Here is a 47,485-nt window from a genome sequence, read left to right as displayed (position 1 = left end):
AAGCTCGCGGACCAGGTCAGTGCGGGTCTGGAGGGCATGGAGGTGCCGCTGCGGGTGGCGGTGATGGGGTGTGTCGTCAACGGTCCCGGTGAGGCTCGTGAGGCGGACCTCGGTGTCGCGTCGGGCAACGGCAAGGGGCAGATCTTCGTCAAGGGCGAGATCATCAAGACCGTGCCCGAGTCGAAGATCGTGGAGACCCTCATCGAAGAGGCACTGAAGATCGCCGAACAGATGGAGAAGGACGGCGTCCCCTCCGGTGTGCCGGTGGTCGACGCGGTCGGCGAGCCGGAGCCCTCGCGCGGCTGACCCCTTTCCTTTCACCGGCTTTCCTTTCATCGGCCCCGCCGCACGCCCACCGCGTGCGGCGGGGCTTTTGTGTGGGCCCGGCAGCCCGGGGCAGGGGCTTCTCGGCACGCCCTGGAGCCGCCAGGTACAGTGCGAGAACCAGCAGACCGTATGGTGAGGCCCCTCGTGTTGACGCAGACGACCACCCGGGTCCTCGAACCCCGCGACCTCGGAGCAGCGCTCGCCATCCTGGAGAGCGAGCCCGTGGTGAATGCTTTCGTCACCGCTCGCGTCCAGGTCGCCGGGCTCGACCCCTGGCGCCTCGGCGGCGAGATGTGGGGCTGGTACGCCGACGGGCGGCTGCGCTCCCTCTGCTACTCCGGCGCCAACCTCGTGCCCATCTGCGCGACCCCCGAGGCCGTACGCGCCTTCGCCGACCGTGCGCGCAGGGCGGGCCGCCGCTGCTCCTCCATCGTCGGACCTGCCGACGCCGCCACCCAGCTGTGGCGGCTGCTGGAGCCGGCCTGGGGCCCCGCCAGGGACGTACGCCTGCGCCAGCCGCTCATGATCGCCGAGCGGGTCCCCGACGACATAGCCCCCGACCCGTACGTCCGCCGCATCACCCAGGACGAGGTCGGCGTGATCATGCCGGCGTGCGTGGCGATGTTCACCGAAGAGGTCGGCATCTCGCCGATGGCCGGTGACGGCGGACTGCTCTACCAGGCCCGGGTGGCCGAACTCGTCACCGCCGGGCGGGCTTTCGCCCATATCCATGACGGCAGGGTCGTCTTCAAGGCCGAGATCGGCGCGGCCACCTCCAGGGCCTGCCAGATCCAGGGAGTCTGGGTCGCCCCGGAATTCCGCGGCCGCGGACTGTCCGAGACCGGCATGGCGGCCGTACTGCGCTACGCCCTGGATGTCGCGCCGGTGGTCAGCCTGTACGTGAACGACTACAACACCCCGGCCAGGGCCGCGTACCGGCGGGTGGGCTTCCGCGAGGTCGGGGCCTTCATGAGCGTGCTGTTCTGAACGCGTGCGCGAAGTAGGGTTCGCGCATGGCAGCACTTTCAGGAGGCCGGCCCCAGACCCCCAGCGTCGAGATCGCACCGGTCAATCTCGCCGCACGCGTGGACGACGCGCTCGCGGTGCAGGCCGTCGCCTTCGGCCTCAGCGACGACGAGATCGACGTACGCCGCCACATCGTCCTACGGCACCTTCTGTACCCCGGGGCCCGCGCGCTCGGCGCGATGACGGAGTCCGGACGCCTCGTCGGATTCGTCTACGGCATGCCGAACGACCGCGGCCACTGGTGGTCCACCGTCGTCGAGCCGTACCTGCGCGCCACCGGCACCGACGACTGGCTCGACGACTCCTTCGTCATCACCGAACTCCATGTCCTGCCCGGCTTCCAGGGGCGGGGCATCGGCCGCTCGCTGATCACTACGATCACCGACAGCGCGGAGCAGCCGCGCTCCATCCTCTCCGCGATCGACTCCGAGAGCCCGGCCCGCGGCCTGTACCGCGCGCTGGGCTACCGCGACCTCGCGCGGCATGTGCTGTTCCCCAGCGCGCCCAGTCCGTACGCCGTCATGGGCGCGGCGCTGCCGCTGCTGCGCGCCCACTGATTTCCGCGGTGGAATCGGTTACTGATTTCCGCCTGCCGGTACGCCCCGGATAACCTCCTGCTCATCACACATTCCGAGCAGGAGTTCACCATGGCCCAGGCCCCGGTCCAGCGCATGTCCCGTCTGATGGTCAAGACATTGCGTGACGACCCGGCGGACGCCGAGACGCTGAATCACAAGCTGCTCGTGCGCGCCGGCTACGTGCGTCGTACGTCCGCCGGCATCTGGAGCTGGTTGCCGCTCGGCAAGAAGGTCCTGGAGAACATCACCCGGGTCGTACGCGAAGAGATGGACGCCATGGGCGGCCAGGAGGTGCTGCTCCCGGCGCTGCTGCCCAAGGAGGCGTACGACGCGAGCGGCCGGTACGAGGAGTACGGCGACCTGCTGTTCCGCCTCAAGGACCGCAAGGGAGCGGACTACCTGCTGGGCCCCACGCACGAAGAGATCTTCACCCAGATCGTCAAGGACCAGTGCACGTCCTACAAGGACCTGCCGGTGATCCTCTACCAGATCCAGACGAAGTACCGCGACGAGGCCCGTCCGCGCGCCGGTGTGCTGCGGGGACGCGAGTTCCAGATGAAGGACTCGTACTCCTTCGACACAACGGACGAGGGCCTGGCCGAGTCGTACGCGCTGCACCGCGAGACGTACATCCGGATCTTCGAGCGGCTCGGCCTCGACCACCGCATCGTCTCGGCGGTCTCGGGTGCGATGGGCGGCTCGGCCTCCGAGGAGTTCCTGGCCCCGGCGCCGGCGGGCGAGGACACGTTCGTCGACTGCCCGGCGTGTGACTACGCGGCCAACACGGAGGCGGTCACTTTCGTGGCGACCGACGGGGACGCCTCGTCCCACGGGCCGGTCGAGGAGCTGGACACGCCCGACACCCCCACGATCGAGACCCTCGCCGCGCACCTGGATGTCCCGGCGTCGGCGACCCTGAAGAACCTGCTGGTCAAGGTGGACGGCGAGATTGTCGCGGTCGGCGTACCCGGCGACCGCGAGGTGGACCTCGGCAAGCTCGGCGAGCACCTGGCCCCGGCGGAGGTCGAGCTGGTCACCGCGGAGGACTTCGAGGGGCGCCCCGACCTCGTACGCGGCTATGTCGGCCCGCAGGGCCTGGAGAAGGTCCGCTACCTCGCCGACCCGCGCATCGCGCGGGGCACCGCGTGGATCACGGGCGCGAACAAGCCCGGCACGCATGCGCGCAATGTCGTCTGCGGCCGTGACTTCGAGGTGGACCAGTACCTCGACGTGGTCGTGGTGCGGGAGGGCGACCCCTGCCCGAAGTGCGGGACCGGCCTGAAGCTGGACCGCGCGATCGAGATCGGCCACATCTTCCAGCTGGGCCGCAAGTTCGCGGACGTCTTCCAGCTGGACGTGCTGGGCCAGCAGGGCAAGCCGGTCCGGGTGACGATGGGCTCGTACGGCATCGGCGTCTCCCGCGCGGTGGCGGCCCTGGCCGAACAGACGGCGGACGACAAGGGCCTGTGCTGGCCCCGCGAGATCGCCCCGGCGGACGTCCACGTGGTGGCGGCGGGCAAGGCGCTCCAGACGGAACTGGCGCTCGAGGTCGCCGAGAAACTGTCGGCGGCGGGCCTGCGGGTGCTGGTCGACGAGCGACCCGGTGTCTCGCCGGGCGTGAAGTTCACGGACGCGGAGCTGATCGGCGTCCCGAAGATCCTGGTGGCGGGGCGGCGGTCGGCGGAGGGCGTGGTGGAGCTGAAGGACAGGCGGACGGGGGAGCGGGAGGAACTGACGGTGGAGGCCGCGGTGGCGCGCCTCAGCGCGTGACCTTGCGGGGTGCGGGTCTCTTGTCGGGGGCGCTGCCCCCGAACCCCCGGTACGGCCGAAGGCCGTACCGGGGGTTCGGGGGGCGGAGCCCCTTGGTTAAGGGATGGGGCGGGGTGGGGCTACAGCCAGCTCGCGAACTCCATGCACAGCTCCCCCTCCTGCCTCCGCCCCGCCCCCACCGCCCTCGCCCCCGACTCCACCGCCCGGAACAGCGTCCACCCCCGCAGCCGCTCCCGGTCCACCTCCAACGAGTCCGCCAGCCTGCCGACCCGCCGACGCGTCGCCGACGGCCCCGCCGAAGTGGCGATCAGGTCATCGATCCGGTCCCGGGCCAGCCGCGCCAGGTCGTAGGCGCGTTCGCCCACCAGTGGCTCGGGGCCGACCGCGAGCCAGGGAGTGCGGTCTGCGGCCAGGACCTTGCCCTGGCGGAAGTTGCCGTGCAGCAGCAGAAGCTCGGACGAGGACGCGATGAGCTCGTCGCGCGCCGCGAGAGCCGCCGCGACCAGGTCCGCCGTCGCCGGGTCGGCGAAGGCGGAGGCCCGCAGCGCCTCCGCCTGACCCGCCGTGTGCTCGGCGACCGTCCGGAACCCGTGGTCCGCCGGCGGCTCGACCCACAGCCGCCGTACCGTCCCCGCCGCCTCCAGCAGCGCCTTCGCCTCCGGCAGCGACCGCAGCGAGACCTCCGGGTGCAGCCGTTCCAGCAGCAGCGCACCGTCCGAGTACGCCAGCAGACGTACCGTGCCCCAGCCGTCCCAGTGCTCCAGCGCCGCCCGCTCCAGCGCGGGCGCGGCGAACGGCGGGGCGATCTTCAGCGTGGCGGGGGTGCCGTCCGGCTGACGTACGAGAACGACCAGGCTGCTCCGGCCGCCCGGTGCCATCACCCGCTCGACGGCCAGCCCGTGCCGGTCCACTGCCTCCTGGGTGAGCTCGGGCAACCGCCGGAGCCAGTCGTTATTCTCGCCGACTGCCCGGACGAGCCGCTGCGGCGGTTCGAAAGCCACGAAAGCCATACGTCCGTCGTTCCCTTTCCGCTTCAGCGCGCTCCACTCCCGGTCTGCTCGGCGAGCCCAGGAAAGGCTACGCCGGTGCCGCGCCAGCGCACCGCGCGGACGGCCGCCTCACGCAGCGCACTCGCGGCCTCCCGGCGCAGCGGCCCCGAGCCGGCCCGTACGAGATCGGCGTAGACACCCGCGACGCGGTCCTCGATCACCGCGGCGAGGCGCACCGCTGCGGCACTGTCCTCCACCGGGAAGGGCAGCGCGTACGCGGCGGAGGCCGCGACCGGCTTGCCGCCCAGGTCGCGTGCCGTGCGCGCCATCGCGTCCCGGCGGGCCCGGTGGGACGTGTACGCGGCGGTGGCCTCGGCCTCGCGGTCGTCGCCCATCCGGCCGCCGGCGATCCCGTACCCGTACACCGCCGCGTGTTCCGCGGCCAGCGCCGCCTGCACGGCGTTCAGCGTGCTCTTCGTGCTCCTCGTGCTCATCGTGCGTCCGCCTTCGTCAGGAGGTACGCGTGGGCGGCGCCGGCCGCCGCCACCGAGGCCAGCAGGCGGGCGAGTTCGGGCTCCGCGTCGCTCAGCGACGCGGTGTGCGCGTCGGAGGTACGCCGCTCGGCCGCCGCCAGTGCCTTCAGCGCGTCCCCGGGACCGGCAGGAACGGGCGAAGCCGCCAGAGAGGGGGCAGAGGCCGGAGCGACCGTTCCGGCAAGCGCCGTCACATGCTCCGCGACCGCCGCCCGCAGCGGAGTCAATCGCCCGGCCAGCGAAGGGTGCCGATTCAGCACGGCGTCATACTGATCCCGCAGCGCCACGCTCGTCGCGGCGAGCCTGACCCGCTCCGCGGCCTGCTTGCGAGCGGCATCGGGCACCGACCCCGACGTACGCCGTTCCGCCGACTCTCCGGCCGAACACCCCGTCAAGCCCGTAAAAAGTCCGGCCGCCGCGACCGCCCCTGTCGCCATCAGCGCACGTCTCCGTGTCGTCCCCGTGCGCCCCACGCAACTCTCCCTCGGACCTCGCCCTGATCATCCTGATCATCGCCGCAGGCGAGCGTACCCGCGGGTCAGCCACAGGTGGACGGCAACACCCCCCGCGACCGGATACCCTTTGACCTGACACACGACGATCCAACAACAGCACACGCGGCCGAGGAGTCACCCGGATGAGCACCACCCAGAGCGAGAGGCTGCGCGGGCTGCTGGAACCGCTCGTCAGCGCCGCGGACCTGGATCTCGAAGAGATCGAGGTGTCCCGGGCGGGCAGGCGCCGCATGCTGAGGATCATCGTGGACTCCGAAGAGGGCGCCACGCTGGACGCCTGTGCGGAGCTGAGCCGCGCCGTCTCCGAGAAGCTGGACGAGACGGACGCGATGGGCGAGGAAGAGTATGTCCTCGAAGTGAGTTCCCCGGGCGCCGACCGCCCCCTGCTCCAGCACCACCACTACGTACGCGCCACAGGGCGGCTGGCAAAGTTCCAGCTCAACGACGGCGACGAGTTCGTGGCGCGCATCCTCACCGTGGACGACGAGGGACTCGACCTCGAAATTCCGGGCGTGAAAGGGCGCAAGCCCACCGCCCGCCGTGTCGCTTTCGCGGACATCGCCAAGGCACGCGTAGAGCTTGAGTTCAGCCGCAAGGACAAGAAGGAAGAGGAGGCGTAGCCGTGGACATCGACGTAAAGCTCCTGAAGGGCTTGGCACAAGAGAAGGAGATCCCCTTTGACCTGCTGGTCGAGGCGATCGAGTCGGCCCTCCTCATCGCGTACCACCGCACCGAGGGCAGCCGCAGGCACGCGCGCGTCGTGCTCAGCCGGGACACCGGCCATGTGACGGTGTGGGCGAAGGAAGACCCCGCGGACCTCGATGAGGGCCAGGAGCCCAAGGAATTCGACGACACCCCGTCGGACTTCGGGCGCATCGCCGCGACCACCGCCCGCCAGGTGATCCAGCAGCGGCTGCGGGACGCCGAGAACGACGTCACCTTCGGCGAGTACTCCCGCCGCGAGGGCGATGTCGTCGCCGGCATGGTGCAGCAGGGCAAGGACCCCAAGAACGTCCTGGTCAGGCTGGACGACAAGCTGGAGGCGATCCTGCCGGTGCAGGAGCAGGTGCCCGGCGAGGAGTACACCCACGGCCTGCGGCTGCGTACGTACGTGGTGCGCGTCGCCAGGGGCGTCCGCGGCCCGTCCGTGACCCTGTCCCGCACCCACCCGAACCTCGTGAAGAAGCTTTTCGCGCTGGAGGTCCCGGAAATCGCGGACGGGTCGGTCGAGATCTCGGCGATCGCCCGTGAGGCGGGTCACCGCACCAAGATCGCCGTCCGCTCGACGCGCTCCGGCCTCAACCCGAAGGGCGCCTGCATTGGCCCGATGGGCAGTCGTGTGCGTAATGTCATGGCCGAACTGCACGGCGAGAAGATCGACATTGTCGACTGGTCGGACGACCCGGCCGAGATGGTGGCGAACGCCCTTTCACCGGCGCGTGTCAGCAAGGTCGAGATCGTCGACCTGGCGGCGCGCTCCGCGCGGGTGACGGTCCCCGACTACCAGCTGTCGCTGGCGATCGGCAAGGAGGGGCAGAACGCCCGCCTGGCCGCCCGCCTCACCGGCTGGCGCATCGACATCCGTTCGGACATGGAGCAGAGCGACGACCAGGGCGCGCACCAGCGCTCCGACCGGGGCTCCGACCGCCGCTGACCAGTCACTGACCAGTGCTGAGGAATGAATCCCGGCGGGACCCTGTTCTGTGAATGGTGGGATCCGGCCTGGATCCGGACAACAACCGTTCGATTTTTGCCCCGCGCGGGTGATGTCGGTGCGGGGAGGTAGACTTAAACGTGTCTGGCCGGACGCAGACCAGCGCATGCCCTGAGCGAACCTGTGTGGGTTGCCGGGAGCGAGCGGCCAAGACCGATCTGCTGCGCATCGTGATGACCGGGGAATCATGCGTCCCCGATGATCGCGGTACGCTGCCCGGCCGGGGTGCTTACGTACACCCCGCCTTGGTCTGCATCGACCTGGCGGTCCGCCGCCGAGCGTTCCCCCGGGCCTTCAAGGTCAAGGGGCCGCTCGATACCGCGGATGTACGCCGGTACGTCGAGCAGGCAGCACCGTAAGAAACCGCAAGAAGAAGCACGGCACGGATTCCCGTGCGGTCAGGTACCTCGCGAGTTGGAAGTAGGTCGAGATTGCGATGAGCACTCGATGAGTACGCGATGAGTACGCCCATGAAGTAGCGACGGTCCGGCGGTAACCCGGACCTAAAAGGAGCGAAGTGGCTAAGGTCCGGGTATACGAACTCGCCAAGGAGTTCGGAGTTGAGAGCAAGGTCGTCATGGCCAAGCTCCAAGAACTCGGTGAATTCGTCCGTTCGGCGTCCTCGACGATCGAGGCGCCGGTTGTACGCAAATTGACTGACGCACTGCAGGGGCCCGGCGGCAACGCCGGCAAGTCCGCTGCCAAGCCCGGCGCGCCCCGCAAGGCCGCGCCTTCCCCCGCGGCGGCCAACCGCCCCGGTGGTACCCCTACGCCCGGCGCGCCCTCACCGGCGCCGTCGGCCCGTCCCGGTGCTCCCAAGCCCGGCGTCCCGGCCAAGCCGGCCGCAGCCGAGGCTCCTCCGGCGAGCACCACCCCCTCCGCGGCCCCGGCTTCCGGTGGCCCGCGTCCGGGTCCCAAGCCGCCGACGCCGGCCAAGCCGGCTCCGGTGACTCCGGTTCCCGCGGCCGAGTTCTCGGCCCCCGAGCCGGCGCAGCCCACCGCACCGCAGGCCTCGCGGCCCGCGGCTGCTCCCGGGCCGCGCCCCACGGGCGCCCGTCCGGCTCCGGCCGGCGGTCAGCGCGACAGCGGCCGTGGCGGCGAGCGCGGCGGCGAGCGTCCGGCACGTCCCGGCGGTCAGGGCGCCCAGCGCCCCGGCGGTCGTCCGGCCGGTCCCCGTCCGGGAAACAACCCCTTCACCTCTGGTGGCTCCACCGGTATGGCGCGCCCGCAGGCGCCCCGTCCGGGTGGCGCGCCGCGTCCCGGTGGTGCCGCTCCCGGCGCCCCGCGTCCGCAGGGTGGCCCCGGTGGCGCACCGCGCCCGCAGGGCCAGGGTGGCGGCGGTTCTCGTCCGACTCCGGGCGGCATGCCCCGTCCGCAGGCTTCGCCCCGTCCCGGTGGCGGTCCTGCCGGTAACCGTCCGAACCCGGGCATGATGCCGCAGCGTCCCGCCGCGGCTCCCCGTCCTGGTGGCGGTCCTGGTGGCGGCGGTGGCCGTGGTCCCGGTACCGGCGGCGCAGGCCGTCCCGGTGGCGCGGGTGCCGGTCGTCCCGGCGGCGGCGGCTTCGCCGGTCGTCCGGCCGGTCCCGGCGGCGGCGGTCGCCCCGGTGGTGGCGGCGGCTTCGCCGGTCGTCCCGGCGGTCCTGGTGGCCCCGGTGGCGGTGGCGGCTTCGGTGGTGGCGGCGGTGGCCGTCCCGGCTTCGGCGGACGTCCGGGTGGTCCCGGTGGCCGTGGTGGCACACAGGGCGCCTTCGGCCGTCCCGGCGGCCCCGCGCGTCGTGGCCGTAAGTCGAAGCGGCAGAGGCGCCAGGAGTACGAGGCCATGCAGGCCCCGTCGGTCGGCGGCGTGATGCTGCCTCGCGGCAACGGCGAAGCAATTCGCCTGTCGCGCGGTGCGTCGCTCACCGACTTCGCGGAGAAGATCAACGCCAACCCGGCGTCGCTCGTCGCGGTCATGATGAACCTCGGCGAAATGGTCACCGCGACCCAGTCCGTCTCCGACGACACGCTGAAGATGCTGGCGTCCGAGATGAACTACACGGTTCAGATCGTCAGCCCGGAGGAGGAGGACCGCGAGCTTCTCGAGTCCTTCGACATCGAGTTCGGCGAGGACGAGGGCGGCGAGGAGATGCTCGTCTCCCGTCCGCCGGTCGTGACCGTCATGGGTCACGTCGACCACGGTAAGACGCGCCTCCTCGACGCCATCCGCAAGACGAACGTCGTTGCGGGCGAGGCCGGCGGTATTACGCAGCACATCGGTGCGTACCAGGTCGGTACCGAGGTCAACGGTGAAGAGCGCAAGATCACCTTCATCGACACCCCGGGCCACGAGGCGTTCACCGCCATGCGTGCCCGTGGTGCCAAGTCGACCGACATCGCGATCCTCGTGGTCGCGGCCAACGACGGCGTCATGCCGCAGACGATCGAGGCGCTGAACCACGCCAAGGCCGCCGGCGTCCCGATCGTCGTCGCGGTCAACAAGATCGACGTCGAGGGCGCGGACCCGGTCAAGGTGCGCGGTCAGCTCACCGAGTTCGGTCTGGTCGCCGAGGAGTACGGCGGCGACACGATGTTCGTCGACATCTCCGCCAAGCAGGGTCTGCACATCGACTCCCTGCTGGAGGCCGTGGTCCTGACCGCGGACGCCTCGCTCGATCTCCGCGCCAACGCGGAGATGGACGCGCAGGGTATTGCGATCGAGGCTCACCTCGACCGTGGCCGTGGCGCCGTCGCCACCGTGCTTGTCCAGCGCGGAACGCTCCGCGTCGGTGACACGATGGTCGCCGGTGACGCGTATGGCCGGGTCCGGGCGATGCTCGACGACAACGGCAACAACGTCGAGGTAGCGGGTCCGTCGACCCCCGTCCTGGTCCTGGGTCTCACCAACGTCCCCGGCGCCGGCGACAACTTCCTCGTGGTCGACGAGGACCGTACGGCCCGCCAGATCGCCGAGAAGCGCGCTGCGCGTGAGCGCAACGCCGCCTTCGCCAAGCGCACCCGCCGGGTGTCCCTCGAGGACCTCGACCAGGTGCTCAAGGCCGGTCTGGTCCAGGATCTCAACATCATCATCAAGGGCGATGCGTCCGGTTCGGTGGAGGCTCTCGAGTCCTCGCTGCTCCAGCTCGACGTCGGCGAAGAGGTGGAGATCCGGGTCCTGCACCGTGGTGTGGGTGCGGTCACCGAGTCGGACATCGACCTGGCGATGGGCTCCGACGCCATCGTCATCGGGTTCAACGTCCGTGCGGCCGGTCGTGCCGCGCAGATGGCGGACCGCGAGGGCGTCGACGTCCGGTACTACTCGGTGATCTACCAGGCCATCGAGGAGATCGAGGCAGCCCTCAAGGGCATGCTCAAGCCGGAATTCGAAGAGGTCGAGCTCGGTACGGCGGAGATCCGCGAGGTCTTCCGCTCGTCCAAGCTGGGCAACATCGCGGGTGTTCTCGTCCGCTCCGGCGAGGTCAAGCGCAACACCAAGGCCAGGCTCCTGCGCGATGGCAAGGTCATCGCGGAGAACCTCAACATCGAGGGTCTGCGCCGCTTCAAGGACGACGTCACTGAGATCCGCGAAGGCTTCGAGGGCGGTATCAACCTCGGAAACTTCAACGACATCAAGATCGACGACGTCATCGCGACGTACGAGATGCGCGAGAAGCCTCGCGGCTGATCGTCCCGTCCTACGGCACAGGTTGCCGTAAGTCGTACAGCGTCAGTCGGGGCCGGTCGGCGGAGCATATTTCCGTCGATCGGCCCCGGCTGTTGCGTGTACGGTTCTGATGTCCCTGCCAAGTCGTTGGCGGGGGACGTCTAACCCGCACCGGCGGGATATCCGGACACACATGTACGTGGGGACACTGTCCTTTGATCTGCTCCTCGGCGACGTACGGTCGTTGAAGGAGAAACGCTCCGTCGTCCGGCCGATAGTCGCCGAACTCCAGCGCAAATACGCGGTGAGTGTGGCGGAGGTCGCCGACCAGGATCTGCACCGCAGGGCCAGGATCGGCGTGGCGGTGGTGTCGGGGGACACGGTCCACCTCACAGACGTACTGGACCGGTGCGAGCGCATGGTCGCCGGCCGGCCCGAAGTGGAGCTGTTGTCGGTACGACGCCGACTGCACAGCGACGAAGACTGAGCAAGGAAATGAAGGAGAAGGACCAGTGGCCGACAACGCGCGGGCGAAGAAGCTGGCGGACCTCATCCGGGAGGTGGTCGCGGAGAAGCTGCAGCGCGGCATCAAGGACCCTCGGCTGGGCACGCACGTGACCATCACGGACACCCGCGTCACCGGTGACCTGCGGGAGGCCACGGTCTTCTACACGGTTTACGGGGACGACGAGGACCGGGCGAGCGCGGCAGCCGGGCTGGAGAGCGCCAAGGGCGTCCTGCGGTCGGCGGTCGGGGCGGCGGCGAAGACGAAGTTCACGCCCACCCTCACTTTTGTGGCGGACGCGCTCCCGGAGAATGCCAAGACGATCGAGGACCTCCTCGACAAGGCGCGGGCCATCGACGAGAAGGTACGGGAGGTGTCCTCGGGCGCGGCGTACGCGGGCGAGGCCGACCCGTACCGCAAGCCTGAGGACGAGGTCGAGGCCGACGAGGCCGAGACAGCGTCCGAGGCAGGGCCCGAGGCCGGGTCCAAGACTGCCGGGTCCAAGACTGAGGATGAAGCCTCGGAATGACAGAGCAGAACAAGACGCCGGACGGCCTTGTCATCGTTGACAAGCCGTCCGGCTTCACTTCGCATGACGTCGTCGCCAAGATGCGCGGCATCGCCCGGACCCGGCGGGTCGGGCACGCGGGCACGCTGGACCCCATGGCCACCGGTGTGCTGGTACTCGGCGTCGAGAAGGCCACCAAGCTTCTCGGTCACCTCGCGCTGACCGAGAAGGAGTACCTCGGCACGATCAGGCTCGGCCAGAACACCGTCACCGACGACGCGGAGGGCGAGACCACCTCGTCCGCCGACGCCTCCTCGGTCACCCGGGAGGCCATTGACGCGGGCGTCGCCCGGCTGACCGGCGCGATCATGCAGGTGCCGTCGAAGGTCAGCGCCATCAAGATAGACGGCAAGCGGTCGTACGCGCGGGTGCGCGGCGGCGAGGAGTTCGAGATCCCGGCGCGGCCGGTCACCGTGTCCTCGTTCACCGTGTACGACGTACGGCAGGCCGTCGCCGAGGACGGGACGCCGGTCGTGGACCTGGTCGTCTCCGTGGTCGCCTCCTCCGGTACGTACATCCGCGCGCTCGCTCGCGACCTCGGGGGTGGTCTTGGCGTCGGCGGGCATCTGACGGCGCTGCGGCGGACCAGGGTCGGTCCGTACGGAATCGACGCGGCGAAGACGCTCGACCAGCTCCAGGAGGAGCTGATCGTGATGCCGATCGCCGATGCCGCGGCGGCGGCGTTCGCGCGCTGGGACGTGACCGGGCAGCAGGCGAAGCTGCTGCTCAACGGCGTACGGCTGGACATGCCCGCGTACGACAGGACGCCCGTGGCGGCGTTCGGTCCCGACGGGCGTTTGCTGGCGCTGGTGGAGGAGCAGAAGGGCAGGGCGAAGAGCCTTGCGGTCTTCGGCTGAGCCTGGCCTTCGCTGAGCTCATCGTGGAACGGGCACGGCCGTTGCCCGTTCCACGATCCCCCTCCTCAGAGGGTCTGTCCGCCCCGGCGGCCGGATTCACCCCACCGGGCAGGCGCTTGGAGGGAACCAAGGGGTCACTGGGGGGCGCTTTCGGACAGCGGCCCGATGCGGACCGACGGCCACGGGCATGGCAGTCTTAGACCTGCGTCATCGGCGCATTCACGTTCACGTACACAGGTTCGGGCGAGGAGCGGTCACAGTGCAGCGCTGGCGTGGCTTGGAGGACATCCCCCAGGACTGGGGGCGCAGCGTCGTCACCATCGGCTCCTACGACGGGGTGCACCGCGGCCACCAGCTGATCATCGGCCGGGCCGTGGAGCGGGCGCGTGAGCTGGGGGTGCCGTCGGTCGTGGTGACCCTCGACCCGCACCCCAGCGAGGTCGTACGCCCCGGCACCCACCCGCCGCTGCTCGCGCCGCACCACAGGCGGGCAGAGCTGATGGCGGAGCTGGGCGTCGACGCGGTGCTCATTCTTCCCTTCACCATCGAGTTCTCGAAGCTGTCGCCGGCCGATTTCATCGCGAAGGTGCTGGTCGACAAGCTCCACGCGCGCGCGGTCATCGAGGGCCCGAACTTCCGTTTCGGCCACAAGGCTGCCGGGAACGTGGCCCTGCTGGCCGAGCTCGGCAAGACGTACGACTACGAGGTCGAGGTCATCGACCTGGTCGTGAGCGGCGCGGCGGGCGGCGGCGAGCCGTTCTCCTCGACCCTGACGCGCCGCCTGGTCGCCGACGGCGACGTGGAGGGCGCGGCGGAGATCCTGGGCCGCCCGCACCGGGTCGAGGGCGTGGTGGTGCGCGGGGCGCAGCGCGGCCGTGAGCTCGGCTACCCGACGGCGAACGTGGAGACGCTGCCGCACACCGCGATTCCGGCGGACGGGGTGTACGCGGGGTGGCTGACGGCGGACGGCGAGCGGATGCCGGCGGCGATCTCGGTGGGCACGAACCCGCAGTTCGACGGCACGGAGCGGACGGTGGAGGCGTACGCGATCGACCGCGTGGGTCTTGATCTCTACGGGCTGCATGTGGCGGTGGACTTCCTGGCGTATGTGCGGGCGCAGGAGAAGTTCGACTCGATCGAGTCGCTGCTGGAGGCGATCGCGGCGGACGTGAAGAAGTGCCGCGAGCTGACGGAGTCCTACGACACGGGCGCGGCTCGCGGCTGAACCTGCTGTCTCACGCCCAGTGGCAGGCCACCTGCGCCGCCTCCGTCTTGCTGGACAGCACCGGCAGCTCCTTCGTACGACAGCGGTCTGCCACGCCCGCGCGTTCGGCCTCGCCCGAGGCCAGCACCTGGCACCGGGCGTGGAAACGGCAGCCCGACGGGATCCGTGACGGGTCTGGCGGCTCGCCCGTCAGAACCACGGGCGGGGTCTCGGATTCGGGCAGGACGGACAGCAGCGCGCGCGTATACGGATGCTGGGGAGAGGTCAGCACCTCCTCGACGGTGCCCGACTCGACGATCCGGCCGAGGTACATCACCGCGACCCGGTCGGCGATGTTCCAGGCGAGGCCCAGGTCATGGGTCACCACGAGCGCGGCCAGGCCGAGTTCGTCGCGCAGGCGCAGGAGCAGGGCGAGGATCTCGCCCCGTACGGACGCGTCGAGCGAGGCCACCGGCTCGTCCGCGACGATCAACTCGGGCTCCAGCACGAGCGCGCCCGCGATGACCACGCGCTGCCGCTGGCCGCCGGAGAGCTCGTGCGGGTAGCGCAGAAAGAACCGCTCGGGGGGACGGAGCCCGGCGCGAGAGAGCGCCTCGGCGACGGCCTCGCGCTCGTCGCCGGAGTACCGGTGGATCCGCAGGCCCTCGGCGACGGCGTCGTAGACGGTGTGCCGGGGGTTGAGCGACCCGCTCGGGTCCTGGAGGACCAACTGCACGCGCTTCCGGTACGTCTTGAGGGCGCGGGACCTGTAGTCGAGCGGCTGACCGCCGAAGGTGACGCGCCCGGAGGTTGGCGGGACCAGGCCGAGGAGCGAGCGGGCGAGTGTGGTCTTGCCGCAGCCGGACTCACCGACGAGCGCGACGATTTCGCCTGCGCGGATGTCGAGGTCGACACCGTCGACGGCACGGGCGACGGGCCCGCCGCGCCGCCCGGGAAAGGTGACGTGGAGGTCGGTGGCCGAGAGGAGGGGAGGGGTGGTCATGACTGGCTCCTGGTTACGGCACCGGCGGTGGTGAGAATCGGTCTGTGGGCGGGTCGAGTCCGGCGGGTGATCCGACCGGGTCGCCCCGGGCGGCCTGGCCGACCCGCCGATCCCGGCGTCCGGGACGTCCGCGGTGGCCTGGTCGGCCCCGGTTGATCCGCCCGGCCTGCCGGGTCATGGCCGCCGGCGAAGCCCGCCTGCTCGCGGCGCGCGGAACGTGTCCGGTCGCGTCGCCTCACCGGGGCTCCTCGGCCGAAGCGGCAGGGGCCGCCGGAGTATCGAGGCCTGCCGGGTGCCGTGGGGCAGCCGGATCGTCGGGCGTTCCGGGGGCATCGAGCGTCGCAGGCTTCGCTGGGTCGTCCGGAACGGCCGGATCCGCCGGGGCGGTCTGGGCCTCCGGGCTCGCCGGGTTCCCCGAACCGGCCGGGTCTGTCAGAGCGGTCCGCGTCGCTGGGTTCGCCGGATCGGCGGGAGGCGCCGCGCCCCCCGGAGCCCCCGGCTTCCCCGGGCCCGCAGGCATCGCTGCGTTCTCTGAAGCGGCCGGATTCGCCGTGGCGGTCTGGGCACCCGGGTTCGCCGGGCTCCCGGAACCGGCCGGAGAGGCCGGGCCCGCCGGAGCATTGGGCGTCTTCGGAACACGCGGAGCCCTCGGAGTGTCGGGGGCCGCAGGCGTCGCCGCGTCGTCCGAAACGGCGGGGTTTGCCGGATCGGCCGGAGCCTCCGGGCTCGCCGGGGTACCGGAACCTGCTGGAGCGTCGGGCCTCTTTGGAGCTGCCAGTGCATCAGGTGTCGTTGGAGTACCGGGAGCGGCCGGGGTTCCCGGGGCATCGGGTGTCGCAGGCGTCCCTGCGCTGTCCGGAGCCTCCGGGCTCGCCGGGGTGCCGGAACCCGCTGGAGCGTCGGGCCCCTTCGGAGCGTCCGGACCTCCTGGGGCATCGGGTGCCCCCGCGGTCATCAGGCTCCCCGGAGCCGACGCCGCGCTTGCCGCAGCGTCAGGCACGGCCGGAGCCCCCGGAGCGGTCAGTGCATCAGGCGTCGTCGGCGCACGCGCAGCATCGGGTGCGCCGGACGCACCCACCGGCGCCGACGCCCCCGCGCCGCCCCCCACATGCACGCACGCCGCCCTGTGGCCCTCCCCCGCCCACGACAGCGTCTGGTCCTCCTCCGCGCACGCCTCCAGCGCCACCGGGCAGCGCGGGTGGAACGTACAGCCCCCCGGCAGTGCCGCCGGGTCCGGCGGGTCCCCCGGGAGGCCCCGGGGGGACCGGCGTGAAGACGGGTCGCCGATGCGGGGGAAGGCCGCGGACAGCGCGCGGCCGTACGGGTGTTTCGCCGCGTCGTACACCGTGCGGGCCGGGCCCTCCTCGACGATGCGGCCCGCGTACATCACCGCCAGCCGGTCGCACGTGTCCGCCAGCACCGCGAGGTCATGGCTGATCATCAGCAGGCTGATGTCCTGCTCGGCGACCAGCTCCTCGATCAGCCCGAGGATCTGCGCCTGGATCATCACATCCAGCGCGGTCGTCGGCTCGTCGGCGACGATCAGCCGTGGACCGCAGGCCAGCGCCATCGCGATCATCACGCGCTGCCGCTGCCCGCCGGACAGCTCGTGCGGATACGCCTCCGCCCGCGCCGCCGGCAGCCCCACCTGCTGGAGGAGCTCGGCGACGCGCTTCTTCGCCGCCCCCGCAGTCGCCTTCTGGTGCAGCAGCACCGGCTCCGCGATCTGGTCGCCGATCCGGTGCACCGCGTTGAGGGAGTGCATCGCGCCCTGGAAGACGATCGACGCGCCCGCCCACCGCACCGCCCGCAGCCGCCCCCACTTCATCGTGAGGACGTCCTCCCCGTCGAGCAGGATCTCGCCGGTCAGCGTCGCCGACGCGGGCAGCAGCCGCAGCAGCGCCAGCGCCAGCGTCGATTTGCCGCAGCCCGACTCGCCCGCGATGCCCAGCTTCTGGCCCGCGTCGAGGCTGAGATCGACCCCGCGTACGGCGGGTACGGCCCGCGCCCCCGAACCGTACGTAACCCGCAGGTCCTTGATTTCGAGCAGGCGCCCCGCGCTCATCGACTCACTCCCAGCTTCGGATTGAGCACCGTCTCGATCGCGCGCCCGCACAGCGTGAAGGCCAGTGCCACCAGCGCGATCGCGATACCGGGCGGCGCGAGATACCACCAGTGGCCGGACGAGACCGCGCCCGCCTCCCGGGCGTCCTGGAGCATGCCGCCCCAGGAGACGACCGTCGGATCGCCGAGGCCGAGAAACGCAAGCGTCGCCTCGGTCAGGATCGCGCTGGAGATGCCGAGCGTCGTCTGCGCCAGCACCAGCGGCATGACATTGGGCAGCACATGGCGGCTCATGATGTGACCGTGCCCGCCGCCGAGCGCCTTCGCGCGTTCGATGTACGGGCGGGACTCCACCGCGATGGTCTGCGCGCGCACCAGCCGCGCCGTCGTCGGCCAGCTGGTGACGCCGATCGCGATGATGACCGTCCAGATGTTCCGCGACATCACCGTCGCCAGCACGATCGCCAGCACCAGCGCGGGCATCACCAGGAACCAGTCCGTGACCCGCATCAGCACCGTGGAGAGCCAGCCGCCGTAGTGACCGGAGATGATGCCGACAAGGGTGCCAATCGCGACGGAGAGACCCGCGGCCAGCAGCCCCACGGTGAGCGAGATCCTCGCCCCCCACACCATCAGCCCCACCAGCGACCGCCCGAACTGGTCCGTCCCCAGCGGGAATTCACCGCTGGGCCGCTCCAGCGCCGAGCCCGGCGCGTTCGTCACGCTCTGCACGTCCCCGCCGGCGATCAGCGGTGCGCCGACTGCGACGAGGCCGATCAGCACGAGCGCGCCGAGACCGAAGAGCCCCGCCCGGTGCGTACGGTACGAACCCCAGAAGCGGGCCACCGAGTCCCGCCGGCGGGCCCAGATCAACGAACTGGAACTGGTCATCGGCCCACCCGGGGATCGAGCAGCGGATAGAGCAGGTCGGCCAGGAGGTTCATCACAATCATGGCCCCGGCGAAGACGACGAACAGCCCCTGGACGAGCGGCAGATCGGGCACGCTCAGCGCCGCGTAGAACAGCCCGCCGAGACCCGGCCAGGAGAAGACCGTCTCCACCAGGATCGAACCCGCCGCCACATGGCCCAGGTTGATGAAGACCATGGTGACGGTCGGCAGCAGCGCGTTGGGCACGGCATGGCGGCGGCGTACGGTGTCGTCCCGCAGCCCTTTCGCCCGTGCCGTCGTCAGATAGTCGCTGCCCATCTCGTCCAGCAGCGAGGAGCGCATCACCAGCAGCGTCTGCGCGTAGCCGACCGCGACCAGCGTGACGACCGGCAGCACCATGTGGTGGGCGACATCGGTGATGTACGCGAAGCCGGTCTCGTCACCCGACTCCATGCCGCCGGTCGGGAACAGGCCAGGGATCGGCCCGATGCCCACCGAGAAGGTGATGATCAGCAGCAGTCCGAGCCAGAAGGACGGCACGGACCACAGGGTCAGCGCCACCCCCGTGCTGACCTTGTCGCCGAGACTGCCGTGGCGCCACGCGGAGCGGGTGCCGAGCCACAGCCCGATCGCCGAGTAGATCACCACGGCGGCACCGGTGAGCAGCAGCGTCGCCGGCACCTTCTGCGCGATCAGCTCGCCGACGGGCGCGCGGAACTGGTACGAGGTCCCGAGATCACCCGTCAGCGCCTTGGCGCAATAGTCCGTGAACTGCTGCCACATCGGCTGGTCGAGCCCGAACTGACGGCGCAGCGTGGCCAGTTGCTCCGCCGACGTCGGCGTGCCGTGCGTCATGGCCTTCACCGGATCGCCAGGAATGATCCGGAAGAGGAAGAAACTGGTGACGAGCACGGCGAGCAGCGAGATCGCCGCGCCGCCCAGCTTGCCCGCCACATACAGGAGATACGCGCGGGTGTGGCCGCTCCCGGCGCGGGCCTCAGGGGCCCGCGCCACGGCGGTGGTGCCGGTCGTGGATGTGGTGCTCATCGACTACTCACGGTCTTCCGCGGTGGAACGGCGGCGCATCGCGGCGAACAGCCCGAGCCCGGCGGCGAGCACCACGGCCGCGCCGATACCGACCACGACACCCATGGAGGTGCCGCTGTCCGACCCACCGTCACCGGCGGCGGGCTCGGCCGACCACCAGCTCCAGTAGCCGTCCTGGCCCCAGAGATTGCCCGCGGCCTCCGGCATCGTCTTGATGGACTTGATCTGGTCGGTACGGTACGCCTCGACGGCGTTCGGATACGCGAGGACATTCATGTAGCCGGTGTCGTACAGCCGCGATTCCATCTGCTTGACCAGATCGGCCCGCTTGGCCGCGTCGTACTCGACGGCCTGCTTGGCGTACAGATCGTCGTACGGCTTGTCGCAGATGAAGTTGTCGGTCGCGCCGCTGTCCTTGGGGGTGGCGGGCAGCGCCGCGCAGGTGTGGATGGACAGGACGAAGTCGGGGTCGGGGTTCACGGACCAGCCGTCGAAGGCCAGGTCGTAGTCACCCTTGAGCCAGGGGTCGGAGACACTGTCGAGACACTCGACCTTGAGCCCGATGCCGAGCTCGCCCCACCACTCCTGGAGGTACTTGCCGATCGCCTTGTCGTTGGGGTCGGTGGCGTGGCAGAGGATCCGGAAGTCGAGCGCCTTGCCGTCCTTGCCGACGCGCTTGCCGCCACTGTTCTTCTTGTAGCCCGCGTCGTCGAGCAGCTGGGCCGCCTTCGCCGGGTCGTACGCGATTTTCTGGCTCGCCTCGGGCTTCCAGAAGTACGACGCGAAGCGCGGCGGGATGTAGCCCTCGCCCTCGACGGCGTGGCCCTGGAAGACCTTGTCCACGATGGTCTTGCGGTCGGTGGCGTGGAACAGGGCCTTGCGTACGGCCGGGTCGAGCAGGGCCTTGTGGCCGCTGCCGAAGGTCTTGCCGTCCTTGGACCGGGCCCCCGGGTTGGTGGCGAGGGCGAAGAAGCGGCGGCCGGGCGCGTCGTTGACCTTGATGTTCTCGGCGCTCTTCAGGGCCGTGGCCTGGGCCGGGGTGAGGCCCTGGACGAAGGAGACTTCGCCCTTCTGGAGCGCGGCGACCGCCGCGTCACCGTCCTTGTAGTACTTGAGGACCAGCTCGTCGAACTTCGGTGCGCCGCGCCAGAATTCCTTGTTGGGCTTGAGCTTGACGAACTGGTCGACCTTGAAGTCGGTGATGACGAACGGGCCGTTGCCGACGATGGGGAACTTCTTGTCGTTGTTGAACTTCGAGAAGTCGTCCACCTGCTCCCAGACATGCTTGGGCACGATCGGCACATCCAGCGCCGTCATGGTGGCCTGCGGCTTCTTCAGCTCGATGACCAGCGTTTCAGGGCTGGTGGCGGTGACTTTCTTGAAGTTGGCCGTGAAGCTGCCGTTGGCGGTCGCGGCGTTCTCGTCCGTCATCATCTTGTTGAACGTCCAGGCGGCGTCCTCGGCGGTGGCCTGCTTGCCGTCGGACCACTTGGAGTCCTTCCGGATGGTGTACGTCCACGTCAGCTTGTCCGGGGACGACTTCCACTCGGTGGCGAGTCCTGGGACGGTGCGGGCGTCCTTGACGTCGTAGTTCGTCAGATACTCGTACGTCAACCGGTGAATAGTGGTGGAGACCAATTTCTGGGCCAGGAACGGGCTCAGTGAATCCACGCTCTGCGAGACCGCGATCGTCAGGACTTTCTTGTCCTCGCCATCGGCGGCCTGAGCCGTGGGAGTCGCTGCTCCGGCCACCAGTACGGCGGCGGCGCCGGAGGCCAGAAGCACTCGGATGCGGTGTGGAACCTTTGTGGCCATGGACGGACACCTCGCGTCATCACTCGCTGGAAGAAGGCTTCGTGATCTCTGGATCGCCAGCTGATGAAGCGAAGGTTTATCAGCGGTGGCGTGTCGCGTCAACGGCCACCAAACCCCGTGTGGTCTGCGGGAATACAGATGAGGGCCCGTACCGTCGAGACGGTACGGGCCCTCATTGGTTGAGACCTTTGTCGCGTTACTGCTGAGGGGCTGGCGGTGGCTGCGGAGGCTGCTGCGGCGGCCATCCGGCGGGCGGAACGGGGCCCTGAAGTTCGGGTTGTCCCGGGGTGCTCTGCGCGCCCTGGTGAGCGGGGTTGGCGAGGTTGGCGGGGTTCGCGGGGTGCGGCGGTCCGGCGGGGTTCGCGGGGGACTGGGCCTGAGAGGGCGGCGACTGCTGCCAGCCCTGGGGTGGCTGCTGGCTGCCGTACGGCGGCTGATGCGGGTGGCTCGGTGGGTACGGCTGCTGCTGGGGCTGCGGCTGCTGGGGTTGCTGCGGCGCGTACGGCTGCTGGGGCGGCTGCCCGTGCCCCTGCGCCTGGCCCTGAGCCTGCCACTGCTGGCCCTGTGCCGGGCCGCCCTGTCCGTAACCCGGCATCGGCGGGGCCTGATGCGGGGGCGGGTTGCCGTCAGCCATCCACAACCCCTGCTGCTGCTGCGCGCGTACGAAGTCCTCGGCGATCAGCGCGGAGAGGTTGAAGTACGCCTCCCGGGTCTTCGGGCGCATCATGTCGAGATCGACCTCGGCGCCTGCCGACAGGTGCTCGTCGAAGGGCACCACGATCACACCGCGGCAGCGCGTCTGGAAGTGCTGCACGATGTCCTCGACCTTGATCATCTTGCCGGTCTCGCGGACCCCGGAGATGACCGTGAGGGAACGCTGGACCAACTCCGCGTACCCATGGGCGGACAGCCAGTCCAGCGTCGTCGACGCGCTGCTCGCGCCGTCCACGGACGGGGTCGAGACGATGATCAGCTGATCGGCCAGATCCAGCACTCCGCGCATCGCGCTGTAGAGCAGACCGGTGCCGGAGTCGGTGAGGATGATCGGGTACTGCTTGCCCAGTACGTCGATCGCGCGCCGGTAGTCCTCGTCGTTGAAGGCCGTGGAGACCGCCGGGTCCACGTCGTTGGCGATGATCTCCAGACCGGAGGGCGCCTGCGAGGTGAACCGGCGGATGTCCATGTACGAGTTGAGGTACGGGATCGCCTGCACCAGGTCACGGATGGTGGCCCCGGTCTCCCGGCGCACCCGGCGGCCGAGTGTGCCGGCGTCCGGGTTGGCGTCGATCGCCAGGATCTTGTCCTGCCGCTCGGTGGCCAGGGTGGAGCCGAGCGCGGTGGTCGTGGTGGTCTTGCCGACACCGCCCTTGAGGCTGATGACCGCGATCCGGTAGCAGGACAGCACCGGCGTACGGATCAGCTCCAGCTTGCGCTGGCGCTCGGCCTCCTCCTTCTTGCCGCCGAACTTGAAGCGGTTGGCGCTGGAGGGGTTGCGGCTGCTCTTGGCCTTCTGCTTGCCCCGGACCAGACGGTCGGAGGAGAGCTCGACGGCTGCGGTGTAGCCGAGCGGCGCGCCCGGCACGGAACGCTCGCGCTGATCGTGCGTGACGGGCGTGGGCCAGGCGGCCCCGGTCCGCGGGTCGACGGGCTGCCCGATCGGCATCTGCTGCTGCGGGGGCTGCGGCTGGGCGGCCTGCTGGGGCGTGACGGGAGCGGGCAGGTTGGGCGCCTGCGGCGGTACGGGCGCGGGCGCGCCGGGGTGACCGGGCTGGCCCTGCTGACCTGGCTGGGGAAACGGCCCGGGGATGGCAGGGGGCAGCGGAGCGCCCTGGCCCGGCTGACCGGGCTGGGGGAAGCCGTAGCCCTGGGGCATGGGTTGCTGACCGGGCTGACCGGGCTGTCCCGGCTGGGGGAACCCAACGGGGCCGGCGGCCGGGGGCAGTGCCGCGGCGGGCGTGGCCTGTCCCGGCTGCCCCGGCTGCCCCGGCTGGGGGAAGCCGTAGCCCTGAGGAGTGGGCTGCTGTCCGGGCTGGCCGGGCTGTCCCGGCTGGGGGAATCCGTAGCCGCCTTGCGGGTGCTGGGTGTTGGGTCCAGGGGTGCCGGGGGGCAGTGCCGCAGCTGGCTGGCCGGGCTGGCCTGGCTGGGGGAATCCGTAACCGCCCTGGGGATGCTGGGCGTTGGGCGCGGGGGCCGCCGGGGGCAGTGCCGCGGCGGGCGTGGCCTGCTCCGGTTGCCCCGGCTGGCCTGGCTGGCCTGGCTGGCCTGGCTGGGGAAAGCCGTAACCCTGCTGTGGGAGCTGCTGCCCCGGCTGCGGGAATCCGTAACCGCCGCCCTGCTGTGCAGGGATCGCGGGCGCTACGGGAGCCGCCGGGGTCGGCGTCGGCCACGCGGGCGGGGCCGGCGGGGCCGACTGGTCGGCCGTCTGCGCGGATACGGGCCACTGCGGGGCGTCCGACGGCGCGACCGGCTGGAAGGCGGGCGGCAGCGGCGGCAGTCCGGTGCCCTGCGCGGCGGGCGCCGGTGCCCAGGGCTGCGGCGGTACGGGTGCGGGCGGAGCGTCCTGGGGCGGCGCGGTGTCGGCGGGCTCGTCGGCCGGCACCTCCGCGGCGTCCGCCGGAGCGGCCTCGTCCTGGGGTTCTGCGGGTTCTGCGCCGTCGCTCTCGGGCTCCGGGACGGCAGCGTCCGCAACGGCTTCGGCTTCGGCTTCGGCCTCGTCCACGGACGCGACCGCGGCCTCGGCCACCTCGCCCTGGCCCTCGGCAGACGCCTCGGAATCGGCATCGGCATCGCCGGTTACGGCTTCGGCCTCGGCCGCCGCGGCCCGCTCCTCGATTTCACGCTTCAGCGCGGCGGGCGAGAACTTCATGGTGGCCCCGCTCTCCACGTCACCGCCCCCGAAGGGCTCCGGAGCGGGCTCGGCGGCGGCAGCCACCTCCGCAACGGGTGCGGGCGCTGGTGCCGGTACGGGCGCTGGTGCCGGCGCGGGCTCCTGCGGAGCGGGCGGCGGCGGCCCCTGCGCCCAGTTCGGCTCGAAACCGCTGCCCGCGGGCAGCCCCGGCAGGGCCACCGGCGCCCCATGGGGCGGGGGAGGAAGCGTGGGCCCCTGTCGGCCCGCACCCCCGCCCGACGTATCACCCGGCGCGGACGCGGCCCCGGACGTGGACGCGTTCTGCGTGTACCAGGCCGGCGGGGTGTAGTCGATGGTGAACTCACCCGTCATCTCGGCGGGCTCCGCGTCGGACTGATCATCGACGGGAATGTTCCAGCCCCCGTGGATCTCGTCACGATCGCCGTTCACTTTGCCTCCTGGTGTGGTCGAGCACCCTTGTGCCGTCGTGGGTGGGGGCGACCGCTGTCTTTCGATCGGGCCGGCTCTTCCCCTGGGACGCGTCCAACACGCCCGCAGGTTCTTCCTGCCGCGCCCTGACCCACCCTAATCGCCAATAACCTCGGTACGGCAGGCCCGTCCGCCCGTCGGCTGCTGTCCGGCACATCACGCCCTGCCCCGGGCCACCTGAGTGTGACAGAACGCGCCGCGGCAGCGGGAAGCAGGCAGTTTGTTCAGCCCGACCGCTCAGCCCGTCCGCTCAGTCCATCCGGCGAGCGCTGCCCAGCAATCCGGTCTCGGCGTCCGTGGCCTGCGTCATGACGAACTGGCGGTCCCGCGCCGTACACCACAGAGTGACGCCGTCCGACAGTGTGGACAGCGCCTCGGCCTCGGGCCGCGGGAGGTGCATGATGCGGGCGATCTGCGCGGCCTCGTCCGGCGAGACGCGCTGGATGCCCACCAGACCCGACTTCTCCATCAGCCGCGGCGCCGTCGGGCTCAGATACGGCAGCAGCGTCACCACCGACTGCCAGGGACCCGAGACCACCCGCCCGCGCGGCGGTCTCATCCCGCAGTCCCGCACCACGACGACCGGACTGCCGGCCGAGGCGCCCTGCGGCGGCACCCGCCCCACATCGTGCAGCGAGATGCACTGCTGCCCGCCGCCCGCCGCCTGCGCCAGCGTCGTCCACGCGGCCGTCCGGCCGGTCTCGACGGTGACCCGCGCGCCCGTCGCGGCCGCCCGCAGCGCGAGCACCTGCGCCGTCCACAGGCCGCCGATCAGCGTGACGTCGTACGCCGTGGGGCGGTTGATACCGAGCACCGCGGGTCTGTTCTCGGCGTCCACACCGATGACCACGCCGTCGTCACCGACCGGCAGCGCGAGCGAGGCCAGTTGGTCCACCGACAGCGCGTGCCGGTCGCGGCGGGGTCCGATGAGTCCGAAGCCGATACGAGGCTTGGCAGCGGGTGCGGGCATCAGCGGGCTCCCCCGAGCGGCAGTGTGGCGAGCATCCCGGGCAGCTGCTCACGGTCGAGCCGTACCAGACCGGTCTTGACGCCGCGGGCGGCGCGCTCCAGTTCATGGCGGGCGGTGACCAGTTCCTCGTCGCTGCGCCCGGTGATACGGACATGTCCGGTGACCGTCACACCCTGCCGGTCACCGGGGCCCACAGTGAGACTGAAGGTGGTGGCGAGCGCGGGTATGGAGGTGAGCAGGGCGACCAGCTGCGGCATCGACGCCCCGCCGCCGCCCAGTTGCGGCCAGCGGCCCACCCAGTACGTGGTGTGGCGGCGGTCGTCGACGCGCCAGGTGCGCGAGGTCTCCTGGGTGCGCCGCGTGGGCGTCTCCGCCCGGCCCGCCTGCGCGATGGCCATCGGACTGGCGCAGGAGGAGGTGGCGACGGCCGCCGTCAGCTCCTCCTCGGTCAGCACGGTCGCCCGGAACCCGGCGCCGGTCAGCCTGCTCGCCAGCTGGTCCGCGCTGCGCACCAGACACTTCTGCGCGCCCTCAAGACCGCCGCCGCGCGCCGCCACCGCTTCGGGGCAGAGCTCCGGGTCGAGCTTGAGCGCGATCCAGGTGATCCGGATCGACGGTGACCCGGTCTGGGCCTGCAACGGCGCGTAGTTGCGCGCGGCGATCGACTGCTGCGGCAGATGCGGCGCGGGCGCGGGCTGGGTGTGCTGGACGATCTGCGCCGACTCCAGCCGGATCGAATCGACGTCGAGCACATCACGTATGAGAGTCATCGGCAGCGGCCTGGCCGTCCGGTCCGGCCGCAGCGCCGTCGCGTCCGACTCGACCTGCAACACGGCCGTCAGGAACGTACCGTCGCCGATCATGCCCACCGGGCGTCTGTCGCGGTCGCTGTAGGTGTACGTCCGCAGGGCGGGGTCGCACTCCACGACGGGCGCGAGCCCCGGTTCCGTATCGGGCGGAAGGACCAGCGAGGCGGCCCGGCGCGTGCGTGCGCGCAGCGCGAAGACGGTGGCCAGCCACTCGGGCAGGGAACGCCGGTGCCTGCGCAACAGCGCGAGCACCACCAGCACCGCCGCCACCGCGGCGGCCGGAACCAGCAGCAGGGCATCGATCACCCAGGCGACCAGCAGCAGCGCCGCGGCGATCTCGATCAGTACGAGTTGTTGCAGTCGGAACGAACCGAAGTGCCCGGGGCGTGGTCTCAGCCGCGGTGCGGCCGGTCCCGGGGACGGCGCGGCGGGCTGCGCGGGGGTCTGACCGTGGGCGGCGGGCCGCACCCGTGTCGCGGAAGTCATTATTCCGGCACCCCCCGGTTCATTAGGACCCAATTCATCCCGATCACCCCTGTCCAGCCCTGCCCAGCAAGGCTTCTGAGGGCTGGATCAGCCTACCCGCCCCACAACCACCATCGATCAACAGGCATAGTAGGGGGCCGGTCCGACAACCAGGGCCCGGGGACCAGGAACACCATGAGGTCCCCACGGGGAGACAGTGCCTTCTTTACCAATGGGGACTCATGGCATCACGGCGGGATGAGCTCAACGCGTACACCTTCGCGAAGAAGCGCACGGTGGCGTCATTCCTCCAACCCTCCGCCACGGGTACGGAGGAGGGGGCGCCGCGCCCGATGCGCGCGGTTCTCCCCAGCATCATCGTCGGGGTGCTGATACTCGCGGGCTTCGGGGCCTTCGGCATGTTCAAGCCCAAGGCGCCCAAGGACTGGGCCCAGCCCGGCACCCGAGTGATCGTGGGCAAGGGGTCCACCACCCGTTATGTGGTGCTGACCACGGGCACGGGCAAGGCGAAGAAGACCCTGCTGCACCCGGTACTGAACCTCGCCTCCGCCCGGCTGCTGCTCACCCCGCAGCAGTTCAAGGTGATCCAGGTCAGTGACGACATCCTGGACGCCGGCAAGCCCCCGCGCGGGCCGATCCTCGGTATCCCGTACGCGCCCGACCGGCTGCCCAGCGAGAAGGAGGCCGCCAAGGCCAAGCGCTGGGCGGTCTGCGAGCAGCCCGGCGGTGGCAAGGGCGACACCGTACAGAAGGCGACCTTCGTCCTCGGCGACCGTGATCTTGAGCGGACCGAGGGCGAGCGGAAGCTGAGCGGGGGTCAGGTTCTCTATGTCCAGGGGCAGAAGGGCCGCCAGCGCTACCTCGTGGACGCGAAGGGCACCAAGTACCCCATCAGTGCCGAGGAAGCGGACAAGGGCCTGACCGGCACGCTCGTCGGCATCGACAAGCAGCCGCAGTCCGTCACCGACGACTGGCTGGCGACTCTGCACGTCGGCAGTACGGTCGCGTTCCCGCCGGTCCCGGGCACGGTCGGCGACAAAGCGGGAGCGGGTTCAGGGCTCACCCCGTCCGAGGACCGTATCGGCATGGTCCTCCAGGCCCAGACCGGCAGCGGCCCGCAGCACTATGTGGTCCTGGCGGGCAAGCTCCAGCCGGTCTCCGACTTCACCGCCTGGCTTCTCATCAATTCGCCGCAGACGGCGTCGCTGAACATGAACGGCAAGGCGGCCACCGTCGACGCTCCCTCGGTCAGCGACGCCGACTCCGACTACTTCGGCGCCGACTACCGCTGGCCCGCGCTCAAGGCCCAGCAGGTCAACGACGCGAGCGGCGAGCGCGACACCGTGTGCAGCGTGCTGCGCACGGTGGACGACAAGGGCGGCACCACCCTGTCGACGTGGGCGGGCCCCGCGTACCCCGCCGAGATCACCGCGGGTGGCACCAGCACCTACGTCACCCCCGGGACCGGGCTGCTCTACACCCAGGTCCAGGGCAAGCAGACCAGGCCCGACGGTTCGCTCTTCCTGGTGACCGACACCGGGCTGCGGTACGCGGTCCAGGCGAACGGTGACAGTGACGCCGACCGCTCCGACATCGGCACGGGCGACCAGGAGAGCCAGCAGGACGGCCGCCCCGAGCCCAGCCAGGCGCAGATCCGCCTCGGCTACGAGAAGGTCACTCCGGCCCTCGTCCCGATCACTTGGTCGGAGTTCCTGTCCAAGGGGCCTCGGCTCGACACCAACAGCGCGCGTCAGCCGCAGGGTTCGTAAGGGATGGGGACGCGAGCGATGGCGCACCTGAGCAGGAAGAGTGCCCTGCTGACCACCGCGGCGGCGCTGACGGGCCTGTCGGCGCTGACGGGACTGCTGGCCCTGACCCCGGCCGCGTACGCCGACGAGGTCCCGCAGGCGGCGGTCCGCGTCAACGGCAGCGGCGAGTGCACCTTCCCCATGAAGAAGCAGATCGAGGGCATCCCCTGGCCGCTCCAGCGGGTCCTGCTCGACGAGCTCTGGCAGGACACCAAGGGCAAGGGCGTCCGGGTCGCCGTCATCGACACCGGCGTGGACGACGTCAACCCCCAGCTCAAGTCGGCTGTCGACGCCGCCGCGGGCAAGGACTTGCTCGCGCCCGACAAGGAGAACCCGTCGTCGACCGACGAACAGCGCGGCAAGACCGACGGCACGGTGGACGAGGTCGGCCACGGCACCAAGGTCGCCGGGATCATCGCCGCGCGCCCGCGCGCGGGCACCGGTTTCGTCGGCCTCGCGCCCGAGGCCACGATCATCCCGATCCGCCAGAACGACGAGAAGAACAGCGGCAGCGACAAGACGATGGCGACGGCCATCGACCACGCCATCGCCAAGGAAGCCGATGTCATCAACATCTCCCAGGACACGACGAAGGCGCTCTCGCTCGACGGCCGGCTCGGCCAGGCCGTGCAGCGGGCGATAGCGAAGGAGATCGTCGTGGTCGCCTCCGCGGGGAACGACGGCACCGACGGCAAGGCGAAGAACACCTATCCCGCGTCGTTTCCCGGCGTGCTCGCCGTGGCCTCGTCCGACCGCAACAACGAGCGTGCGGCCTTCTCGCAGCGGGGCGATTTCGTCGGGGTCGCGGCCCCTGGCGTGGACGTCGTCTCGACCGTCCCCGGCGGTGGCCAGTGCGTCGACAACGGCACCAGCTTCTCCGCGCCGTACGTCGCCGGGGTGGCGGCGCTGCTGAAGGCCAAGTACCCGAAGTGGACGGCGGCGGAGGTCATCGCGCAGATCGAGCAGACCGCCGAGCGCTCCATCAACGGCAAGGACACCAACGTCGGCTGGGGCGTGATCGACCCGGTGCGCGCCCTGAGCGGCGACGGCACCCCGATCCAGGCACCACGGGCGGACGCGGGCCCCTCGAAACCGCCCGCCCCGCAACCGGCGTTCCTGGCGATGTCCGAGACCTCTCAAGAACGCAAGGAACGGTACGCAACCTACGCGCTGGGCCTGGGCGTCGTACTGGTGGCGGTCGTCGCGGGCACGGCGACGGTCATCCGGGACACCCGGCGCAAAAGGGCGCAGTGAGCCAAGTCTCCCTTGCTGCCTTTGCAGTTGGAACTGTCGTACGAAGTGGCTAGAGTGACTGTAGGACTCAGCGAAGGCTGGTCATAACACGGGGGCGGCATCCACACGGCTTCCGTCTACGTCACCGTCGAAGGAAGAAGAGGCACGATGGCCAACCCGAACTTGAATGTAACCGCTGGCGAAATTACCGGCCTTGCGGGCAAGGTCCAGACGTTCCAGACCGAGCTGAACGGCCGCATCGGCTCGCTCAACGGCGTGGTCGACCGTATTCAGGCCGGCTGGCAGGGTGCTGCCAGCAAGGAGTACGACACGGTTCAGCAGCGCGTGAACAACCGCCTGCGGGGCATGCAGCGCGACCTCGAGAACCTCGAGAACCTCATCAGGATGAGCGCCGACGGCTTCAGCGCGCAGGAGGACGAGCGCATTTCGTCCTTCCGCAAGATGGAAGACACCAAGGGCAGCGCCATCCTCGGCATGTGAGCCCATCCGCTCATCGCTGAGCAATGACCACTGAGCACTGAGCGCTGAACTTCGTCATGAGGAGCAAAGAATGACCACTGCCGTCAATTACGACACAGTGACCACGGCGGCGGGCGATGTCCGTGCCACCGCCTCGTACCTGAACGAGCAGCTCGAAACCCTGATGACGCACGTCAAGCGCGTCGCCGGGAACTGGGACGGTGACTCGAAAGAGGCGTACCAGGAGATTCAGATCCGGCTCGCGAAGGACATGTCCGGGATGAACACGGACCTGGCCCACATCGCGCGCCTGCTCGACGAGTCCGTCATCGGTTACCAGGACACGGACAAGGGCAATGCCGCCCGCTTCCGCATGATGCACTGACGAGAGTCATAAAGGGGGTTGCCCGCACCAGCGGGCAACCCCCTTACGTATGCCTTGGTCTCCGTCCGGAACGGCTACTGGAGGTCGAACTCTCCGTCGCGCGCGCCGAGTACGAACGCGCGCCACTCGGCCTCCGTGTACCGCAGGACCGTATCCGGGTCCAGGGACGAGCGCATGGCGACCGCTCCGCCGGGCAGATGCGCGATCTCGACGCGCTCCTCGTCCTTGCTGGTGCCAGGCGCGCTGAGCCACTCCACACCGGAGATGTCGAGGGCGTACAGCTCTTCCTTCTGGCGTTCCTTCTCGCTTGCGTCGGCCATCGGCGCGGTCCCTCCCACAGATCTGTCGAACGAGGTGCGCGACCACCCTACTGGGCCGGACGCTCCAGCACGGCCCGCACATCGGCGCTCGGAACGCGTACGACTGGTCGCGTCCGTCCGGATCTCGCCCGTTCCCCGTACTGATCCGGCCTAATGATCGGGCAGCCAGCCCACCTGCACCAGCGGTGCGCCCCGCTTGCGCGACACGAAGGTCCCGCGCCCCGGCGGCATCGGGCGCGCCCGTACGTTGCCGAGAATGTCGCCCTCGCCCGGGTCGCCGGACAGGATGACGCCCTGCGCCCCCAGCTCCTTGATCCGCTGCATGAACGACTCGTACATCGCCCGGGAGGCTCCCGCGGCGCTGCGCGCGATGATGAAGCGGATACCGACATCCCGCGCGAACGGCAGGTTCTCCACCAGTGGCGCCAGCGGATTGCCCGAGTTGGTGGCGACCAGTTCGTAGTCGTCGATGAGCACGAACAACTGCGGGCCCGTCCACCAGCTGCGGTCCCGCAGCTGCTGCGGAGTGATGTCCGGCTGCGGCGCGCGCCTGCCCATGACCGTGTTGATCGCGTCCATGTGCATTTCCATGGCCGATGTCATCGGCGCGTACTCCAGGAGGTGCGACGCCGGAACGGCCTCCAGCATTGTGCGCCGGTAGTCGCCGACCACGATCCGCGCCTGCTCCGGGGTGTAGCGCTCGGAGATCTGCTTGGCGATCAGCCGCAGCAGCGACGTCTTGCCGGACTCGCTCTCGCCGAAGATCAGGAAGAACGGGTCCGTCTCGAAGTCGACGAACACCGGCTCCAGGTTCGTCTCGTCGATGCCGATCGCGATGCCGTGTTGTGGGAACTCGAACCCCTTCGGCAGCTGCTCGGCGGGCATCCGGCGCGGCAGCAGCCGGATCGCCGGCGCCGGAGGACCGGCCCAGTTCCCCTTGACCGACTGGACGAAGGCGGCCGTGCCCTCCGACAGATCGACGGAGCTGCTGACCGAGTCGATACGCGGCAGAGCCGTCATGAAGTGCAGCTTCTCCGGAACCTGGCCACGGCCCGGCACCCCGGCCGGGACATTCGCCGCGACCTTGCGGTCGAACTCGGAGTCCATGACGTCACCGAGGCGCAGCTCCAGCCGCGCCAGCATCTGGTCCTTGAGCGCCGCGCGCACCTCCATATAGCGGGCGGCGGTGATGACGACATGGATGCCGTAGCCCAGACCGCGCGCCGTCAGATCGGCGACGACCGGCTCCAGCATGTCGTAGTCGTTCTTGAAACCGCCCCACCCGTCGATGATCAGGAAGACGTCTCCCCAGGCCTCGCCGGGAAGTTCGCCCGCCGCGCGCTTGCGCCGGTAGGTGGAGATGGAGTCGATGTTGTTGGCGCGGAAGAACTCCTCACGCCGGTTGAGCACGCCCAGCACCTCGGCGACCGCGCGGCGCACCCGCTCGGGGTCGAGGCGCGAGGCGATGCCGCCCACATGCGGCAGGTCGGAGAGGGAGGACAGACCGCCGCCGCCGAAGTCGAGCGCGTAGAACTGCACTTCGTGCGGGGTGTGGGTGAGCGCGAACGACGAGATCAGCGTCCGCATCAGGGTCGACTTCCCGGACTGCGGACCGCCGATGACCATCATGTGGCCCGCCGCACCGGAGAAGTCCCGGTACAGCACCGCGCGGCGCTGCTCGAAGGGCTTGTCGATCAGGCCGAGCGGCACGGTGAGACCGCCGGGACGCGTGTACTCGGTCGAGGTCAGCCCACGGTCGGCGGTCGGCGCCAGACCGGGCAGCAACTGGTCCAGCGTGGGCGCCTGCTCCAGCGGCGGCAGCCACACCTGATGGGCGGGCACACCCTGCCCCTCCAGGCGGCGCACGATCACATCGAGCACCGTGTCCGCGAGCGCCTCGTCCTGGGCGGCGCGGGCGGCGGCCAGCGCGGCCGGGTCGGGGGCCGCGTACACCACCGGCACCGGCGTCGCGGTGAAGAGCGCGGGCCGCCGCTCGATGGGCAGCTGACCCACCGACAGATCCGGGCCGCCGGTGCGGTACGTACCGGAGACGTACGCCGCCTTGAAGCGGGTCATCTCGTCGGTGCCGAACCGCAGGAACCCCGAACCGGGCACCGACGGCAGGTGGTACGCGTCGGGCACACCCAGCGCCGTACGCGACTCGGCCGCCGAGAAGGTCCGCAGACCGATCCGGTACGAGAGGTAGGTGTCCAGACCGCGCAGCTTGCCCTCCTCAAGACGCTGCGAGGCGAGCAGCAGGTGCACACCCAGCGAACGGCCGATCCGGCCGATCTGGATGAACATGTCGATGAAGTCGGGCTTGGCGGTGAGGAGTTCGGAGAACTCGTCGATGACCAGGACGAGCGAGGCGAGCGGCTCCAGCGCGGCGCCCGCGGCGCGCGCCTTCTCGTAGTCGTGGATATTGGCGTAGTTGCCCGCCGAACGCAGCAGCTCCTGCCTGCGCTGGAGTTCACCGCGGATCGCGTCACCCATGCGGTCGACCAGGGTGAGGTCGTCCGCGAGGTTGGTGATCACCGCGGCGACATGCGGCATCTGCGACATGCCGGTGAAGGTCGCGCCGCCCTTGAAGTCCGCGAGGACGAAGTTCAGGGTCTCCGAGGTGTGCGTGACCGCCAGGCCGAGCACCAGCGTCCGCAGCAGCTCCGACTTGCCGGAACCGGTCGCGCCGATGCACAGCCCGTGCGGGCCCATGCCCTCCTGCGCGGCCTCCTTGAGGTCCAGCATGACCGGCTGGCCGTCCTCGCCGACGCCGATCGGCACCCGCAGCCGCTCGGCGACCGACCGGGGCCGCCAGGTGCGGGCCACATCGATCGAACCCGCGTCGCCCAGGTTCAGCAGATCGGTGAAGTCCAGGTTGGCGAGCAGCGGCTCGTCGTCGTCGCCCCCGCCCATCCGCAGCGGCGCCAGCTGACGCGCGAGCGCCTCGGCGGCCGGCAGGGATATGCCGTCCGGCACACCCTCGTACGCGACGCGGGACCCGGACTCCAGGCGCAGCCGCCCGGGCCGCACAACCACCGAAAGGCCGCCGCGAGGCTCGTCCAGATCGCCGGAGACGACCTCCACGATGGTCACGCCCTGCAGGCCCTCGGCCGCCGCGAACAGCGAGTCCGGTGGCACCATCCCGCCGTCCAGTACGACCATGATGTGCGGCTGGTCCAGCACCGGCTGGTTCTCCCGGCTGAACCGCGGCCGGCCCTCCACCCTGCTGTGCAGCAACGGCTCCAGCTCACCGAGGTCGTCGCCGAACAGCCGCTTCGTACCGGCGCCGTCCACCTGCCCCGGCACCTGCGTGTGCGGCAGCCACTTCGCCCAGTCCCAGCGCGCGACCGCGCCCGGCGCCGCCACCACGGCGACCATCAGATCCTCGGGGGAGTGCAGCGTCACCAGCTGGGCGACCAGCGCCCGCGCCGCCGACTGCGCCGACTCCGGCTCACCGGAGACCGTCACGTGGTAGAAGGCGCGCATCGAGACCGCCATCGGCAGCCCGTCCAGCGAACCGTGCACCGCCAGGAACTGCTGCATCGCACCCGCCGACAGCGGCTCCAGCTCGTCCACCGGCGCGGTGTCCGGAGCGACCAGCGGAGTGGCCAGCTGCTGCGAGCCGAGCCCGACGCGCACCTGCCCGAAGTCGTTGTCGCCCACGCGCCGTTCCCATACCCGCGAACCCTCGGCCACCACGGACCAGAGCTGCTCGGGAGAGGGGTGCAGATACAGCTGCGCGTCGCGCTGCTTGCGCGCGGTCTTACGCACCGTACGCCGGGTCTGCGCAAGGTATTTGAGATAGTCCCGGCGGACATCTGCCATTTGCCCCTGTGTACCGCGCCGGTGTCTGACGACCTGGGCGACCACCATCGCGACGGTCGAGACCAGCATCAGCACACCCATGATGCGCATGAACGGAGGCGCCTGCGGCGAGAAGAAGAAGACCACCGACGAACCCATGCCGAGGACCGGCAGGATCTGCATCAGCATGCCCTCCTGCTGACCCCGCGGCAGCTCCGGAGGAGCCTCCAGGGCCAGCTCCTGCGTGGGCACTTCAGGCGGCAGCGACCTCGGCGGGCGTTTCACGACGATCTGGCTCACCGGAGCATCAATCCCTCAATACGGACGGAAGACGGACGGGCAGGTTCCGCACCGACGCCCCGTCACCGGGTTCGGCCCGCTCCCCTCCGCGCGACGGTGATCCTACGTGCAGACCGATCCGGCACGTCCCGGTAGGGTGGCGCGCGCACCGTGCGCAACCGCGAATCAGGGGGTCCAGAACGTGAGTACGACCGCAGCGACCGGCTTCTGCCGCGTCACCGTCGTGGCGCCGGACAGCCGTATCGATGTCGCCCTCCCGGAGGACATCGCCGTCGCCGACGTCTACCCGGAGATCCTTCGCCTCACCGGCCAGACCCAGTCCCCGGGCACCCCGACCGGCTACCACCTGGTACGCCGCGACGGCACCGTACTCGACGGCGCCCGCTCGCTCACCGCCCAGCAGGTGCTCGACGGCGAAGTCCTCAGCCTGCGCCCCTTCGCCCAGTCGCTGCCGCCCGCGGTCTTCGACGACGTCTCCGACGCCGTCGCCTCCGCCGTGGTGCGCGACCGCCACCTGTGGAGCGACGACCTGCTGCGCGGCGCCGGTCTGGTCGGCGGCGTAGTGCTGCTCGTCCTGATGGGCTTCGTGCTCTGGTTCGCCGACCCCGTCCGCCACGACATGCACAGCCTGCCCGGCATCATCGCGGGCGCCGCCGGACTGCTGCTCACCGCCTTCGCGGGCGTACGGGCCAGGGTGTACGCGGACCGCGCCACCGCCGTCGCCCTCGGCCTCGGCGCCCTCCCGCTGCTGCTGATCGCGGGCTCCGGCATCGTCGGCCCGGACGCCGGCGCGGGACCGGGACGCCTGCAGTTCCTGCTCGGGTGTGTGGCCGTCCTGATCGCCTCGGTCACCCTGGTCGCGCTCACGCCCAGTGGTGACGCCCCGTTCGTCGCGGCCACCTTCCTCGCCGCCACCGGCACCCTCGCGACGTTCCTGATGATCGTGCGTGAGTCGTCCGCCACCAATACGGCCGCCGCCGTCGCCCCGGTCGCCATCGGGCTCGTCGCCTTCCTGCCCGGCCTCTCCGCCCGCTTCGCCCGGCTGCCCATCGGCTACGCCGCGCCGCGCAGCGCGGCCGACGACTACGACGCCGAAACGTATTCCGACCCGAACGAGACGCCCGAGCCCCAGCCCGTGGACGCCGAGCGGATCGCCGCCCAGGCCCGCCGCGGCCACGAGATGCTGCTCGGCCTGGTCGGCGGCTGCGCCGCGGTCGTCATCGGCTGCGCCGCCGTACTCGGCTTCTCCGACAGCGTCTGGGGCCAGTTCCTCGCCCTGGCCGCGGGCCTGGCGATGCTGCTGCGCGCCCGGCTCTTCCGCTACACCTCGCAGGTCGCCTGCACGCTGATGGCGGGCATCGTCGCGATCGCGCTGCTGATCCTCGGCCTGTCCCTGAACCCGCCCGCGGACCTGGTCAAGGACCTGCTGATGTACGAAGACCGGGGCGCCCTGGACATTCGTACGATCTGGCTCACCGCCGCCGTCGCCGCGGGCGCCGCCATGGTCACCGCGATCGGCCTGATCATCCCGCGCAAGGGACTCTCCCCCTTCTGGGGACGCCTGCTCGACCTCACCGAGGGCGCGGTGCTACTCTCCCTGGTCCCCCTCTGCCTCGCCGTGCTCGACGTCTACAACGCGGCCCGCTCCCTGACCAGCTAGCAGGATCAGCTAGCAGGCCCGTAAGAGACGCTCTCCCGGACTGGTACGCTGTGTGACGGCCGTTTGTGTACGCGCACCCGGATTTTCTGGGGGCTGCGCTCATCGGACCTTCGCCTCCGAGTCACAGAAGTCCTCCTGAGAACAAGACCAGGGGCACTCGCAGGCGCATCGAACACCAAAAGAGGAGTACCGCGTGTCTCTCGACGCCGCTACGAAGAAGCAGATCATGACCGAGTTCGGCACCAAGGAGAGCGACACCGGCTCCCCCGAGGTTCAGGTGGCGATGCTCACCCGCCGTATCTCGGACCTGACCGAGCACCTCAAGCTGCACAAGCACGACCACCACTCCCGTCGTGGTCTGCTGATCCTGGTGGGCCAGCGCCGCCGCCTGCTGCAGTACCTGGCCAAGAAGGACATCCAGCGCTTCCGTGCGCTGGTCGACCGCCTGGGCATCCGCCGCGGTGCGGCCGGCGGTGCCAAGTAAGACGCATGAAGGGAGCGGTTCCCACCTCATCGGGGGCCGCTCCCTTTGCTGTACGTCTTTGCTGTAGCTCCTTGCTGTACGTGCGCGACGCACCGCACGGCAATTAGTCTGGATCGCATACAGCAAAACTGAACGGGCGAGAAGCCGCCTCCCCGCCGCCGGTCCTCGGTAGTGGCCCCCGGAGACCACACCCCCGGGTGCTTCGATCGAAGACCGGCCCGCAGAACGAGAGCTTCTCCGCCACCGTCCCCCGCCACACGGGCGAGGGGGCGACAAAGACGATATGTATCGGAGAAAACGCTAGTGGAGAACGAGACCCACTACGCCGAGGCCGTTATCGACAACGGAACCTTCGGCACCCGCACCATCCGCTTCGAGACGGGCCGCCTGGCCAAGCAGGCCGCCGGCTCCGCCGTGGCGTACCTGGACGACGACACGATGGTGCTGTCGGCCACCACCGCCTCCAAGAAGCCCAAGGACCAGCTCGACTTCTTCCCTCTGACGGTGGACGTCGAGGAGCGGATGTACGCAGCCGGAAAGATTCCCGGCTCCTTCTTCCGGCGTGAGGGCCGGCCCTCCGAGGACGCGATCCTCACCTGCCGCCTCATTGACCGCCCGCTCCGCCCCTCCTTCAGGAAGGGCCTGCGCAACGAGATCCAGATCGTCGAGACGATCATGGCGCTCAACCCCGACCACCTGTACGACGTGGTCGCGATCAACGCCGCATCCTGCTCCACGATGCTGGCGGGCCTGCCCTTCTCCGGCCCGATCGGCGGCACCCGTGTCGCCCTGATCAAGGGCCAGTGGGTCGCCTTCCCGACGCACACCGAGCTCGAGGACGCCGTCTTCGACATGGTGGTCGCCGGCCGCGTCCTGGAGGACGGCGACGTCGCGATCATGATGGTCGAGGCCGAGGCCACCGAGAAGACGATCCAGCTCGTCGCGGACGGCGCCGAGGCTCCCACCGAGGAGATCGTCGCCGCCGGACTCGACGCCGCGAAGCCCTTCATCAAGGCGCTCTGCAAGGCTCAGTCGGACCTCGCCGCCAAGGCCGCCAAGCCCACCGGCGAGTTCCCCGTCTTCCTGGAGTACCAGGACGACGTACTGGAGGCGCTGACCGCCGCCGTCAAGAGCGAGCTCTCCCAGGCGCTCACCATCGCCGGCAAGCAGGACCGCGAGAGCGAGCTCGACCGCGTCAAGGAGATCGCCGCCGAGAAGCTGCTCCCGCAGTTCGAGGGGCGCGAGAAGGAGATCTCCGCCGCGTACCGCGCGCTGACGAAGAAGCTCGTCCGCGAGCGCGTCATCAAGGACAAGATCCGCATCGACGGCCGTGGCGTCACGGACATCCGTACGCTCGCCGCCGAGGTCGAGGCCATCCCGCGCGTGCACGGCTCGGCGCTGTTCGAGCGTGGCGAGACCCAGATCCTGGGCGTCACCACCCTCAACATGCTCCGCATGGAGCAGATGCTGGACACCCTCTCCCCGGTGACCCGCAAGCGCTACATGCACAACTACAACTTCCCGCCGTACTCCGTCGGTGAGACCGGCCGCGTGGGTTCGCCCAAGCGCCGCGAGATCGGCCACGGCGCGCTCGCCGAGCGCGCCATCATGCCGGTGCTGCCGTCGCGCGAGGAGTTCCCGTACGCGATCCGCCAGGTCTCCGAGGCGCTGGGCTCCAACGGCTCGACGTCCATGGGCTCGGTCTGCGCCTCGACCATGTCGCTGCTGAACGCCGGTGTGCCGCTCAAGGCCCCCGTCGCCGGCATCGCCATGGGCCTGATCTCCGAGCAGGTCGACGGCAAGACCCACTACGTCGCCCTCACCGACATCCTCGGTGCGGAGGACGCCTTCGGCGACATGGACTTCAAGGTCGCCGGTACGAAGACGTTCGTGACTGCGCTCCAGCTCGACACCAAGCTCGACGGCATCCCCGCCTCGGTCCTGGCCGCCGCGCTGAAGCAGGCCCGCGACGCCCGTCTGCACATCCTCGATGTGATGAACGAGGCCATCGACGTCCCCGACGAGATGTCCCCGAACGCCCCGCGGATCATCACCGTCAAGATCCCCGTGGACAAGATCGGTGAGGTCATCGGCCCCAAGGGCAAGATGATCAACCAGATCCAGGAGGACACCGGCGCCGACATCACGATCGAGGACGACGGCACGATCTACATCGGCGCCGCTCAGGGCTCGCAGGCCGAGGCCGCCCGCGCCGTGATCAACGGCATCGCCAACCCGACCATGCCGGAGGTCGGCGAGCGCTACCTGGGTACGGTCGTCAAGACCACCACCTTCGGCGCGTTCGTGTCCCTGCTCCCGGGCAAGGACGGCCTGCTGCACATCTCGCAGATCCGCAAGCTCGCCGGTGGCAAGCGCGTGGAGAACGTCGAGGACGTGCTCGCGGTCGGCTCCAAGGTCCAGGTCGAGATCGCCGAGATCGACTCCCGCGGCAAGCTCTCCCTGATCCCCGTGGTCGAGGGCGAAGAGGCCGCTGACGACAAGAAGGACGACACCGACCAGTGACGTCGCGTAGTTCCACGACGACGGCCCGCACCTCTTCAGAGGCGCGGGCCGTCGCCCGTACCCAAACGCTTCTCAAGGGCAAGGACGGCATCGGCACGGTCCGCCGCACCGTTCTCCCCGGCGGCCTGCGCGTCGTCACCGAGACCCTGCCGTCCGTACGCTCCGCCACCTTCGGCATTTGGGCGAACGTCGGCTCCCGAGACGAGACGCCGTCCCTGGGCGGCGCCACCCACTACCTCGAACACCTCCTCTTCAAGGGCACGAGCAAGCGCTCCGCCCTCGACATCTCCTCCGCGATCGACGCGGTCGGCGGCGAGATGAACGCCTTCACGGCGAAGGAGTACACCTGCTACTACGCGCGGGTGCTCGACACCGACCTGCCGCTCGCCATCGACGTGGTCTGCGACATGCTCACCGGCTCGCTGATCCTCCAGGAGGACGTGGAAGCCGAGCGCGGCGTCATCCTCGAAGAGATCGCGATGACCGAGGACGACCCGGGCGACTGTGTCCACGACCTGTTCGCGCAGACCATGTTCGGCGACAGTCCCCTGGGCCGCCCGGTCCTCGGCACCGTCGACACCGTCAACGCGCTCACCGCGGACCGCGTCCGCCGCTTCTACAAGAAGCACTACGACCCCACCCACCTGGTCGTCGCCGCCGCGGGCAACATCGACCACGCCACGGTCGTACGCCAGGTCCGCCGCGCCTTCGAGCAGGCCGGCGCCCTCTCCCGTACGGACGCGGTCCCCACCGCTCCCCGCGACGGGCAGCGCTCCCTGCGCACCGCCGGCCGCGTCGAGCACCAGAACCGCAAGACCGAGCAGGCCCATGTGGTCCTCGGCATGCCGGGCCTGGCCCGCACCGACGACCGCCGCTGGGCGCTCGGGGTGCTCAACACCGCGCTCGGCGGCGGTATGTCCTCGCGCCTGTTCCAGGAGGTACGGGAGAAGCGCGGCCTCGCCTACAGCGTGTACTCGTACACCTCCGGCTTCGCCGACACCGGGCTCTTCGGCGTCTACGCGGGGTGCCGCCCCAGCCAGGTCCACGACGTACTGAAGATCTGCCGCGACGAGCTCGACCGGGCCGCCACGGACGGTCTGCCGGACGAGGAGATCGGCCGCGCCGTCGGCCAGCTCTCCGGCTCCACGGTGCTGGGCCTGGAGGACACGGGCGCGCTGATGAACCGCATCGGCAAGGGCGAGCTGTGCTGGGGCGACCAGATGTCCGTCGATGACATGCTGGCCCGCATAGCCGCAGTCACCCCCGACGAGGTGCGCGAGGTGGCGCGCGACATCCTGGGACAGCGTCCCTCGCTGTCGGTGATCGGCCCGCTCAAGGACAAGCAGGCGGACCGTCTCCACGAAGCGGTCTCCTGACCCGTCCCAACGTAAGGAAGAGAGCGAAGAGAGCAATGAGCAAGCTGCGCGTGGCCGTTCTCGGGGCCCGGGGCCGTATCGGCTCCGCAGCCGTACGAGCTGTGGAAGCCGCCGACGACATGGAACTGGTCGCGGCGCTCAGCCGGGGCGACAAGCTGGAAGCCCTGGTGGAGTCCGGCACCCAGGTCGTGATCGAGCTGACGACCCCGGCGTCGGTGATGGGCAACCTCGACTTCTGTGTACGCCACGGCATGCACGCGGTCGTCGGCACCACCGGCTGGAGCGACGAACGCCTCGCGCAGCTGCACACCTCGCTCGCCGCGTCCCCCCGGACCGGGGTGCTGATCGCGCCGAACTTCTCCATCGGCGCGGTCCTGACCATGAAGTTCGCGCAGCAGGCGGCCCGCTACTTCGAGTCCGTCGAGGTGGTGGAGCTGCACCACCCGAACAAGGCCGACGCCCCGAGCGGCACCGCGACACGCACCGCCCAGCTCATCGCGGCGGCCCGCGCCGAGGCGGGCTGCGCGCCGCAGCCCGACGCGACCGTTACCGCGCTGGACGGCGCGCGCGGCGCCGACGTCGACGGCGTCCCCGTGCACGCGATCAGGCTGCGCGGGCTCCTCGCCCACCAGGAAGTCCTGCTCGGCGGTGAGGGCGAGACGCTCACCATCCGGCACGATTCCCTGCACCACAGCAGCTTTATGCCGGGCATCCTGCTCGGTGCCCGCCGCGTGGTTTCCACTCCCGGCCTCACGTTCGGCCTCGAACACTTCCTCGAACTCAACTGAGCCGGCTGAACCACATGCGCGCAAAGATCACGTACTTCGTCACAGCCGCCGTCCTGGTCGTCTACTTCGTCCTGGTCGGCAGCCGTGGCGTGATGCTGCTACGCCACGGCACCCTGCTCACCGTCACCTTCGGCGTGGCGGTGCTGATCCTGCCGGTGATCGGGATCTGGTTCCTGTGGAAGAACACGCAGTTCGTCACCAAGGCCAACCAGCTGGCGGCCGAGCTGGAGGCGGAGGGCGGCCTGCCGGTCGACGAGCTGGTGCGCACCGCCGCGGGCCGTATCGACCGGGACTCGGCGGACGCCGTGTTCGCCAAGCGCCGCGCGGAGACCGAGGACGCGCCGGAGGACTGGCGCAGCTGGTTCCGGCTCGCTGTGGCGTACCACGACGCCCGCGACACCCCTCGCGCACGCAAGGCGATGCAGCGGGCGATCACGTTGCACCCCTCTTTGCGCCTAAACCGGCGCCGCTCTCGCGGACGTGGTTGATCGCCGCTGTGGTTCCTCAATTGATGGTTGCGGTGGTCAGGGGGATCACCGCAACCAGAGTCGTTAATCAGGCGGTCTGCCGGTACTCGTCCGCCCACGCCTCAATGGTGTCGGCGGCCCGGTCGAAGGCCTCGGGGCGCGACAGGAAGTCCGCGTTGTGATCGGTGAGCAGCGGCAGCGGCTCACCGCTTTCCCGTACGAGGAGGAGCGCCTGCCCCTGTACGGTCCGCGGCAGCCCCGCCCAGCGCACCGGCTGCTGCACCGTGCGCACCGCGGTGGCGCGGTTCCACGCCACCGTGGTCGTGAAGAAGAACCCCACGCGCCGCACTCCGTGCCTGCTGACCCAGACACCCACGCGCAGCAGCCGCAGCGAAGCGGCGATCAGGGCGAGGCCCAGGCCCAGGCAGGCTCCCGCGCCGGGCACAGCGCCCGCGAACGCGATGATCATCGCCGCGAGGAGTACGAACGAGGCGAGCAGCAACAGCATCGCCGCCGCCGCCACCCGCCAGGGACCCGGACGGTACGGACGACGCCACTGGTCGTGGTCGTCGAGGGGCAAAGCGACTTCGTCGGCATTCTCGGCGGTTTCGCCAGACGCACGGTCGGCCGTCAGGAAAGGCAGGGGCACGACTGATCCTCACTCACCAGCACATTCGATTGGGCTGTGACGGGTGAGGCTACCGAGACGGCAACTACCCGACCACCCCAGGGGGCCATGGGGGTGTGGGGGAGAGTCACGACGCGTCAGCGCGCATCGGACGCCTGGGACTGCTGGGCACGTCCCTGAGCCTGTCCGGTCTCCAGCGAGGGGAGCCCGAGGAGGAGCGAGCCGACCAGTCCGCAGACGATGGTCAGGCCGATCAGCGTACGGCTCACGAGCTGCGACAGGCTGGGACGTTCCGGGCGTGGCGGAGTGACGTTACTGCTGAAGCGGTCGGCCTCGGCGACGAATGTGAACGGAACGGCCTCGCGCCGGCGGAACATCAGGGACTCTCCCGGGAACTCGTGGAACTCATGAAACTCGTGACTGGACGCAGCCACTGGTGCTGCTGTGCTGCTACTGAGTGAGACGAGTGGCAGGGGAAATCGGTGCCATGTTTCGCCGAATCGGCCCAAGAAACCGTCGCGAAGAGGTGGTCTAGAGTGGACGCCGCCCGAGACAAGCCCCTGGAAGGACCCCCTAGGTGACTGAGAGCCCCGCCGAGACCACCACCCCCAGTTTCCGCAGCGATGTCACCGTCGAGCTGGTCAAGCACACCGCCGGAGACTCCGACGTGCTGTGGGCGGCCCGGGTCTCCACGGCGGGCGAGCAGTCCCTGGAGGAGCTCCAGAAAGACCCGGAGCGATCGAAGGGGCTCATCAACTACCTGATGCGGGACCGCCACGGCAGCCCCTTCGAGCACAACTCGATGACCTTCTTCATCAGCGCCCCGATCTTCGTCTTCCGCGAGTTCATGCGGCACCGGGTCGGCTGGTCCTACAACGAGGAGTCGGGCCGCTACCGGGAGCTCCAGCCCGTCTTCTACGTCCCCGGTGCGGACCGCAAGCTGATCCAGCAGGGCCGTCCGGGCAAGTACGTATTCGTCGACGGCACCCCTGACCAGCAAAAGCTTGTCACGGAGTCCATGGAGGACTCGTACCGTCGGTCGTACGAGAGCTACCAGGAGATGCTGGCCGCGGGCGTCGCCCGCGAGGTCGCCCGCGCCGTCCTCCCCGTCGGCCTGTTCTCCTCGATGTACGCGACCTGCAACGCCCGGTCGCTGATGCACTTCCTCGGCCTGCGCACCCAGCACGAGCAGGCGAAGGTGCCGTCCTTCCCGCAGCGGGAGATCGAAATGGTCGGCGAGAAGATGGAAGCGCACTGGGCGGAGCTCATGCCGCTCACCCACGCTGCCTTCAACGCCAACGGTCGCGTCGCCCCGTAAGCCACCGGCACCGGCATCGGCTTGGGCATCGGCTTGGGGGACAGATGTACTGGCCGCCCGAGAAGTGTCCGTATTGCGGCGTTTCGTGAAGTTCATCTAGGCTGATCAAACGGACCCGGCACTGCTTGAACCCCCGAGCAGGCAGTGCCGGGCTCCTCTTGCCACGTCGTACGTCGTCGTACGTCACGTCCCCCGAGGGGACACTGTGTACTGAGCAGCGAGTAGCGTGTTACCCATGGCTCCACTCTCCACTCCGCAGACGCCCTTCGGGCGGGTCCTCACCGCCATGGTCACGCCGTTCACGGCGGACGGCGCACTCGACCTCCCCGGCGCTCAGCGACTCGCCGCCCATCTGGTGGACGCAGGCAACGACGGCCTGATCGTCAACGGCACCACCGGCGAGTCGCCGACCACCAGCGACGCGGAGAAAGATCAGCTCGTACGGGCTGTGCTGGACGCGGTCGGAGACCGGGCCCATGTCGTCGCCGGGATCGGCACCAACGACACCCGCCACAGCGTCGAGCTCGCCCGCACCGCGGCACGCGCCGGTGCACACGGCCTGCTCGCTGTCACGCCGTACTACAACAAGCCCCCGCAGGAGGGCCTGTTCCGTCACTTCTCGGCCATCGCCGACGCGACCGAGCTGCCCGTGATGCTCTACGACATCCCCGGCCGCAGCGGCGTCCCGATCGACACCGAGACACTGGTCCGCCTCGCCGAGCACCCGCGCATCGTCGCCAACAAGGACGCCAAGGGCGACCTCGGCCGCTCCAGCTGGGCCATCGCGCGCACCGGTCTCGCCTGGTACTCCGGCGATGACATGTTGAACCTCCCGCTGCTCTCGGTCGGCGCGGTCGGCTTCGTCTCGGTCGTCGGCCATCTCGTCACCCCGGAGCTCCGCGCCCTCATCGACGCCCACCTCAGCGGTGACGTCCAGAAGGCCACCGAGATCCACCAGCAGCTGCTCCCGGTCTTCACCGGCATGTTCCGTACCCAGGGCGTCATCACGACCAAGGCGGCGCTCGCCCTCCAGGGCCTCCCGGCCGGACCGCTCCGGCTCCCCCTGGTGGAGCTCTCCCAGGCGGAAACCGCCCAGCTCAAGGTCGACCTCGCCGCCGGCGGGGTACAGCTCTGAACAGATTCACCACAAACTTCAGCACAGCCTTCACAACTGAATACGCAACTGAATACGCAAGAAGAACCGGCCCAAACGGTGTCGGTACACATAGCAGCAAGTGCATGAATGTCACGTACGCCATGTGCCTCAGCGGTGCGTGGCGTCCGTGGTGAGGAGAGTCTTTTGAGTCATCCGCATCCTGAACTCGGCGCCCCGCCGAAGCTGGCCGCGGGCGGCCTGCGCGTCACTCCGCTCGGCGGTCTCGGCGAAATTGGCCGGAACATGACCGTCTTTGAGTACGGCGGCCGTCTGCTGATCGTCGACTGCGGCGTGCTCTTCCCGGAGGAGGAGCAGCCCGGAATCGATCTGATCCTGCCGGACTTCTCGTCCATCAGGGACCGTCTGGACGACATCGACGGCATTGTGCTCACGCACGGCCACGAGGACCACATCGGCGGCGTCCCCTTCCTGCTCCGCGAGAAGGAGGACATCCCGCTCATCGGCTCCAAGCTGACGCTCGCCCTGATCGAGGCGAAGCTCCAGGAGCACCGCATCCGCCCGTACACCCTCGAAGTCAAGGAGGGCCATCGCGAGCGCATCGGCCCCTTCGACTGCGAGTTCGTGGCGGTCAACCACTCGATCCCGGACGCTCTCGCGGTCGCCATCCGTACTCCCGCGGGCATGGTCGTCCACACCGGCGACTTCAAGATGGACCAGCTCCCGCTGGACGGCCGCCTCACCGACCTGCACGCTTTCGCGCGGCTCAGCGAAGAGGGCATCGACCTTCTCCTCTCCGACTCGACCAACGCCGAGGTCCCCGGTTTCGTCCCGCCGGAGAAGGACATCTCCAATGTCCTGCGCACGGTCTTCGCGAACGCCCAGAAGCGCATCATCGTGGCCAGCTTCGCCAGCCATGTGCACCGCATCCAGCAGATCCTGGACGCTGCCCACGAGTACGGCCGGCGCGTGGCCTTCGTCGGCCGCTCGATGGTCCGCAACATGGGCATCGCCCGCGACCTGGGCTATCTGAAGGTCCCGGCCGGCCTGGTCGTGGATGTGAAGACGCTCGACGACCTCCCCGGCGAGCGGGTCGTGCTGGTCTGTACGGGGTCCCAGGGCGAGCCGATGGCAGCGCTCTCCCGGATGGCCAACCGCGACCACCAGATCCGCATCGTCCAGGGCGACACGGTGATCCTGGCGTCGTCGCTCATCCCGGGCAACGAGAACGCGGTCTACCGAGTGATCAACGGCCTGACCCGGTGGGGCGCGAACGTCGTCCACAAGGGCAACGCCAAGGTCCATGTCTCGGGCCACGCCTCGGCGGGCGAGCTGCTGTACTTCTACAACATCTGCAAGCCGAAGAACCTGATGCCGGTCCACGGCGAATGGCGCCACCTGCGCGCCAACGCGGAACTCGGCGCGTTGACGGGCGTCCCGAAGGACCGCATCGTCATCGCCGAGGACGGAGTCGTCGTTGACCTTGTCGACAGCAAGGCCAAGATCGTCGGCAAGGTGCAGGCGGGCTATGTGTACGTCGACGGCTTGTCGGTCGGCGATGTCACCGAGACGTCCCTCAAGGACCGCCGCATCCTGGGCGAAGAAGGCATCATCTCGGTCTTCATGGTCGTGGACAGCACCACCGGCAAGATCGTCGGTGGCCCGAACATCCATGCTCGTGGCTCCGGCATTGATGACGCGGCGTTCTCCGGCGTGATGCCGAAGCTCGACGAGGCCCTGAACAAGTCCGCCCAGGACGGCGTTCTGGAGCCCCACCAGGTGCAGCAGCTCATCCGGCGGACGGTGGGCAAGTGGGTGTCCGACAACTACCGCCGGCGCCCGATGATCCTCCCTGTCGTCGTCGAGGTCTGACGGGACGTCCGACACGTCAACCCTGGAGCGGGGCCCTCGATTTGCATCGAGGCGCTCCGCTCCAGTAGGTTTACGGCTCCGCCCAGACGGGAAGCCCGGCACACTCGTGTGCTTGGGGCTCTCCTGAACGGGGCGGGAATTCCGACTCAGAATCTCTGATAAAGTCGGAATCGCCGAAAGGCGAACAGGCTCTCCAACAGCCACTGAAATCGAATTCCGAAGCTGGTAACAGAAGCGGAAAAGGTTCTGGTAAAGTTGGAATCGCCGGAAAGCCGAAA

Annotated in this window: 39 protein-coding genes and 1 pseudogene; 25 read left to right on the top strand and 15 right to left on the bottom strand. The window is 69.9% G+C overall.

All coding sequences use genetic code 11. From position 1 onward, the window contains the following. The 4 genes from ACIHCQ_RS41625 to ACIHCQ_RS41610 all read left to right on the top strand — a co-directional run. On the top strand, positions 1-306 hold a 306-nt coding region (locus tag ACIHCQ_RS41625), incomplete at its 5' end, for a flavodoxin-dependent (E)-4-hydroxy-3-methylbut-2-enyl-diphosphate synthase (RefSeq protein WP_399674206.1). Positions 307-471: 165 nt separating this feature from the next. Beyond that, the gene (locus tag ACIHCQ_RS41620; RefSeq protein WP_399674205.1) at positions 472-1,314 is read left to right on the top strand and encodes a GNAT family N-acetyltransferase; all 843 of its coding nucleotides are present in this window, start codon (positions 472-474) and stop codon (positions 1,312-1,314) included. A gap of 26 nt (positions 1,315-1,340) precedes the next feature. Beyond that, entirely contained in the window at positions 1,341-1,910 is a 570-nt protein-coding gene (locus tag ACIHCQ_RS41615; protein ID WP_399674204.1) for a GNAT family N-acetyltransferase, read from the top strand. Between the two features lie 90 nt (positions 1,911-2,000). Then, a complete protein-coding gene (locus tag ACIHCQ_RS41610) occupies positions 2,001-3,701 on the top strand; it encodes a proline--tRNA ligase (RefSeq protein WP_399674203.1) in 1,701 nt (566 codons plus the stop codon). Positions 3,702-3,820: 119 nt separating this feature from the next. Here the strand turns inward: ACIHCQ_RS41610 and ACIHCQ_RS41605 are convergent, their stop codons facing one another. From ACIHCQ_RS41605 to ACIHCQ_RS41595, 3 genes are read right to left on the bottom strand one after another with little or no spacing between them, the layout of a single operon-like run. Next, complete coding sequence (locus tag ACIHCQ_RS41605) at positions 3,821-4,702, bottom strand: aminoglycoside phosphotransferase family protein (RefSeq protein ID WP_399674208.1); 882 nt, start codon at positions 4,700-4,702, stop codon at positions 3,821-3,823. Between the two features lie 32 nt (positions 4,703-4,734). Further along, a complete protein-coding gene (locus ACIHCQ_RS41600) occupies positions 4,735-5,184 on the bottom strand; it encodes a ferritin-like domain-containing protein (RefSeq protein WP_399674202.1) in 450 nt (149 codons plus the stop codon). Beyond that, positions 5,181-5,567 (bottom strand): hypothetical protein, encoded by a 387-nt coding sequence (locus tag ACIHCQ_RS41595; RefSeq protein WP_399674201.1) that lies wholly within the window; start codon positions 5,565-5,567, stop codon positions 5,181-5,183. Before ACIHCQ_RS41595 ends, ACIHCQ_RS41600 begins: the two co-directional genes overlap by 4 nt. Before the next feature lie 293 nt (positions 5,568-5,860). On the opposite strand from ACIHCQ_RS41595, the gene rimP reads away from it, so the two are divergent. From rimP to ACIHCQ_RS41555, 8 genes are all read left to right on the top strand, one after another. After that, positions 5,861-6,358 carry a ribosome maturation factor RimP gene (gene rimP, locus ACIHCQ_RS41590; protein WP_399674200.1) on the top strand — a complete coding sequence of 166 codons (498 nt, stop codon included), beginning with the start codon at positions 5,861-5,863 and terminating at the stop codon, positions 6,356-6,358. Positions 6,359-6,360: 2 nt separating this feature from the next. After that, positions 6,361-7,392: a transcription termination factor NusA gene (gene nusA / locus ACIHCQ_RS41585; protein WP_399674199.1), complete on the top strand. Its 1,032-nt coding sequence runs from the start codon at positions 6,361-6,363 to the stop codon at positions 7,390-7,392. 140 nt (positions 7,393-7,532) lie between these two features. Then, the gene (locus tag ACIHCQ_RS41580) at positions 7,533-7,811 is read left to right on the top strand and encodes a YlxR family protein (RefSeq protein WP_399674198.1); all 279 of its coding nucleotides are present in this window, start codon (positions 7,533-7,535) and stop codon (positions 7,809-7,811) included. 158 nt (positions 7,812-7,969) lie between these two features. After that, on the top strand, positions 7,970-11,113 hold the full coding sequence (gene infB, locus ACIHCQ_RS41575) for a translation initiation factor IF-2 (RefSeq protein ID WP_399674197.1): 3,144 nt from the start codon (positions 7,970-7,972) through the stop codon (positions 11,111-11,113). Between the two features lie 172 nt (positions 11,114-11,285). Further along, the gene (locus ACIHCQ_RS41570) at positions 11,286-11,579 is read left to right on the top strand and encodes a DUF503 domain-containing protein (RefSeq protein ID WP_399674196.1); all 294 of its coding nucleotides are present in this window, start codon (positions 11,286-11,288) and stop codon (positions 11,577-11,579) included. A gap of 25 nt (positions 11,580-11,604) precedes the next feature. After that, positions 11,605-12,126 carry a 30S ribosome-binding factor RbfA gene (gene rbfA / locus ACIHCQ_RS41565; RefSeq protein ID WP_399674195.1) on the top strand — a complete coding sequence of 174 codons (522 nt, stop codon included), beginning with the start codon at positions 11,605-11,607 and terminating at the stop codon, positions 12,124-12,126. Then, positions 12,123-13,022 (top strand): tRNA pseudouridine(55) synthase TruB, encoded by a 900-nt coding sequence (gene truB, locus ACIHCQ_RS41560; protein WP_399674194.1) that lies wholly within the window; start codon positions 12,123-12,125, stop codon positions 13,020-13,022. The genes rbfA and truB overlap by 4 nt, the downstream gene beginning before the upstream one ends. Before the next feature lie 259 nt (positions 13,023-13,281). After that, positions 13,282-14,247 (top strand): bifunctional riboflavin kinase/FAD synthetase, encoded by a 966-nt coding sequence (locus ACIHCQ_RS41555; protein ID WP_399674193.1) that lies wholly within the window; start codon positions 13,282-13,284, stop codon positions 14,245-14,247. A 10-nt stretch (positions 14,248-14,257) separates the two neighbouring features. Here ACIHCQ_RS41555 and ACIHCQ_RS41550 read toward each other — a convergent pair whose 3' ends face one another. The 8 genes and pseudogenes from ACIHCQ_RS41550 to eccE all read right to left on the bottom strand — a co-directional run bounded on the left by ACIHCQ_RS41550 (position 14,258) and on the right by eccE (position 26,647). Beyond that, positions 14,258-15,229, bottom strand: coding sequence for an ABC transporter ATP-binding protein (locus ACIHCQ_RS41550; protein WP_399674192.1), 972 nt, complete (start codon positions 15,227-15,229; stop codon positions 14,258-14,260). Positions 15,230-16,325: 1,096 nt separating this feature from the next. Then, positions 16,326-17,294: pseudogene (locus ACIHCQ_RS41545) on the bottom strand (ABC transporter ATP-binding protein); the annotation flags it as partial. Then, on the bottom strand, positions 17,291-18,184 hold the full coding sequence (locus ACIHCQ_RS41540; RefSeq protein ID WP_399674191.1) for an ABC transporter permease: 894 nt from the start codon (positions 18,182-18,184) through the stop codon (positions 17,291-17,293). The pseudogene ACIHCQ_RS41545 and the gene ACIHCQ_RS41540, both read right to left, overlap by 4 nt. Beyond that, the gene (locus ACIHCQ_RS41535; RefSeq protein WP_399674190.1) at positions 18,181-19,230 is read right to left on the bottom strand and encodes an ABC transporter permease; all 1,050 of its coding nucleotides are present in this window, start codon (positions 19,228-19,230) and stop codon (positions 18,181-18,183) included. Before ACIHCQ_RS41535 ends, ACIHCQ_RS41540 begins: the two co-directional genes overlap by 4 nt. A 3-nt stretch (positions 19,231-19,233) precedes the next feature. Further along, on the bottom strand, positions 19,234-21,045 hold the full coding sequence (locus tag ACIHCQ_RS41530) for an ABC transporter substrate-binding protein (RefSeq protein WP_399674189.1): 1,812 nt from the start codon (positions 21,043-21,045) through the stop codon (positions 19,234-19,236). A gap of 196 nt (positions 21,046-21,241) precedes the next feature. After that, positions 21,242-24,343: an SCO5717 family growth-regulating ATPase gene (locus ACIHCQ_RS41525; RefSeq protein ID WP_399674188.1), complete on the bottom strand. Its 3,102-nt coding sequence runs from the start codon at positions 24,341-24,343 to the stop codon at positions 21,242-21,244. Between the two features lie 289 nt (positions 24,344-24,632). Then, positions 24,633-25,352, bottom strand: coding sequence for a hypothetical protein (locus tag ACIHCQ_RS41520; protein WP_399674187.1), 720 nt, complete (start codon positions 25,350-25,352; stop codon positions 24,633-24,635). Further along, the gene (gene eccE, locus ACIHCQ_RS41515) at positions 25,352-26,647 is read right to left on the bottom strand and encodes a type VII secretion protein EccE (protein WP_399674186.1); all 1,296 of its coding nucleotides are present in this window, start codon (positions 26,645-26,647) and stop codon (positions 25,352-25,354) included. Before eccE ends, ACIHCQ_RS41520 begins: the two co-directional genes overlap by 1 nt. 221 nt (positions 26,648-26,868) lie before the next feature. On the opposite strand from eccE, the gene eccB reads away from it, so the two are divergent. The 4 genes from eccB (at position 26,869) to ACIHCQ_RS41495 (ending at position 30,553) form a co-directional block, all read left to right on the top strand. Beyond that, complete coding sequence (gene eccB, locus ACIHCQ_RS41510; protein WP_399674185.1) at positions 26,869-28,416, top strand: type VII secretion protein EccB; 1,548 nt, start codon at positions 26,869-26,871, stop codon at positions 28,414-28,416. Positions 28,417-28,434: 18 nt separating this feature from the next. Next, a complete protein-coding gene (gene mycP / locus ACIHCQ_RS41505; RefSeq protein WP_399674184.1) occupies positions 28,435-29,709 on the top strand; it encodes a type VII secretion-associated serine protease mycosin in 1,275 nt (424 codons plus the stop codon). Between the two features lie 147 nt (positions 29,710-29,856). Next, positions 29,857-30,189 (top strand): WXG100 family type VII secretion target, encoded by a 333-nt coding sequence (locus ACIHCQ_RS41500; protein WP_399674183.1) that lies wholly within the window; start codon positions 29,857-29,859, stop codon positions 30,187-30,189. Between the two features lie 70 nt (positions 30,190-30,259). After that, the gene (locus tag ACIHCQ_RS41495; protein ID WP_399674182.1) at positions 30,260-30,553 is read left to right on the top strand and encodes a WXG100 family type VII secretion target; all 294 of its coding nucleotides are present in this window, start codon (positions 30,260-30,262) and stop codon (positions 30,551-30,553) included. 74 nt (positions 30,554-30,627) lie between these two features. Here the strand turns inward: ACIHCQ_RS41495 and ACIHCQ_RS41490 are convergent, their stop codons facing one another. Then, entirely contained in the window at positions 30,628-30,873 is a 246-nt protein-coding gene (locus ACIHCQ_RS41490; protein ID WP_399674181.1) for a DUF397 domain-containing protein, read from the bottom strand. Between the two features lie 150 nt (positions 30,874-31,023). Further along, on the bottom strand, positions 31,024-34,977 hold the full coding sequence (gene eccCa, locus ACIHCQ_RS41485) for a type VII secretion protein EccCa (protein WP_399674180.1): 3,954 nt from the start codon (positions 34,975-34,977) through the stop codon (positions 31,024-31,026). Between the two features lie 181 nt (positions 34,978-35,158). Here eccCa and eccD point away from each other — a divergent pair, with 181 nt between their 5' ends. From eccD to ACIHCQ_RS41455, 6 genes are all read left to right on the top strand, one after another. Beyond that, complete coding sequence (gene eccD / locus ACIHCQ_RS41480; RefSeq protein WP_399674179.1) at positions 35,159-36,637, top strand: type VII secretion integral membrane protein EccD; 1,479 nt, start codon at positions 35,159-35,161, stop codon at positions 36,635-36,637. 193 nt (positions 36,638-36,830) lie between these two features. Continuing rightward, positions 36,831-37,121: a 30S ribosomal protein S15 gene (gene rpsO, locus ACIHCQ_RS41475; RefSeq protein WP_399674178.1), complete on the top strand. Its 291-nt coding sequence runs from the start codon at positions 36,831-36,833 to the stop codon at positions 37,119-37,121. 303 nt (positions 37,122-37,424) lie between these two features. Continuing rightward, positions 37,425-39,644, top strand: coding sequence for a polyribonucleotide nucleotidyltransferase (locus ACIHCQ_RS41470; protein ID WP_399674177.1), 2,220 nt, complete (start codon positions 37,425-37,427; stop codon positions 39,642-39,644). Beyond that, the gene (locus ACIHCQ_RS41465) at positions 39,641-41,020 is read left to right on the top strand and encodes a M16 family metallopeptidase (protein WP_399674176.1); all 1,380 of its coding nucleotides are present in this window, start codon (positions 39,641-39,643) and stop codon (positions 41,018-41,020) included. Before ACIHCQ_RS41470 ends, ACIHCQ_RS41465 begins: the two co-directional genes overlap by 4 nt. A 35-nt stretch (positions 41,021-41,055) precedes the next feature. Next, complete coding sequence (gene dapB, locus ACIHCQ_RS41460) at positions 41,056-41,808, top strand: 4-hydroxy-tetrahydrodipicolinate reductase (RefSeq protein WP_399674175.1); 753 nt, start codon at positions 41,056-41,058, stop codon at positions 41,806-41,808. A gap of 14 nt (positions 41,809-41,822) precedes the next feature. Continuing rightward, positions 41,823-42,296: a hypothetical protein gene (locus ACIHCQ_RS41455; protein ID WP_399674174.1), complete on the top strand. Its 474-nt coding sequence runs from the start codon at positions 41,823-41,825 to the stop codon at positions 42,294-42,296. A gap of 67 nt (positions 42,297-42,363) precedes the next feature. Here ACIHCQ_RS41455 and ACIHCQ_RS41450 read toward each other — a convergent pair whose 3' ends face one another. Both ACIHCQ_RS41450 and ACIHCQ_RS41445 read right to left on the bottom strand, forming a co-directional pair. Then, complete coding sequence (locus ACIHCQ_RS41450; RefSeq protein ID WP_399674173.1) at positions 42,364-42,924, bottom strand: hypothetical protein; 561 nt, start codon at positions 42,922-42,924, stop codon at positions 42,364-42,366. Between the two features lie 116 nt (positions 42,925-43,040). Then, entirely contained in the window at positions 43,041-43,280 is a 240-nt protein-coding gene (locus ACIHCQ_RS41445; protein WP_399674207.1) for a hypothetical protein, read from the bottom strand. Positions 43,281-43,480: 200 nt separating this feature from the next. Between ACIHCQ_RS41445 and thyX the strand changes: the two genes are divergently transcribed. The 3 genes from thyX to ACIHCQ_RS41430 all read left to right on the top strand — a co-directional run bounded on the left by thyX (position 43,481) and on the right by ACIHCQ_RS41430 (position 47,207). Further along, a complete protein-coding gene (gene thyX / locus ACIHCQ_RS41440) occupies positions 43,481-44,221 on the top strand; it encodes an FAD-dependent thymidylate synthase (RefSeq protein WP_399674172.1) in 741 nt (246 codons plus the stop codon). A 235-nt stretch (positions 44,222-44,456) separates the two neighbouring features. Beyond that, positions 44,457-45,356, top strand: coding sequence for a 4-hydroxy-tetrahydrodipicolinate synthase (gene dapA / locus ACIHCQ_RS41435; RefSeq protein WP_399674171.1), 900 nt, complete (start codon positions 44,457-44,459; stop codon positions 45,354-45,356). A 165-nt stretch (positions 45,357-45,521) separates the two neighbouring features. Further along, entirely contained in the window at positions 45,522-47,207 is a 1,686-nt protein-coding gene (locus ACIHCQ_RS41430) for a ribonuclease J (protein WP_399674170.1), read from the top strand. The last annotated feature ends 278 nt before the right edge of the window (positions 47,208-47,485 follow it).

The sequence above is a fragment of the Streptomyces sp. NPDC052236 genome, from assembly GCF_044548015.1.
In the GTDB taxonomy this organism is placed as follows: Bacteria; Actinomycetota; Actinomycetes; order Streptomycetales; family Streptomycetaceae; genus Streptomyces.
Note: the sequence above shows the minus strand (reverse complement) of the source record. Positions and strands in the feature narration are given on the sequence as shown.

What these genes read in the sequence shown, in the direction of transcription:
- ACIHCQ_RS41540 (WP_399674191.1), bottom strand. Translation starts at nt 18,184, where the DNA reads ATGACCAGTTCCAGTTCGTTGATCTGGGCCCGCCGGCGGGACTCGGTG.
- ACIHCQ_RS41600 (WP_399674202.1), bottom strand. Translation starts at nt 5,184, where the DNA reads ATGAGCACGAGGAGCACGAAGAGCACGCTGAACGCCGTGCAGGCGGCG.
- ACIHCQ_RS41570 (WP_399674196.1), top strand. Translation starts at nt 11,286, where the DNA reads ATGTACGTGGGGACACTGTCCTTTGATCTGCTCCTCGGCGACGTACGG.
- ACIHCQ_RS41535 (WP_399674190.1), bottom strand. Translation starts at nt 19,230, where the DNA reads ATGAGCACCACATCCACGACCGGCACCACCGCCGTGGCGCGGGCCCCT.
- ACIHCQ_RS41520 (WP_399674187.1), bottom strand. Translation starts at nt 25,352, where the DNA reads ATGCCCGCACCCGCTGCCAAGCCTCGTATCGGCTTCGGACTCATCGGA.
- eccE (WP_399674186.1), bottom strand. Translation starts at nt 26,647, where the DNA reads ATGACTTCCGCGACACGGGTGCGGCCCGCCGCCCACGGTCAGACCCCC.
- ACIHCQ_RS41550 (WP_399674192.1), bottom strand. Translation starts at nt 15,229, where the DNA reads ATGACCACCCCTCCCCTCCTCTCGGCCACCGACCTCCACGTCACCTTT.
- dapA (WP_399674171.1), top strand. Translation starts at nt 44,457, where the DNA reads ATGGCTCCACTCTCCACTCCGCAGACGCCCTTCGGGCGGGTCCTCACC.
- ACIHCQ_RS41530 (WP_399674189.1), bottom strand. Translation starts at nt 21,045, where the DNA reads ATGGCCACAAAGGTTCCACACCGCATCCGAGTGCTTCTGGCCTCCGGC.
- dapB (WP_399674175.1), top strand. Translation starts at nt 41,056, where the DNA reads ATGAGCAAGCTGCGCGTGGCCGTTCTCGGGGCCCGGGGCCGTATCGGC.
- truB (WP_399674194.1), top strand. Translation starts at nt 12,123, where the DNA reads ATGACAGAGCAGAACAAGACGCCGGACGGCCTTGTCATCGTTGACAAG.
- mycP (WP_399674184.1), top strand. Translation starts at nt 28,435, where the DNA reads ATGGCGCACCTGAGCAGGAAGAGTGCCCTGCTGACCACCGCGGCGGCG.
- ACIHCQ_RS41500 (WP_399674183.1), top strand. Translation starts at nt 29,857, where the DNA reads ATGGCCAACCCGAACTTGAATGTAACCGCTGGCGAAATTACCGGCCTT.
- rimP (WP_399674200.1), top strand. Translation starts at nt 5,861, where the DNA reads ATGAGCACCACCCAGAGCGAGAGGCTGCGCGGGCTGCTGGAACCGCTC.
- eccB (WP_399674185.1), top strand. Translation starts at nt 26,869, where the DNA reads ATGGCATCACGGCGGGATGAGCTCAACGCGTACACCTTCGCGAAGAAG.
- ACIHCQ_RS41615 (WP_399674204.1), top strand. Translation starts at nt 1,341, where the DNA reads ATGGCAGCACTTTCAGGAGGCCGGCCCCAGACCCCCAGCGTCGAGATC.
- ACIHCQ_RS41455 (WP_399674174.1), top strand. Translation starts at nt 41,823, where the DNA reads ATGCGCGCAAAGATCACGTACTTCGTCACAGCCGCCGTCCTGGTCGTC.
- ACIHCQ_RS41445 (WP_399674207.1), bottom strand. Translation starts at nt 43,280, where the DNA reads ATGTTCCGCCGGCGCGAGGCCGTTCCGTTCACATTCGTCGCCGAGGCC.
- ACIHCQ_RS41610 (WP_399674203.1), top strand. Translation starts at nt 2,001, where the DNA reads ATGGCCCAGGCCCCGGTCCAGCGCATGTCCCGTCTGATGGTCAAGACA.
- ACIHCQ_RS41495 (WP_399674182.1), top strand. Translation starts at nt 30,260, where the DNA reads ATGACCACTGCCGTCAATTACGACACAGTGACCACGGCGGCGGGCGAT.
- ACIHCQ_RS41490 (WP_399674181.1), bottom strand. Translation starts at nt 30,873, where the DNA reads ATGGCCGACGCAAGCGAGAAGGAACGCCAGAAGGAAGAGCTGTACGCC.